Here is a 57,671-nt window from a genome sequence, read left to right on the forward strand (position 1 = left end):
AGAAGATGTTGTACAGTATGAATTTTACCCTCTTGTAAATGTATCTAATGAGGAATTTGACAAATGGTTTATCGAAAACGAGGCAAGAATTTATGCAGCCTCTCCTCTTGCAGAGGGTGCAAATATTGTTCTCCAAGAATGGGCTGAACAACATGAACTTATCTTTATTAGTGCTAGAGGCGAAGGAATGCTTGAATTGACAAAAGAATGGTTTCTTAATCAAGGTATCAGTTTTAACCATATCGAGTTAATTGGTTCCCATCATAAAATAGCGGCCGCCCAAAAAAATAAGGTTGATATTTTCTTTGAAGATAAGCATGATAATGCAGTGATGCTTCATGAAGAATTAGGGATACCAGTTATTCTTTTTGACACACCTTATAATCGGAAACCGATTCCTAACGGTGTTAAACGCGTAACTTCTTGGAGTGAAGCAAAAAAATGGGTAGATGAATGGGCTAAGTCTTCTGTTAAATAACTCCTTTATTCGTTGCAAGATACTATCTCTATAAAAAAACGAAGCGATATCTTATGATATGCTTCGTTTTTTTAATTTCTGCACTCTGGGCATTTCCCGTAAATCTCAAATTTATGACCAGATACATCGTATCCTTTCAAGCTTTCTGATAGCTCTTCCATTGGGCAAGTAATAATTTCTTTTGTTTTTCCACAATCTAAACAAATAAAATGATGATGGTGGTGCTGGTGCGAACAAGTAAAACGAAAATGCTTCTCTCCATTTAATTCCGTCATTTCAAAAATATCCAATTCTTCAAATAAGGATAAATTACGATAAATTGTATCAAAACTAAGACCCGGATAATCATCCTTTAGCGATTCCAGAACATCCTTAGCTGTTAAATATTTATTCTCATTAGAAAATAGTGCCAATATATCTTCTCTTTTATCGGTATGTTTATACCCTTTTTCCTTCAGAATATCAAGTGCAGTTTGTACATTCATTTCTCCACCTCATCTCTTACACTTTTTTAAAATAATTTCATTGAATAATGAGGAAGAAAAACATCATACTCTCTAAATATTCATTTCCCCAATATACAAATATAAATCTATAGTAATCATTACGATTTATTTACAATAAATGATTCAAAATCAGTATACAAGAACGATTGATTGTTGTAAAGATATCTCATCCAGATAAGTTTGCCAAAGAAATCAAAAAAAGTTAGCACATTTTTGTTATTCGCCACATATGTTAGAATGGGGAGTGATGACATGAAAATTTTTGAAAACATAATCAATCATAAAATTAACAACATAACCTCTACTGAATTATTGAAATACAGTAAGCAATTCAAAATTAAAATTACAAATGAAGAAGCAGTAAAGCTTGCTAATCATCTTAACGGCCGAAAGGTAAATATTTTTAAGCCTAATGAACGTGCACAATTAATTAGAGAGGTAGCTAAATTAACAAGTCCTGCGACAGCAAAAGAACTAAATGATTTATTTAATTTATTTGCCGAACAGTAATATCTACTTAATGGAAATAAAAAACGCTCAGATGAGCGTTTTTTTAACTTTCTAGGATTTCTTGCAATAAGTTTTCATTAAAGGTTTTATTTTTAATCATTTCAATTTCATGTTTATATGGCGCTTTTTTATTTGTTTTATCGATACCGACATACGGTGTTTCCAATATCTTTGGAACATCCGCTAACTCTGGATGATGAACAATTTTCATTAAGGCATCAAAGCCAATTTGCCCGTACCCTATATTCTCATGTCTATCTTTTCTTGCACCAACGATATTTTTGCTATCATTAATATGCAATACCTTTAATTTATCTATTCCAACGATTCGATTGAATTCCTCTAAAACCCCATCGAAATCCTCGACAATATTGTAACCAGCATCATGAGTATGACATGTATCAAAGCATACAGATAATTTATCATTATGTGTAACGCCTTCCATAATCATCGCTAGTTCTTCAAATGTACGACCGCATTCAGAGCCCTTTCCAGCCATTGTTTCAAGAGCAATTTGTAAGTTTTCATTTCCTGTAAGTACTTCATTCAAGCCTTCAATAATCTTTTTAATCCCTACATCCGCACCAGCACCTACATGTGCACCGGGATGTAACACGATTTGTTTTGCTCCTAGCGCTTCTGTTCTTTCGATTTCACTGCGTAAGAAATTTACACCCAATTCAAAGGTTGCCGGGTTCGTAGTATTAGCAATATTAATAATGTACGGTGCATGTACAATAATATCGCCAATTCCATTTTGCTCCATATGAAGCTGTCCTGCAGCAATATTTAAATCTTCTATTTTCTTTCTTCTCGTATTTTGGGGTGCGCCTGTGTAGACCATAAAAGTATTTGCCCCATAGGAGGCTGCTTCTTCACTTGCGCCTAATAACATCTTTTTCCCGCTCATTGATACATGTGAACCTATTTTCAGCAATTCAATCTCTCCTCTTTCCCTATTTTCTTCTACTCTTAATACGCTTTTCTCTCTTTTTAATTGTTTCTACTTGCTGCTGCATTTTCTTCTTATAGCCCGGTTTCACTTTTTTCGGTTTTTTGACAAGAGATTTTGCCTTTAAATCAATTTCATCTACTTGTTTTTTGCGGTTTTTTCGACGATTGCGATCATCTAATTCAATCCACTCACCCTTTTTTAGATCCATATGCTTAAATTCAACGCCAAGTTTTTCTAATTGATTAAGTTTGTCCTCATCGGAAGGCTCATAAATCGTTAATGCTATACCTGAATAACCAGCTCTGGCCGTTCTACCAACACGGTGTACATAAAAATCTAAGTCTGACGGAAGCTCATAGTTGATAACATGACTGATTCCTTTAATATCTATTCCTCTTGCTGCTAGGTCTGTTGCCACAATATATTGAAACTCTAAATCAAGAATTTGTTTCATTACTTTTTTACGTTCACGAGGTGTTAAGCCACCATGAATTCTAGCAACTTTAAGACCTTTACTTGATAAACCATTTGCAACTTCATCACACATCTGTTTTGTATTCGTAAATACAATAGCAAGATAAGGATTAAAGCTTACTAATGCCTCATATACCGTTGTAATTTTATCTCGATGTCTAGAAGGAATTAACACATGTTCAATTTTTGCTGCCGTTAACTGCTTTGGCTCAATATGAATAAAGGTTGGATTTTCTAAATATTTCTTTAAGAAAGGTTTTAATTTCTCAGGTATTGTTGCTGAGAAAACAAACATACTTAAATCCTTAGGCATTTTTGCAGCAATTTGATCCACATCTTCAATAAAGCCCATATCTAGCATCAGATCTGCTTCATCGACAATAAGGATTTTTGCTGTATGCACAAATAATGCTTGCTCATTGACAAGATCATTAATTCTACCTGGCGTTCCAACAACAATTTGTGGCTGCGTTTTTAATTTTTCAATCGAACGTTGTTTATCCGTTCCCCCAATAAATAATCGCGAAGAAATCGGCTGATCAGAATGCTTCGTAATTTTCTGTATTTCTTGGTAAATTTGATTAGCCAATTCTCTGGTCGGCGCTGTAATAACTGCTTGCACTGCTTGCTTTTCCGGATTGACTTTTTCAATGATTGGCAAAACATAAGAATGCGTTTTGCCTGTTCCTGTTTGTGACTGACCAATGGCGCTTTCCCCTTTTAAGATAAGTGGAATGACCTTCTGCTGAATTTCTGTCGGTTCATAAAAACCTAATTCATCAATTGCATCTATAATAAATGGTTTTAATTCATATTGGTTAAATAGATTATTACTCATATAAAAACTCCTTATTAGCCAGATAAATGAGTGTGCACAGATTTGACATTTACCTATAGCTCTTTTGTCCATCATTTAATTATAATAAAAAATCGCTTAAAAGGCTATAACGTGCACCCTTTTTATTTTTACCAATGTATTTTACTCTATTTCTAGCTTTTATCTTTCTTTTGCTAGCTATCCAGATTTTCTGTTAAAACCTAAACATATTAGTATCTGTTGCATATTCTATAAAGTAGTATAAGTGAAAGGAGGCGTTTTAAATATGATGCCACCAAGACAGCGTGGACCGTTTCAAGGACCGCCAATGGGCGGAAGAATGCCAGGAATGAGAGGTCCTTCAAATTTTCCTGGCGGACCGATGGGGAGAGGTGCAATGCCTAGCAGAGGAAATGGCGGAGGCGGAGGACTATTATCAAGATTACTTGGAGGAGGCAATAATGCTGCTGGAGCAGCTACGAATGCTGGAGCAAGAAGTGCCGCTTCTGGAGGCGGTGGATTGCTAAAAACGTTAACTAACCCTTCCTCCATTAATGGATTTTTGGCTAATTCTCAAAAATTCCTTAATACCGCAAGCCAAATCGGTCCCATGATTAACCAATATGGACCAATGGTGAAAAACATCCCTGCGATATGGAAAATGTATAGAGGACTAACAAGTTCAAATAAGGAGACAGAAGAGACAGAAGTAACGGAGCAAAAGACAAGTAAGGAAATAAATAAAAAAACTACTAGCAAACCACAAACTAAGAAAAAAATTAAAAATCCCGAAACAGATCATCATGATTTGGAAACAGAAACAGAATCATTACCAGAAAAAACTACTGGTGCCTCAAAACCAAAACTTTATGTATAAATTCGGCTGGCCATAACTAGCAAAACCATTCAGTATATTTGAATTGGATCGGTTTTTGCTTCAGTTGGTCAGTATTTTTTTATCCTTTTTTGGCTAACTTATTTTCCAGACACTTATGCTTTGTAAACCTCCCTTATGTTATATATAATAAACATGTTATATTATAAAGGAAATAATAGTATCTATAACTTAATATATTTGTTATATAGTAGGATCATGCAGGAGGAATCGGAGAATGAAAGTTATTAAAATTGCACCACGAGGTTATTGCTATGGTGTTGTTGATGCTATGGTAATTGCTCGAAATGCTGCTTTAGATAAAACATTACCTCGCCCCATCTACATTCTAGGGATGATTGTTCATAATAAACATGTAACAGATGCATTTGAAGAGGAAGGTATTATCACATTAGATGGAGAAAATAGAAAAGAAATATTAGATAAAGTTGATTCAGGAACAATCATTTTCACTGCCCATGGTGTATCACCAGAAGTCCGCAGAATAGCGAAAGAAAAAGGGTTAGTAACATTGGATGCAACCTGTCCAGATGTAACCAAAACTCATGATTTAATTAGCGAAAAGGTTAAAGAAGGTTATTACATCATTTATATAGGAAAAAAAGGCCATCCGGAACCAGAAGGAGCTGTTGGTGTCGCTCCACACGCCGTCTCACTAGTAGAGACACTTGAGGACCTTAGCGGCTTAGAAATTAACCATGAGAAAATCCTTGTAACAAACCAAACAACGATGAGTCAATGGGATGTAGCTGATTTAATGGAAAGCATTAAAGAAAAATTTCCACAAGCTGAATTTCATAAAGAAATCTGCTTAGCAACTCAAGTTAGACAAGAAGCTGTTGCTAAACAAGCAGGTGAAGCAGATGTATTAATTGTGGTTGGCGACCCTAAGAGCAATAACTCTAACCGATTAGCACAAGTTTCCGAAGAAATTGCCCATACTACTGCTTATCGCATAGCAGACATCTCAGAACTCAAGCTAGAATGGTTGAAAGGAGCGAGCAGTGTGGCAGTGACTGCTGGTGCATCGACTCCGACTCCTATTACGAAAGAGGTAATAAATTTTCTAGACCAATACGATCCAGAAGACGAGAATACATGGCAATTTGAAAAGAAAGTTCCTTTAAATAAGATTTTGCCGAAAGTTAAGGCAAAATAATGTATAGAACAAGCGCTCTCTTCTTTAAATGGAGTGCTTGTTTTTATTTTGGTACATTCTCTCTTTATGAACGCTTGTTTTCTTCCTTCACTGGTAATTTCGGCGTTCACCCCCTTTTATGAACACCACTTTGCTCTCTTCCCTCTCCGATTTCGGCGTTCATTCCTTTCATGAACGCATTTTGCTCTCTTCCCTCTCCAATTTCGGCGTTCACCCCTTTCATGAACACCACTTTGCTCTCTTCCCTCTTCGGTTTCGGCGTTCACCCCTTTTATGAACACCACTTTGCTCTCTTCCCTCTCCAATTTCGGCGTTCACCCCTTTCATGAACACCACTTTGCTCTCTTCCCTCTCCGATTTCGGCGTTCATTCCTTTCATGAACGCCATTTTGCTCTCTTCCCTCTTCGGTTTCGGTGTTCATCCCTTTCATGAACACCGCTTTACTCTTTTCTCTCTCTAACTTCGGCGTTCAACTCCTTTTCAGCGTTCCCCCTTGAAAAACGCCCCTTGTATACTTTCTTTACAAAGAAAAAAGCAGACATTCCCTTGGTCTGCACTCCAAAAGTTTGTCCGCTTTTTACCTTGAATCTAGATTATACAAATGTAAAAGGATCGGTGTGAGTTAAGGAAGGGAAAATTTCCACATCATAGCCTTTCTCATCACACATCCTCTTTAAAACTTTTGTTACACCATTCTTCATCACTTTTTCAACATTGTGTCCTGGATCAATAATATTTAGTCCCGCTGCTTGGGCATCATGGGCAACATGATAATACATATCCCCTGTAATATAGACATCTGCCCCTTTCATTAAAGCATGTGAATAATACTTATTGCCGTCTCCACCTAATACTGCTACTTTTTTAACTCGAGAATCTAAATTCCCCACTACACGTACTCCATTTACATCAAGGACTTTTTTGACATGGTCAGCAAATTCTCCCAGTGTTGTCTCTTCTACTCTTCCAATACGCCCTAATCCTAACTGCTCTCCTTTTATCTGTAAATCATAAATATCATAAGCCACTTCCTCATATGGATGTGCCTTTACCATTGCTCTTACTATTTTCTTTTCTTTCGAAGCAAGATAAACCGATTCTATCTTGACTTCTTCTACTTGCTCCAGCTTATTAACACTTCCTATATAGGGAACAGCTCCTTCCAATGGCTGAAATTCTCCAATTCCTTCCGTCGAAAAAACGCAGTGACTATAATTCCCTATTGATCCTGCGCCTGCATCGCCAATCGCCTTTTTCACTTGTTCTACATGTTCTTTCGGGACATATACTACTAATTTCTTTAATTTTTCTTCATAAGTAGGAACTAAAACTTCCGCATCCTGAATGCCTAGAGCGTCACTTAAAAGGTCATTTACCCCGCCTTTTGCAACATCAAGATTCGTATGAGCAGCATATACAGCAATATCATTCTTAATTAATTTATGCATTAATTTTCCTGCAGGATTGTCCATTGTTATTTTAGAAAGAGAGCGAAAAATAGGAGGATGGTGAGCAATGATTAAATCCACCTTTTTAGATATTGCTTCTTCGACTACCTCATCGAGAACGTCTAGAGCAATCATAACACGTTTTACTGGCCTACTTAAGTCTCCCACCTGCAGCCCGATTTTATCTCCTTCCATTGCATAAACTTTAGGGGAAAATTGTTCAAATAAAGATATTATTTCATAACCATTAATATTCTTCATTGTTTATCACCTCATCCACTAATTTTATCTTATTCTGTAGTTCGGTCCGTTTCTGCGTATTTTCCACTGAGTCAGGTGCAGATTCTAACTGATCAAGAATTCTTTGCCAGTTCTTTTTCTCAAGCTTCCATTTTTTAACGAATGCTGCATCTTTTTCTTTCATTAAAAATGGTCCAAATAATAAGGCTCTTTCTTCGGATAAAGATGGAGATTCCCCTTTTTCCGCTACTAGAACCTCGTATATTTTCCCATCCTCTTCTAAAATTTCTTCTGCCACTAAAGTCCAGTTATTTTTTAATAGCCACTCGCGAATTGAAAATGCACTAATATTGGGCTGGAGGACTAGTCTCTGCACAGATTGTAATTTATCTTTTCCATTTTCCAAAATAGATGTAATTAATGCCCCTCCCATTCCTGCAATGGTAATACAATCTACTTCATTTTCTCCAATTACTTCTAAACCATTTCCTTTGCGTACAGATATTTTCGAAGTTAAACCTTCTTGTTTTACTTGTTTAATCGCTGATTGATATGGTCCTTCCACCACCTCACCTGCAATGGCAGACTGAACCTCTTTTCTTTTTACCATATAACATGGCAAATAAGCATGGTCTGAACCAATATCCGCAAATTTTGAATTTCTAGGTATGTATTTAGCAACGGTTTCTAATCGTTTTGATAATCTATCTGTATTCATTATATCCCCCACATTTCAAGTTCTAGTTAAACATATACTTGGATACAACAAGTATGACTAATAAAAAGGCTCCAATATAAGCAGAAATCGTAAAATATAGCAGTTTATACCTTTTACCGCATATATACCAAAATAAACAATTAAGAAATAAAATGATATATAAAAATATTATTTCATTTACAAAAAAGTATAAAACAAATGCTACACTGAATAAAAGAAAAATAATAGCAGCAACAGTGGCTGGGATATCTACATTTAACTGTTTTTTATTATACAAAAAAATACCGACAAAACAAAAAATCAGAAAAATTAGTGAAATAGCCATTTGCAAAATAAAAGACAATTCAGTAAAATATAATAAAAATATAGTTATTGGGATGAAAGAAAAAAATAGTAAAGAAGAAAGCAAGAAACCCCTTCTTTTTTTACTAATTGTATTTTCCTCTACCCCATTACCTTCAGTATATAGGGTAAGTAAATAATCACAATAATGTTCTGGAAGCATTTTATTTTCTTTCCAATAAGCGATTTCCTTAACAATAATCGTTTTTCGCTGATCTTGCATTTTTAAGTATCACTTCCTGTAGTTTAAATTAAGTAAACCAAGAAAAAATAAAACCTTAAAAAAAAGAAATAGCCACTTCTTACAGGAAGTAAACTATTTCTTTATAGGATCGTACTTGAAGACCACTTAAACCTTTGGCAACTTATTCTAAGAAATCTTTTAATCGTTTGCTTCTGCTTGGGTGTCTTAACTTTCTTAATGCTTTTGCTTCAATTTGACGAATACGCTCACGTGTAACACCAAATACTTTACCAACTTCTTCTAGTGTACGTGTACGACCATCGTCTAGTCCAAAACGCAATCTTAACACATTTTCTTCTCTATCTGTTAGTGTATCTAATACATCTTCTAATTGCTCTTTAAGCAATTCATATGCAGCATGCTCTGAAGGAGAAGTAGCATCTTGGTCCTCAATAAAATCGCCTAAATGGGAATCGTCTTCTTCACCAATCGGTGTTTCTAAGGAAACTGGCTCTTGAGCAATTTTTAATATCTCTCTTACCTTATCTGGTGATAAATCCATATCTTCTCCAATTTCTTCTGGAGATGGTTCGCGGCCAAGATCCTGTAGTAATTGACGTTGAACACGTATCAATTTATTAATGGTTTCCACCATATGAACAGGAATACGGATTGTTCTTGCCTGGTCGGCAATTGCACGCGTAATTGCTTGACGAATCCACCATGTTGCATACGTACTAAATTTAAATCCTTTTTCATAATCAAATTTTTCAACAGCTTTAATTAAGCCCATGTTACCTTCTTGGATTAAATCAAGGAATTGCATTCCACGGCCAACATAGCGTTTGGCAATACTTACAACTAAACGTAAATTAGCTTCTGCTAAACGACGTTTTGCTTCTTCGTCACCTTGTAAAATACGTTTTGCTAGGTTTATTTCTTCTTCTGCTGAAAGCAAATCAACTCTTCCGATTTCTTTCAAATACATACGAACTGGATCATTTATTTTTACACCTGGGGGAACACTTAAGTCATTTAAATCGAATTCTTCCTCCCCTTTAGCGAGTTCTTGGACATTTGGAGCTTCTTCTTCTCCATCACCAATTAATTCGACTCCCTGATCACCTAAAAATTCGTAAAACTCATCCATCTGGTGTGAATCTAATTCAAAACTAGATAATTTCTCCGCAATATCATCATATGCGAGCACACCTGTTTTCTTACCTACTTCTGTTAATTGTTCCTTTACCTGATCAAGGGTTAGTTCCGTTTCAATCTCTTTTGAACGGGCAGACTTTTCAGCCATATGTCCCCCTCCTTCCAAAAAATCAAGACAATAATATACCTATTTTAACGTTTTTTCTAATAATAGAACTTCCATGCCAATTTGTGCAGCTTTTATATAGTCATTTTGACGTTCTGCTTCTTTAAGCATTTGTTTTTTTTCCTTTATTTCAAGCAGTTTTTCATAATTAGTAACTTGTTTCATATAATCACTAATTTCTAATTCACTTACCTCTTCATTCACTTCCATCATTTCGATCTCGGCTACAATCCGCTGCAAATCTGGATCATCAATAAAATTCATAAATGAACTTGTATCAGTGCCTAGACCCTTTTCATAAAAAGCAAGGAGATAAGTAAAAATTGCTTGATGTTCATCAATATTAAATGCTCTTCCCTGTAATGAGCTTTGCACTTTGTATGCAATATCCTCACTTTTAAACATATGTGCAAGCAGTCTTTTTTCTGCAGTATGATATGCGGGTAATAATCCGGCTGCTCTTTTTTTTACTGTATATTGTTTTACAGGAACAACCGTTTTTTCATCAACATATTCATTTGGACTTGATTGTTCCATCTGCATTTCCTGCTGCTTTAATGCCTCTAAAGATAGCGAAAATTCATCCGCCAGTTGTCTTAAATAGAGGTCTTTTTCAACCGCCTTATCCAGTTTAGCAATTTCTCCTATTACTTCTTCTATATAGGCGAGTTTATCTCCTTCATTTTGAAGATTTTTCCCTCTTCGATAGTACAGCATTTTAAATCCCATAAAAGGAATACTTCCATGAAGAATTTCCTGCTGTAGTTTATCTTCCCCAAATTTGTTCACATAATCATCAGGGTCCATTCCATCTGGTAACATTACTACTTTAACAACACAATTAGCCTTAGTAAGAAGCTGTCCTGCACGAAAGGCCGCTTCTATCCCTGCTGAATCAGAATCATAACAAATCGTTATATTTCGCGCGTTTCTTTTTAGAATTGCGATATGCTCTTCCGTTAAGGACGTACCCATTGTCGCAACACTATTTTCCACTCCCGCTCTATTAGCAGCTATAACATCTGCAAACCCTTCAAATAAAACAGCTTGTTGTAGCTTCCTTATAATCGGCCTTGCTTTATGAAAATTGTAAAGTGTATTGCTTTTATTAAAAATTGGTGTTTCGGGACTGTTAAGATATTTGGGATTAATATCCCCTAATGCACGTCCCGAAAACGCAATTGTGTTACCATTTCGATCACTGATTGGGAAGATGATTCGATCGCGGAAACGATCAAAATATTTTTCATCCCTCTCACTTTTTACAATCAAACCAGCTTTTTCTAGTAGTGAAACATCGAATTTACGTTTCCCTAAAAACTTCACAGCTAAATCCCAAGAGTTTAATGTATAGCCTATTTGGAACTTTTCAATAATAGGTAATGTAAAGCCCCTATTAGTTAAATATTCCAATGCGTGCTGACCATCCTTTGTATTTACGAGCAAATGATGGTAGAATTTAGATAATAATTCATGTGCATCAATCATTTGCTGTAAATCATTGGGGATAGCTGGTTTTTTTTCCAATTCATTGATTTCAATTCCTAAATCAATGCTTGCTCTGTCTGCAAGACTTGTAGCTACTTCTACAAAAGAAGTGCCTTCTAAATCCATTAGAAAGGTAAATACATTTCCACCTGCATGACAGCCAAAGCAATGGAATATCTGCTTATCTGGCGATACAGTAAAAGAAGGTGTTTTTTCGCCGTGAAAAGGACAAAGACCGATGAAATTGCGCCCTTGTCTTGTAAGGGATACATGTTCTCCAATGATCTCTACAATATCAGTTGCCTGTTTAATTTCATTAAGTTTTTCTTCAGGAATGCGCGCCACCATTTTCTAACACATCTCCCTACTTATTGCCTACTTTAATGAATTATTCGACGTGTCCAGTCGAATCTCCTTCATTTTTCGACAAAATCCTTATAAAATTTCTTCTAAATTTTTGTCGATCCTCCTCTGTAAATGGTTTAGGCCCTTTTCCATATACCCCTTTTCGCCTTGCTTTAGCAGATAAATAACGCATATCTAATGCAGTATTTATCGTTTCTTCCTCATAGATTACTCCTCTAGGTGAAAGAACAGTAACTTGCTTTAGCAATAAAGTGGAGGCCAAGCCAATATCTTGAGTCACGACAATATCCTGTTTCTTGGTAGCATTCATAATAAATAAATCAACAGCTTCTTTATCACTATCCACATATTTCCATTTTTGTCCGTCATTCTCCCGCTTCATATGGGCGTAGGAAGCAACGAACTGCAATTCATAATGATAATAAGAAGCTATTTCGACAATATCTTCTTTTACAGGACAGGAATCAGCATCAACATAAATCATGTGTTTTCCTAATGTACTATTAATTCTACATCACTCCACATATTCCTTCTTCCTAAATTATTTTTTCACGAAAGAAGTAATGTCGAAAATTTTTTTATCCCTTCCCTTGACTTCTCACAATAAATAGTTTATTCGTAATAAGCCAAGTCTAAACCTAAAACATGATACTTTTTTATCACAATTTTTTATTATAGTATAAATCAGCTTGAAATTCCATCTTTTTTTATCTATGATTATTCCTTTTAGATCATACTTGAACAAAAAATAAAATATAAGGAACTTCTCTGTTGGATAATAAGTATAAAACAGCCATAATGAAAAACTTGATTCTACTTTGGAGAACCAAGTCTTTACCACTTATTTTTATAAGAAAAAACTAATTATCTGCATTATACTTGGAGCGATAATATAAATTGTGTATAATATTTGCTGTTTCTTCCACTGCTTTATTCGTAACATCGATAACCGGGCAGCCGATGCGATTTACGATATCATCAAAATAGGTTAATTCTTCTTTTATTCTTTCAATTTGCGCATAGCTTGCTTGATCACTTAAACCCAGAGAAATAAGGCGCTCTTTTCTAATATTGTTTAATTTCGTCGGGCTTATTTTTAAGCCAAAGCACTTACTTGCTGGAACTTGAAAAAGTTCTTTTGGCGGATCAACCTCTGGCACGATTGGAACATTTGCCACTTTCACTCTTTTATGTGCCAAAAATTGCGATAAAGGTGTTTTGGATGTTCGTGATACACCAATTAAGATAATATCTGCCTTTTCTAACCCTCTTGGATCCCTGCCATCATCATATTTCACAGCAAATTCTATTGCTTCTACTTTTTTAAAATAATCTTCATCAAGTTTGCGGACAAGCCCTGGTTCATATAAAGGCGTCTTTCCCCATAAAACTTGGAATTGATCGATAATCGGACCAATTATATCACAGGCGTATACGCCTTCTTGGCGAGCCAATTCACTCATATAATTGCGAACTTCTGGTTTAACAAGCGTATAAGCAATCATCCCATGTTCCATTTTAGCTTGCATAACTACTTCATGTATATTCGATTTATCTTCCACAAACGGGAATCTTTTAATTAATACATTTACGTTATGTCCAGAAAATTGGCTAATTGCTGCTTTTGTTACTAGTTCAGCTGTTTCACCAACTGAATCAGATACAACATAGATAATTTGTCTTTCAGTCATTATGTTCCTCCACAATTCCTTTACGATTGTTAGACAAGTCTACAAACGCTCTAGTAATATTTGTTTTCGAAACTCTTCCGATTACAAGAAGACCATTTTCATTTTTTTCTACAACTGGAAGTGCATCTATTTCGTGATCCATTAACTTGCAGCCAACATCTACTAAAATCTCTTCTTTAAAGCAATATGTGACATTCGGCATTCTTGTCATAATAATCGCGACAGGCAAAGAGTTTAACTCTTGTTTACCAATGCTTGCCCGTAATAGATCTTTGCGGGAAACAACTCCAGTTAATGTGGAAGCTTCATCAATAACAAAAATAGTTCCAACATCTTCTGTGAACATAATGACAATGGCATCATAGACAGAGGAATTCTCGTGAACAACTACTGGATGTGAATAATAATCTTTCACAAGGATATTACGGATATTATCAATTACTAGCCGCTCTGAGTTCTTGCCTGTATAGAAGTAGCCTACACGTGGTCTTGCATCTAAAAATCCAGCCATTGTTAATATCGCTAAATCTGGTCGAAGTGTAGCTCTTGTTAAGTTTAATTTATCCGCAATATGCTCGCCCGTTATCGGCCCATTTTCTTTTACAATTTCAATAATTTTTTCTTGACGTTTATTCAGTTCGATTTCCTATTCACCACCTTCATTTAGGTAACGATATCTACTAACTATTATATACGAAATAGCCAGAATCAAAAGAAAAAGAATCTAAAGATAACTCTTTTGCTACAACCATATTTAACATTCAAGTACATATTCATTATGCCTAATCATAACAAAAGGAAACTAGGTAGGGGAATCCCCTGCCTAGCTTTTTGTTAAACTATCTAGTTACTACTTCACAATTATTTCATTTACACTTGCGAAACCTTTAATATATGCAGCAATTTCCGCCATTAGATTTAAGCGATTTTCTTTAATCTTCTCATTATCAGCCATTACCATGGTGTGGTCAAAATATGCAGAGATTGCTTCTTGTAACGAGAACAATAACTCAAAATACTCTTTTTCTTCCACTTTGGTATTAATTTTTTCTTTAACCGCTGTAAAACGATTATATAGATCACTTTCATATTCATTTTCAAACAAACTAGAATCAACCGCTGAAACGGTTACTGCCTTATTAGAAATATTGATAATTCGACTTAATGCTTCTATCCCTTCCTTGAAATTAGCATCATCTTTGTGAAGTTCAAGAACTTTTGCCTTTCTTAAAACACTTGCAGCCCCACCAATTTTTTCTGCCAACACTGCATCAATCATATCATAGCGGATGCCCTGTTCTTGTAAAATATATTTCACACGTAATTTGAAGAATGACAGTACTGAATCAACTAATTCTTGCCCGGAAACTTTTGACGCATTCTCTATTGCCTGTATCGCCAGTTCAACCAATTGCTCAATCGGAATATTCCAGTTTTTATCTATTAGGGTCTGAACAATTCCAGTTGCCTGTCTTCTTAATGCGTAAGGATCTTGTGAACCAGTTGGTACTAATCCAATACTAAAGAACGAAACAATTGTATCCAGTTTCTCTGCTAGCGCAAGTACTGCCCCCACATTACTTGGTGCTGTTTCATCATCTGCATGACGCGGCATATAATGCTCATTAATAGCGTTCGCTACTGTTGCCTTTTCTCCCTTTTGAATAGCATATCGTTCTCCCATTAATCCTTGCAGCTCGGGGAATTCATAAACCATATTTGTTACAAGGTCAAACTTAGCAATTTGCGCAGCTCTGTCGACATCTTGTTTTTCTTCAGAAGTTAACTGTAATTCGTCGGCTAACTTAGAAGCAAGTAAGCGAACACGAGCTACTTTTTCTGCTAAAGTACCAATTTCTTCATGATATACGATTGCTTCTAGTTTTTTTAGAAGATCGTCTATCGCTAACTTTTGATCTTCTTTGTAGAAGAACGCTGCATCAGCAAGTCTAGCTCTTAATACTTTCTCATTTCCCCTTGCAACTTTGTCAAGATGTTGATGGTCCCCGTTCCGAACAGTTACAAAATAAGGCAACAACTTTCCTTCCTTAGACTTAACTGGGAAATAGCGTTGATGTTCTTTCATGCTTGTAATTAATACTTCGGTTGGTAACTCTAAATATGACTCATCAAAAGTACCATACAAAGCAGTTGGGTATTCAACTAAATTAGTAACTTCCTCTAATAAATCTTCATCAATTGGAATAATCCAATTGTTTTCTTCTTCTAATTTTTTTATTTGCGAAACGATAGCTTCTTTTCGTTCTGCTGCATTAACCATCACATATTGAGCCAACATTTTCTTCTCATAATCAGAAGGGTTTTGAAAGACGATTTCCCCACCTAAAAAACGATGACCACGTGACTGATTAGACGTTTCTACATTAGTAATAGAGAATGGAATAATTTCTTCTCCAAATAAGGCAATAAGCCATTTAATTGGACGAATATATCGTAATTCATTATTGGCCCAACGCATATTTTTCGGGAATGTTAAGCTTAGAATTAACTCTTTTAATTCTGATAATAATTCACTTGTCTGTTTCCCTTTAATAAATTTTTTTACATGAGCGTATTCCACACCATTTATCTCTTTAAAATAGATGTCTTCTACTGTTAAGCCTTGCCCTCTTGTGAATCCCGCAGCTGCTTTAGACCATTCACCAGCTTCGTTTAATGCAATACGTTTAGCAGGGCCTTTTGCTTCTTCTTCCATATCTTGCTGCGATTCATCTAAATCAGTAACAAGAAGGGCCAATCTGCGCGGGGAAGAAAAAGCCTGAACAGAAGCATAACCCAATTGTTTCTCCGCAAGCCAAGCCTCCATTTTCTCTTTTAATGATTGGATACTAGCAGAGATAAAACGAGCTGGCATTTCTTCTAAACCAATTTCCAATAATAAGTCTCTTTTATTCATGACTTTTTCCCTCCTTACTTTTTAAAATTGGGAATCCTAATTTTTCTCTTTCTTCGTAGAAAGTTTTTGCCACTTTACGTGCTAAATTTCTGCATCTTCCAATATATCCAGTTCTTTCTGTAACAGAAATAGCCCCTTTAGCATCCAATAGGTTGAAAACGTGAGAGCATTTTAATACATAGTCATAGGCAGGGTGTACTAGCCCTTCGTCCATTTGTCTATGCGCCTCTTTTTCATAGATAGAGAATAGGTTAAACAGCATATCGGTATCAGACGTTTCAAATGTATATTTACTATGTTCAAATTCTGGTTGATAAAAAATATCTTTGATTGTGAACCCATCTGTCCACTCTAAATCAAAAACATTTTCTTTATCTTGAATATAGGAAGCCAATCGCTCAATTCCATATGTTATTTCAACCGATACTGGCTTACATTCAATACCGCCAACTTGTTGAAAATACGTAAATTGAGTAATTTCCATTCCATCAAGCCATACTTCCCATCCAAGACCTGCGCAGCCTAGAGAAGGATTTTCCCAGTTATCCTCTACAAAGCGAATATCATGCTCTAACGGATTAATCCCTAGTGCTCTTAGAGAATCTAAATATAATTCTTGAATATTGTCAGGAGAAGGCTTCATGATTACTTGAAATTGATGATGCTGATATAAACGGTTTGGATTTTCTCCATATCTTCCATCTGCCGGTCTTCTAGATGGCTCTACATAAGCCACATTCCACGGCTCAGGACCAATCGCTCTTAAAAAAGTATAAGGACTCATCGTCCCCGCACCTTTTTCTACATCATATGCCTGCATTAGGATACAACCATAGTCAGACCAATGTTTTTGCAATGTTAAAATCATGTTTTGAATATTCATTGCTTTCCTACACCTCCGAATTTATAAAACGTATATTCAGCATAGATTTATGTAGAGTATGTACTCGTAAGGAACACAAAAAACTCTCGTCCCTATGCCAAATATTTCTTGACATAGGGACGAGAGTTAACCCGCGGTTCCACCCTATTTGCTGTAAGATACAGCCACTTTCAAACGCAGTTGCTCCAAGAACGCCTTCCTTAACGCTCATGAACTTGGCTTCCACTATCCCAAGCTCGCTTTTCATGAGGTGAATTAAGTACTACTTTCTTTTCAATGCAACACTCTTATTTACATGAATAATAACGAAAAAAATATTAGTTGTCAACCTTGCTTTGATTTATTCTCGAAGAAGATTCACTCTTCATTCAATTACTTTTATGTAAAGGAATCCCCTAAGTTTTTCATTGATTGAATAAATTTTTTAGATTTCAAATACAACCCAGAATACTCTTCATAATAAGCATCAATAATCATACTTAGCTCTTTCTTAGTTGAATCTTTGACAGAGATACTACCTAGACGGGAAATATCCATATAATAAAAAATCCGAAGCAGCTTTACTGTAGCCTGCGAGATTTTATAATGATACGGGTCCTTGTCCAAGCATTGATGACAGATTAATCCACCTTCTCGGATAGAAAAAGAAAAATGCCCCTCTGTCGCTCCGCAAAAAACACAGCGATCTAGTATTGGATATAATCCTAAGCTGTTTAACATTTTTAGTTCATAGATATTTACTAATATTTCCGGATCGTATTCTTCATTCATGTAATTTAACGTTTGATATAATAATTCAAAATGAAAAGGATTTGGCTTTTTTTCATCCGTACATTTATCTGTAAGCTCTACTATATAGCTAGCGTATGCAGTAAGAAAAATATCTTCTTTCAATGAACGCATACTCGATATAATATCCCCTTGCTGTAAAAGCCCTAATCCACTACTTCGCTGGACGAGAAAATATCCATAGACAAAAGGCTGGGTTACAGCAGAAAGCCTGCTGTTTGGCTTTTTTGCACCTCTAGCCATTACCCCAACCTTTCCCCATTCTCTTGTATACAACGTTACTATTTTATTGGATTCACCGTAATCGATGGATCTAATTACAATCCCTTCACACTTTTCGAGCATCACCATTCACCATCCCCTACTATAAGGACAGTAACTATGAAATGGGATAATCAAGTTCCGCTAGTTCCTCTTCTTGCATTCCTGGTATTTCATGATTATGCTTTTCTAATTCTTTAAAGAGTAGATAAGTATCAATGTTACCTGTTTGGGAAAAAACTTTCCAGGTAAAGTCTAACATGTAAAACCCCACCTTTCGATTTTTAACTAGCTGTTTACAACCTTAATCTTATCATAGCCTGTCTTTATAAAATCATGAGACGAAAATATTGCTAATTGATTGCATGTATAATTTTCAAATAACCGAATGCCTTCTAGTTTAATCCGTTTTCCTATTGCTGCAATAAAGGGAACAACAGGATTCCATTTTTTCTTATGGCAGCCTTTAAAGCTGTTCCGTTCTAATTATTAATATTCGTCTTCTCTAAACCCAAAATCACGCAATTGTGTCATTTTATTGCGCCAATCTTTTTGTACTTTCACCCATAATTCCAAATAGACTTTATTTCCTAGAAGATTTTCAATATCCGTTCTTGCTCTTTTTCCGATTTCTTTCAGCATACTACCTTGTTTACCGATAATTATCCCTTTTTGAGAATCTCGTTCAACGATAATAGTGGCCATTACGTTAATGACATCGTTTGATTTTCTCTCCATCTTTTCAATTACTACTGCAAGGGAGTGAGGAATTTCCTCTCTTGTTAGGTGCAGTGCTTTTTCCCTTATTAACTCAGAAACAATAAAGCGTTCAGGATGGTCTGTCACTTGATCAGCTGGATAAAATTGCGGTCCTTCTGGTAAATACTTTTTGATTTGTGTTAATAATGTTTCGACATTATTTCCTTCTAGAGCAGAGATTGGGACAATTTCTTTAAATGGATACTTCTCTTTATATGATTCAATAATGGCAAATAATTGATCTGGGTGAATCGTATCAATTTTATTAATCACTAAAAATATTGGTGTTTTTACAGACTGAAATTTCTCAAGAATGAATTCTTCCCCTTTACCAAAGCCTTCTTCAGCGTTAACCATAAAAAGGATTAGATCCACTTCTTTCAGTGTATTTTGCGCTACCTTCATCATAAAATCGCCAAGTCTATGTTTCGGTTTATGAATTCCAGGTGTATCAATGAAAATAAGCTGTGCATCATCTGTTGTAAGTACACCTTGAACTTTATTTCTTGTAGTCTGTGGCTTGTCGCTCATAATCGCAATCTTTTGGCCTATTACACGGTTCAAAAAGGTTGATTTTCCAACATTAGGTCTTCCTATAATGGAGATAAATCCTGATTTGTGTTCTGTTTGATTATTAATGTTCATTTAAATCCTCCGGTGAAAATGCTCCTGGCAATAACTCTGCCACAGTTAATGTTTGTACGTCGCCTTTTAAATTCGTTAATATTACTTCCATGTCTTTTGGACAAAGTTCAGAAATTACTTGTCTGCAAGCACCACATGGAGAAACTGGTCCCTCTGTATCTGCCACAACAACAAGCTTCTTGAAAGTAGTATCACCTTCTGACACAGCTTTAAATAATGCCGTTCGTTCTGCACAATTCGTCATACTGTACGCTGCGTTTTCAATGTTACAACCGTGATAAACGATACCCTTTTCCGAAAGCAGAGCTGCTCCTACCTTAAATTTTGAATAAGGTACATACGCTTTATCACGTGCAAGTTTTGCTTCTTCCATTAGAAGTTCCTTTTTCATACAAATCCCTCTTTTCTTTAAGCAGCTTTTCATGCTATTTCAAGTTCACTTTTGGCTATATCACAAGCCGAAAAGGTTCTTGTTTAGCCAAATACTTTCCCCTTTAGCGCTAAGATTTATTTTAAAATAATTTTTCATTTTAGTGAGTATCTCTTTTTAGTAAGCCCTATTCTCGCCTTACACATTATTTTAAAGAATAAATGGAACGTTTTCAAACTTCAGTAACACTTAATATGATGTTAAATGTACTGTCTTAAAATTATATACTAATTTGGAAGCACAATAAAGAGAAAGAAGTAGGGAGTTATTAATGAACGTAGAAAACCCAAAAATAAAAAACTACCTTTTAAAAATTAAATCTTCAACAAATAACTATTTGTTGAAGATTTAATTTTTATCAGATAGCTTTTATTCTCTAACCTATTATAGCGCTCCAGATTTTCGGGATAAAGATGATTCCGCCAATCACAATCGAAAGAATTGCTGCGACAAAAACAGCACCAGCAGCTATGTCCTTTGCCTCTTTTGCCAATGGATGATATTCACTAGTAACAAGATCCACCACACGTTCTATTGCCGTATTTATCAGTTCTAGGCTAATTACTAATCCAATACAAAAAGCAATTAACATCCATTCCTGTTTAGACAAATCATTTAAAAGGCCCAATACAATAACAAGAATGGTAATAACCAAATGAATTTTTACATTTCTTTCTTGTTTAATAGCAGTTAGTATTCCCAATATCGCTAAACGGAAGGAGGATAATTGACTGTTCTTTCGAATTCTTTTATCTTTGTAATCCGAACTCATCTAAAATATCCTTTTGAAGAGTAAACATCACTTTTTCATCTTCTTCTGTCATATGGTCATATCCTAGTAAGTGCAAAAAGCCATGAACAGATAAAAATCCAAGTTCTCTCATATAAGAATGACCATAATCATTAGCCTGTTCCTCCGCTTTATCGATAGAAATGACAATATCTCCTAACATTCTAGGAAGTCCCTCTCCAACCAATTCCAATTCGCCTTCTCCTAATTCCTCCAGCGCAAAAGAAATAACATCTGTCGGTTGATCCTTTTCTCTATATTCTTTATTTATTTGTTGAATTTGTTCATTATGAACGAAGGTAATGGAAAGCTCAATTTCTCCTTGGAGATTTAGTTTACCGGCCGCAAATTGTAAAAGTTTCTCGATTTTCGCAATCTCACTTTCCTTCACTTTTTCTGTTTCATCAATAAAATCAATTTCTAAATTCATATTCGACTTCCTTTACTTTTTCATTTCTGGATATTCGATTCGTGAATGAAAAATTCCTTTTAACGTTTCACTTAATGTATTTCGAACAATATCTAATTCCTTTAATGTTAAATCACATTCATCCAATTGTCCATCTTGCAAACGGTCAGAAATAATATTCTTAATTAAAGAGTCAATTTGCTCGGTGGTTGGTGCATTTAAACTTCTTACAGCAGCTTCTACACTATCCGCAATTCCTATAATTGCTACCTCACGCGTTTGGGCTTTTGGGCCTGGGTAGCGGTAATCACTTTCTTTTACCTCTCCCCCTTTTTCCTTTGCCTTAAAATAAAAATATTTTAAGAGGGAGGTTCCATGATGCTGTTCAGCAATATCGACGATTTCTTTCGGTAATTTATATTTTCTTAATAACTCAGCTCCATCTGTTGCGTGGGCAATAATGATATTTTTACTGGCCTGGGGAGGAATACGGTCGTGTGGATTTCCCATATTCATTTGATTTTCAATAAAAAAATGCGGCCTTTTTGTTTTCCCGATATCATGATAATAACAACCAACTCTTGCCAATAAACCATTGGCACCAATCGCTTCACATGCTGATTCCGCTAAATTAGCAACCATCACACTATGATGATACGTACCAGGTGCCTCAGTTAAGATTTTACGTAATAATGGATGGTTAGGATTAGAGAGCTCAATTAACTTAATGGTAGAAAGCACCCCAAACCCGGTTTCAAGGAAAGGCAAGAAACCGATTGTTAAAACAGCTGAACTTATTCCGGAAATAACGGCCAGTAAAAGGAATACACCATATTCTTTTGCACCATAATGTCCGTTTTGTAAATATAAAATCGCTAATATCGTAACAATATTTATAAAAGAAATAAAGAATCCTGCATAAAGAATATTGGTCCGCTGATTTCTTTTATATAAAAATAAAATACTGGCTAAACCACTTGCAATAATATATATACCCATTCCTACATTAAAAGTTCCAGCAACTCCTTCATTAAACATAATCATTCCACAAACCGCAAGAATAATCGTTACTAATAAAGCAGATTTTTCTTCCATTAATATCTTAATTAACATAACCGCCATAGCAGCTGGAAATATATAGCCAATCTCTGTGTATTCAAACTGTTGGAAGGCGCTTATTGTTTTCATTAATACAATCGTTACACTAATTATAAGAAAGAACATTAAATAGAACTGGATATTATTCTCCTTCTCTTTCGATGTTCTTTTAAGTGTATAAAAATAAAGTGCCGCTAGCATCGTCAAGATGATTAAACCTAAACCGATAAATGGCTGAATGGAATTATCGCTATCTAATAATCCAACAAGTTCAAGTTGTCTATGTATCTCTCTACTTATCAGTTGGCCTTCTTCCACAAGAACTTGGCCTTGAAGTACTCTTATTGGCTCCACACCATCAACAGCTTGCTGACGCATTTCTTCTGTCGCAGTAGGATCGTAGAACTCATTTTGAATGATTGCAAATCTTCCTAAATCGATACTTGCACTCTTTAAATCAGAAGTTAAACCATCGTTTACCTTTAAGATATCCTCCACTCTTTTTTTGGCATTCTCCACCTCATCTGAAGGAATCTTACCATTCATTACTGTATGTATAGCTGTTACCGTAATATCTTTTGCGATTTCTAACTGATCTTCCGAATAAGGAATAAGCGATTTTAAAGAGCGGTCCATAATTTCATTCGTTACTTCATTTGTCAGCTTGCCTTTTAGTAATTCAAGCTTCTCGTCAACGGATGGCTCTTTTATTGATTGTTTATTCTTATCTTCCTCTTCTGCTTTCTTTCTTTTTTCTTCCATTTGTTTCTCTACTTCGTTATTTACTTCTGTTACAGAATCAAATATAGAAGATATTAAATCTACACGATTCTGAGCAATTTCTTTATTAACAACATAGACATCCTGTACTTGATTTTTTGCTTCTTCCTTCTTTTTCTCTGTACTCTCTTTATCTTCCACTGTTATGGGTGACCTAATAGTCTGATCCGCTACAGAAAATAACTGTACATTTAATTTTTCCGGCTTTACGTTTCCATAGAGTGTAAAGAATAAAATGACACCAAGTAAAATAAAGAGAATTATTTTAAAAAAGGTAATATTCATTAGTTTTATTAAATTATTACGCATTCTCTGCCAAACGTTCATATTTACCTCCTATTTCAAAAAAATAGGTTCAGTTGCTTATTCTATCATCTTAAACCTATTTTTTAATCCTTAACCTATCTAGATGTAAATTCTCCTTCTGAAAGCTGATTTTCAAGCATTTGTCACTTTCCTCAATAGATCAGTAAAACCACCAATAATTAAAAACAAAAAAATCTGATGATATGTAAAATGATAACAGTTTTTTCGATCGTTTTCATCCTTTTTCGAATATTTCATGTATCCGGAACGTATCCAATCCAATATAGAAAGAAGGACAATATCCTTAAGCCCAAATAAACTTAAGATATTGTCCTTCTTTCTTTTACATAACTTGCTTTCCATATGCATGAATAATTTTTCCGACTAATGGATGTCTCACTACATCGCTTTCTTCTAAATGAACAAAGCCGATCCCATTTACGTTTTGCAGAATTTGTTCTGCAACTACTAATCCTGATTTCACGCCCTTTGGCAGATCTATTTGTGTTTTATCCCCTGTAACCACCATCTTGGATCCAAAACCAAGTCTTGTTAAAAACATTTTCATCTGGGCATGAGTTGTATTCTGTGCTTCGTCTAATATTACAAAAGCATCATCCAGTGTTCTCCCGCGCATATAGGCAAGTGGAGCTACTTCAATCGTATTTCTTTCAATCAAACGAGCAGTATGCTCCATACCAAGCACATCATGCAATGCATCATATAACGGGCGTAAATACGGATCTACTTTTTCTTTCAAATCCCCTGGCAAAAAACCTAAACTTTCCCCCGCTTCCACTGCAGGTCTTGTTAAAATAATTCTATTTACTTTCCCGCTCTTTAAAGCATTTACCGCCATCACAACGGCTAAATAAGTCTTACCTGTTCCTGCAGGCCCAATCCCAAAAACTAGATCATTTCTTCTAATAGTGCGTATATACTCACTTTGGCCGATCGTTTTTACTCTAATTGATTTTCCTTTAATCGTTTTCGCTATTTCTTCATCGTATAGTGACCCAAAATATTCAAGCGTACCTTTCTTTGCCAGTGAGATCGCATATACCACATCTCGTTGACTGATGGAAACACCCTTTCGGATTACTTGTAAAAGTTTATCAACAATATCCCCAACGAGCTCTATTGAATCAGGATTCTCAGAAGAAACAAGCAGCGTTTCTCCTCTCGTTACGATGTTACAATCTAATTCTTTTTCAAGCACTTGCAGATTGCTATCTCCATTACCAAGTAAAGCAATTGCTTCGTTTGGATCTTTCAACTTTACATTCATCGTTTTTAAATCTTCTGTCATTCTGTATCTCCTTGAGTTAGAGGTTGTGCTTTCGCAATGTTTTCTATTGTTGTAAAAGCTATATTTAATTTAACTTTACCATTCTTTATATCTTGTTGTAAAATTTTTTCCTCCTTAATTTTCCCATCTTCACCAATTCGTTTCATAATATCCTTTCTCGCATCCTCCTTCCCCTTCTCGATAGCATCCTTCTCACTATATCCTCTTATTACAATCTCTTTTTCCCGATATGTTTTATTTACAATCTTAATTGGCAATTCCCATTTAAAGAACTTAACGTTTGACTCATTCTCCTCTTCCTCATATTCCTTATACTCTATTTTGCCAAATCCCCATACAGGAATACTCCACTTACCAAGCTTCATATAAATTTTTTGCTTTTCCGCTCCATTAAATACTTGGAAAGTTGTTTCCAAAGGAACAGTCACTTTTGTCGTATACCACACTTCTCCCCATACTTTCCCTTTAGCAGATACACTCTTCGCACGATCTTCATTCCCTATTTGGCCTGCAACTAACAATTGTCCCTTTCTCACAACTTCATTGATGGCATAGCGTTTTGTACCAGATTCCACAAAATCTGTTACAATTGTCGCTTTCTTCGTTGCTATTAAATTTTGCGGGCCCGCTTCTTTCTTTTTCTTCGGCTCGTTTTTTTCAACTACCTGGAAATGATAAGTTGTCCCTTTTAACTCCACACCAATCCATGTAATCGCATCAATATTATTTGTTAATTCTGCCTGAATTTCATCTAATTCCTTCGCAAAAAACTGCGATTTACCAATTTTTATGTCCATCTTATCCAGCTGCTTACGAATTTGATATTCAGTCGCAGGATTTGCTCCCTTGATTTCTATTCCCCAGACCATATTAGATAAAGTGAGAACTAGTCCTAAAAAAAGGAATAATCCGAGTACAAAACCGCTATTTTTCCACATTCTTTTATATAGAAACGGAGCTCCAGCTCGGCGCTGAAACTCTATTTTTATACCGCTTCCTCTAACTAAATGACGAAGAGAATGGATATTCTTTAGACTAATCTGAAAGGTTACAGCTTGCGGTCCGTGCTTCTTTACGTTCCAAACAGACATACCATTTTTTAATAACTTATTTAAAAACCTTTCTAAACCTTTGCCTGTTGCTTTCACTGTAATAATCCCTGTTAAATATTCTATCCAATGATTTTTCATAATTTCCTCCCAAATCATTCATTTATGTATAAAACTTGATCTATTTTCCCTTCTAATAATATTTCCTCTGGTAAAATTGTCTTAATAACAAACCCTTTTCCTTTAATCAACAGCTGCCCTTGTTTTAAAAGCAATCGCAATTCTTTATCTGAAAAGGTTATTAACCCTCGGTGGTTCTCTACATAAATATGTATTTGTCCAATCATTGTAATTCTAGGTAAGTCCATCATGACATCTTGAGGAAGTTCTAAGTTTTTTATCATCCAGTTCCGCAAGTTGTGTCCCCATTTTTTAGCCATAAAAAAAGAACCCCCTTTCCTCTCTTTTATGAGATTCTCTGTATAGACAGTACGCTTTCTTACACTTACTATCATCATATTCACGGAGTCCTACATTATGCTAAGAAAAACTTTTACGACACGCATTCGTGGAGATTTTCTTTAAATATCCTTTTATACAAAAAAAAGAGCTATTATCTAGCAAATCACTTCTCCAAAGAGAAATAACGCTTGATAATAACTCTCTATGTTTTTATTTTCTGCTTGTTACGCTGTGTTGCATAGAAGCTCGATGTGGATTTCTTGAACGAGGCGAAGCTAATACTTCCGAAAACACTACCGCCTGAACAATATTATCCTTTGTAAATAAGCCTTCAGATTCTTCCAGAGGTTGATTCTTATTTATAATTGGTCCTTGAACGACTCGATTTCGTTGTTTTTCCATCATATTAATCTTCTTTTGTAAACTTGCATTTTCCCTTTGCAGCCTTTCCAGCTCAGAAAGTGGTTTTTCAACCTGCACCACATTTTTAGACTTTACAGGGACAGTCATAACTTGTCTTTCTCTCTCCACTTCTGCATTTACTTGTTTTGGCACCTGTGGTCTTTTTGGTTTGGGCGCCGGCTTTTTTTTACTATTATCAAAAACAGAAGAGAAGAGAAAAACTACAACCGCAATTATAATTGGAACAATTTCCAAATCTTTTCCCTCCCTTTCTTAAAGTTTACTCATTATCATCTTTATTTTTCTGGTCATCTGTTAATTTACCGATCGAGCCTCTCATTTCTGTATCAGCCGTGATATTTTGTAAATTCATATAGTCCATTACTCCAATATTGCCTGAACGCAACGCATCAGACATAGCCATAGGAACTTCCGCTTCTGCTTCGACAACCTTCGCACGCATTTCTTGAACTTTTGCTTTCATCTCTTGTTCTTGGGCAACAGCCATCGCTCTACGCTCTTCCGCTTTTGCTTGAGCGATTTTCTTATCTGCTTCTGCTTGCTCTGTTTGTAATTCAGCGCCAATGTTTTTACCGATATCTACATCCGCAATATCAATCGATAGAATTTCAAAAGCTGTACCAGCATCCAACCCTTTAGCTAAAACTGTTTGAGAAATCATATCTGGATTTTCTAATACTTTTTTATGATTATCAGAAGAACCAATTGTCGAAACAATCCCTTCCCCAACTCTGGCTACAACTGTTTCTTCTCCAGCTCCCCCTACTAGTCTCTCAATATTGGCACGCACTGTAATTCTTGCTTTTGCTTTTACTTCAATGCCATCCATCGCTACACCAGCAATAAAAGGTGTCTCAATTACTTTAGGATTTACACTCATTTGCACTGCTTCTAATACATCACGTCCTGCTAAATCAATTGCAGCACATCTTTCAAATGATAGCTCAATATTGGCACGATGGGCAGCAATCAGCGCATTTACTACCCTATCAACATTACCACCAGCAAGATAATGACTTTCTAATTGATTGATTGTTACATTTAATCCCGCTTTATGGGCTTTAATCAACGGATTTACAACACGACTTGGTATAACCCTTCTTAAACGCATCCCTACTAATGTGAAAATGCTAATTCTCACTCCTGCTGCTAAAGCAGAAATCCAGAGCATTACTGGCACAAATGTTAATAGCACCCCTAATAAAATAATTGCCAATACTACAACAATAATCCAAAATATTTCAAATCCGCCTACTAGCATTACTCATCCTCCTTTTGTATATCTATCGTTAGTATTTCCCTTACAACAATTCTTGAACCTTCTGCTTTTACTACTTTTACTTTCTTGCCCTTATCAATAAAACTTCCATCACTCACCACATCGATTCTTTCATCCTCAATAAGTATGACTCCGGCAGGACGTAAGGCAGTTAAGGTAACGCCTGTTTTCTCCTTCAAATCATTGCGGTTCTGATTAGAAACATACCCACTTTCTGTATTGGTTGAGTCTGTTAAAATTATTTTTTTAAAGAATTTCATTTTTCTACCAAACACCTTTACTAATAAGATAGATGCTATAATGGAAACCCCTATTGCGATTGCTAGACTTATCCCGATGACCGCAATATCTCCACTTGCAAGAAACATGCTAGCAATGACAGAAACAATCCCAATTGCTCCAGCTATTCCACCGACGACAAAGAACTCCAGTATAATCAAAAGGATTCCAATCACAAAGAGAATGAGACTTTCGTATCCCGCAAGTCCTGCAACTAGATGCCCATAGAAAAAGAGCAATAAAGCAGAAATTCCCGCTATTCCCGGCAGTCCAAACCCAGGTGAATATAATTCGATGATTAATCCCAAACTTCCAATTGATAATAATATAGGAATGATAATAGGATTTGTTACAAACCTTGCAATTTTCACTGCAAAGCTTTCATCAACCTTTTCTATCTTTGCGTTCTGTATCCCTAAATGATCTAGCACATCCTCTAAACTATTTACCGTACCATTGGAATAGTTTATTTCTTCTGCTTCAGATGAAGTTAAAGTTAAAAACTTGCCAGCTTCCTTCATACCTGGAATGGAAATAGATTTATCTGCCATCGCCATTGCATAAAGTGGATCTCTTCCTGTTTTTTCTGCTGCCCCTTTCATGGCAGAAATCCAGTAAGACTGAGCCTTTTCATCTGCTGCATTCCCTTGTCCGTCTATCACCCCAGAGGATCCTATTCTGCCTCCCTCCACCATATAGATTTCATCGGTATTTAATGCAATATAGGAACCAGCAGAAATGGCATCTTGGTTAATAAAAGTAACCGTTTTTATGTCAGTTTCTGCAATTCTCTTTCCTATTTCAATAGCAGCAGATATATCTCCACCAGGTGTATGCATATCAAAGACTATCGCACTAGCCTGATTTTCTTCTGCTTCGGTAATTGCCCGATCTACAAACTGACTTAAACCTTTTTCAACCGTATCCTTTATTGGCACTACATATACTTTTTCTTCATTATTAGCGTAAATGATACTAGGAATGAAGGATAGAAAAAAAATAAAAAGAAGAGGGATCAACAATATTTTCTTTTGTCTTCTCAAATTTTCCCTCCTTTCCAAATGGTAATAGAAAAATGTTATGGCTATGTATACGTTTAACTAAATAAAAAGTTTCATTTTTTTTAATTTTTATTTAATTAATAATTTCTATCGTTTAAATCGAGAAAAACAAAGGACAAAATATGGTCCTGCAAAGGAAATTAACAGATCTAACTATATTTAATAAAAATCATCTAATTTTATTATATGTTATATTAGAAATGGATAAAACAGAAAATCTTTTAACTATGTAAAAAGGCTGCAGATATAATCTGCAGCCTTTAAAACATAAACTTATTTATGAAAGGTGTTGTTGTACAAGTTTATTTACTAGTGAACCGTCTGCTTTTCCTTTTACTTTAGGCATTAAAGCAGCCATCACTTTTCCCATTTCTTTCTTTGAAGAAGCTCCAGTATCAGCGATTGCTTGTTTCACAATCTCTGCTAGCTCCTCTTCTGAAAGTTGTTCTGGCATATATATTTCAACATGTTTTAACTCCGCACGTATTTTGTCAACAAGATCTTCACGACCTGCTTTCTCAAACTCATGGAGGGAGTCTTTGCGTTGTTTTACTTCGCGAGAAAGGACAGATAACTCGTCTTCTTCAGAAAGATCTCTACCAAGCTTAATACTTTCATTCTGAATGGCAGCCTTAATCATTCGAATTACAACTAGTTTATCTTTTTCTTTGTTTTTCATCGCTTGCTTCATATCATTATTTAAGCGTTCGAGAAGACTCAATTTTGCTACACCCTCTCTTAGAACTTACGTTTTCTTGCTGCTTCTGATTTTTTCTTACGTTTCACACTTGGTTTCTCGTAGAATTCGCGCTTTCTAGCTTCCTGCAAAGTACCAGTTTTTGATACTGAACGTTTGAAGCGACGAAGAGCATCTTCAAGCGATTCGTTTTTACGAACGACGGTTTTAGACATTCTCTTTCCCTCCCTCCGAACACAACACACTAACATCAACATGGTTTCCATGTACCTTGACATTATAATATATCAAAGTTACAAGGTCAACTGTATTTGACCTTGTTAGACAAATTGTTTTAAAAAAACGTAAAAAAAAGGTGTTTTATACAAGGAATTAGCCTTTTTCTCCCTCCGATCCCTTCTCTTTTTGTATTTTTCCCTCTAGTCATGTTTTTAAACACCCTGTCAAATCTAGTATAAGAAGCTAGTTTTGTCATCATTAATTAGCTAAAAATGACATGTCCACCTTCTTTATTTCATATAGTTCTAATAAGGAGGAAGCCTAGAATGATTTATCTTATACTTTTTATTATCCTTATCCTTTTATTTATTTATGGGATGACTCTCTTACGGACAGGTTTATTTAATTTATCTTCTCAATCATTAAAAAACTCGCTCGAAAAATTAACAGATAAGCCATGGAAGGGGTTAATTGTTTCCATCATTATTACAGCACTTCTTCAAAGCAGCGCTGCCGTTATGGTTTTAACGATTGGACTAATTTCAGCAAGAGTCTTAACCTTTCCTCAATCTATCGGGATTATTTTAGGAACAAATATCGGAACCACCTTCACAACTGAATTTATTACGTTTAACATGAATAATTATCTACTTCCGCTTGCCATCCTAGGTGTGCTCTTGATCATCATTAACAAATATCAATTAAGAAGTATCGGCTTCATTTTATTCGGTATGTCGATTGTCTTTACAACAATGCGAGGTTTTAAATATTTTGCTGGGATGATGGAACATCATCCTGCTCTAAATTCGTTTTTCCTTTCATTAGCAGACCGTCCTTTCATCGCCCTTGTAGTCGGCATTATTATAACTGCCCTAATCCAATCAAGTACAGCGACAATTGGTATTATAATGGGCTTTTTATCAGCAGGATTGCTTCCGATTGAAATTGCTATAGCCATTATGTTGGGATCTAATATTGGTTCCTGTATAACTTCTTTTTTAGCATCAATAGGAACAGAAAAAAGTGCAAAACTTTGTGCTTATGCCCATATTTGGTTAAATATTGGAGGGGTCATTTTGTTTTATCCGTTTATCAATGATTTAGCTGCTATTGTCAAAAATATGACAGCAGAAATGGATGTTCAATTAGCTCATGCAAGCCTGTTATTTAATGTTCTATCTTCGCTCCTAGTTCTCCCCTTTGCGGAGCGCTTTGGCAAATTGATTATGCGATTACACAGCTGATGGATTGGGGTGAAATGCTATAAAAGGCTGCAAACATGGATATATGTCTGCAGCCCTTTTTTACATAACCTTCAATAAATCATATTGTGATTGATATAAATGATAATACAATCCTTTTTGTGCCATTAACTCATCATGTGTGCCTTTTTCTGCAACTCTCCCACCATCCACATAAAATATTTGACTACTATTTTTAATTGTTGATAGACGATGGGCAATGATGAAGGATGTCCTTCCTTTTAACAATTCAGTAATTCCTTCTTGGAGAAGTTCTTCCGTCTTTGTATCAATGCTGCTGGTTGCCTCGTCTAATATCAATATTTTAGGATTAGCCAAGAGGGCTCTTGCGAAAGATATTAACTGCCTTTGTCCCGCTGATAAAGTACTACCTCTTTCTTCTACAACAGTATGATATCCATCCTTTAAGTCTTTTATAAAGTCATGTGCTCTAACAATTTTAGCTGCGGTAATCACTTCTTCTTCCGTTGCATCTAGCTTCCCATAGCGAATATTATCTAGAATGGTTCCAGAAAATACAAAGGTATCTTGAAGCATCACACCCATTTGCGACCGTAAAGATTTTAATGTTACATCTCTTACATCAATCCCATCAATTTTGACACTGCCTTCATTTACATCATAAAACCTACTTAACAAATTTATAATAGTAGATTTACCTGCACCTGTGGGGCCGACTAAGGCGATACTCTGACCTGCATTAATATGAAAACTGACATCACTAAGTATGTTTTTCCCTTCTTCATAACGGAAGGTAACTCGTTCAAAGGTGACATTCCCTTTAATCGTTGGCATTGGGATTGCTTTTGGCTGATCCTTAATATCTGGTTCAACATCCAGAGTTTCAAAAATACGTTCCAAATAAGCAGAAGCAGTGATAAGCGCATTATAGAAGTTCCCCATATTAATAACTGGGTTCCAGAAATTATTGACATAGCCAATAAACGCTACAAGTGTACCTGTACTAACATCTACCCCAATTTGCCGTATTCCTACGAAGTAAATTAAACTTGTTGTTAAAACAGAGATATTTTGAACACCTGGCCATAGAAGAAACTGGATTGAAACTGCCTTAAGCCAAGATGTTCGGGTTTCATTGCTTACTTCATCAAAAATTTCAAAATTCTCTTCTTCCCTTGCAAAGGATTGCGTAATTTTTATGCCGGCAATACTTTCATGAATATAGGCATTCATATTAGATTGTTTATTGCTTAACACTTGATACGCTTTTCTCTGCATATTTTTGATTACCCATACTAATACTCCTAAAATCGGCAGAAGTGCTAAACTATATAATGTTAGTTTTGCGTCGATGGCAAACATAAACATTAACGTTATAATTACACTGATGATATCAGAGATCAGGTTTATCAGCCCATTACTTAATAGATCACTTAATGTATTTATATAATTAACGACTCTGATTAAGATTTTCCCATGAGGGCGATTATCAAAATAGGAAAAGGGCAGCTTCTGTAAGTGCTGAAAAATATCTAAACGCATATCCTTTAGAATATTTTGACCAATCTGAGTAATCCATTGAATGCGATACCGCATACATATACCAATTACAAATAGAGAAAGAACAAATAAAATACTAATCCCGATTAATAATGGAATATTTTTATCTGGGATAATTTCATCAATTGCTATTTTTGTAAAAAACGGACCGAGCATTCCTGCCACGTTGGCTGTTAAGATGATTAGCAATGTAATAAACAATGCCTTCTTATAAGGTTTAATATAAGCACCGATTCGTTTATAGTGACTCCAGTTAAATTCGGTCTCTAATTCTTCGTCGACATTAAATTTATTACGGGCCAATGGCTGCTCCTCCTTCTTCCTGCTCTACTAATCCTAATTGTCTTCTATACACATCGTAATACATCCCTTTTTTCGCAACAAGTTCTGTATGCGTCCCTTGTTCTTTCACTTCCCCTTTATCAAGAACTAAAATAAAGTCTGCATCCCTTACAGATGAAATACGGTGTGCAATTATGAAGGTTGTTTTATCTTGTGTCAACTGATTTAATTCCTTTTGGATTTTACTTTCTGTTTCCATATCTACAGCTGATGTTGTATCATCCAATATCAAGATAGATGGATCCTTCGCTAATGCTCTTGCTAAGGAGATCCTTTGCTTTTGACCACCAGATAATCCCACTCCGCGCTCTCCTACGATTGTATCGTATCCCTCCGGCATTTTAACGATAAAGTTATGGGCGTCGGCAATTGCTGCCACGCGTTGAATTTGCTCCATGTTTAAATATGGTTTTCCAAAGGAGATATTTTCCTCAATAGTATTTGAAAATAAAAAAATGTCTTGCATAACCATCGAAATTTGATCGCGAAGCTTCCTCACTGGCCATTCTTTTGCATTTATTTGATCAATTAATACTTCTCCTTCTGTTGGATCATAGAATCTTGCAATTAAATTAACAAGCGTTGATTTACCAGATCCAGTTTCCCCTAAAATCCCAACAGTTTGCCCCGGTCGGACGGTAAAGGATACATTTTTTAAGATAGGGGTTTCAGGGTCATCGGAAAACGCAAAAGAGACATCTTTAAACGTTACATATCCAGCAATTTTCTTGCCTTTCTTTTTGTCTTCTACCATAATTTGTGGTTCCGTTATTAATAAATTTCTAATTTTTACACAAGATGCATTAAATCGCTGTACATCATTTATCAACCATCCACTCATGCGCATTGGCATATTTAAGAGCCACATAAACCCGTTAAATGCAACCAAGTCACCTATGGACATGTTCCCCTGAATCACAAATAAGCCACCTAATAATAAAGTAATAACAGCTAATACTCCGGCAAATCCGTCCAGCCATGGTAAATACTTTTTAGAAACATTAGCAGAATCAAGGTTACGTTTTCGATAATCATCATTAAAATGATTAAACTTTTCGATTTCATACTCTTCCCGGGAAAATGCCTTAACTACTCGGTTGCCGCTAATATTTTCTTCCACCATGGAATTCAGTCTGGAAAAACTTTCACGGATTTCTAGAAATACTGGATGAGCTGCTTTGGACATTTTTTGTGTAAAAATAAAGATAAACGGTGTAACAGCGAGTAATGCTAACGTTAATTTCCAATCAATGTTCATCATTACGATAATGGCAACGACAAACCAGATAACACATTCAGCGATATTATAGCAGACCCATGAAACGAAATGGCGTATAGCGTCCATATCACCTGTCATTCTCGCCATAATATCTCCTACTCTATTATGATTAAAAAAGTCAAAATCAAGCTCTTGAAGCTTTTTATACATATCTTGTCTTATATCAAACTGTGCGTCTTGACCAACATGTTCGTATAACATTTGGTAGATGTATCGAGTAACGGTTCTGATCAGTGTCGCTCCTATCATCGCTAGTAAAATGGGTACTAAGAGTTGGACTTGATTATTCTCAATGACTTCATCAATCAATCTTCCGCTTAAAATAGGAATAATCACTACAAAGAAAGAATTTGCTAATAAAATCAAGGATGCAACAATTACTTTTTTCTTATTCTTCTTTACGTAACTCCAAATCCATTGGTAATTATTCAATAGGAATCTACACTCTTTCTTTTTTAATTTGTTTACTTCCAAAATAATATTTCAAAAGATAGCTAAATATACTTTTAAATAAACTTTCAGAGGAGGAGATTTTTATTCCTCCTTAATGATGGATATTTACCTTTAACTGGCTTGGTAAAATTTTTTCACTAAGTAAAATCAATAATATCTCTTAAAACATGTAAGGGCGTGTATACAAGGTTTATATTCATTTTCACTTTCTCTCCCATCCTTGGCACTATTCTCCAATTATTACAACCAGGCTGCAAATGACTTAATCTTAATCCTCCTTTTTAGCCATGAATGAACGCAATAAATGTGAACGGTTACCATTTTATACTGTTATGCAACATACTATGATAAGAAAAGAGAAAGCCTTTTCTTATCACAGATTAATTTTAGTCACGAAGGTTTGACGTAACTAGTACTTAAATTGTATAATTATGGACAAAATTTGACTTGAAAGGAGTACATTGAATGTTATACTATCAATCAAATTATTTTGGACAAAATGGAGATTTTGATCGTATATCAGCATTCAATCCTACCAACCTTCCTCATTTTCATCGCAGCTTGGAACTGGTGATGGTTGATGAAGGCACACTGGAGCTTACCATACAAGATAAATCTTATACTCTCCACGAAGGAGAAAACGCTCTCATTCTTTCGAATCAAATACATAGTTTACAAAGTAATCAGAAAAATCACTCCTGGATTTATGTCTTTTCTCCAGAATTGGTTAATCAATTTTATCAGCTTAGTAAAAACAAAGACTTAATTCATCCAATATTCCAGTTACAGGCTGCCACAAGAGAGATGATAAAGGAGATATTCTTCAACAATAATAGTTCGCTGTTTGCCAAAAAAGGGGTTCTGTACTTAATTTGTGCGGAATTGCTAAATCAAACTTCTTTCAAAGAGGAAACGCGGAGAGATGATTATTTATTACATGATTTACTCAACTATATCCAAAATCATTTTACCGAGGAACTTTCCTTAAAAGATTTATCACAAAAATTTGGATACGATTATTCCTACCTATCAAGATTTTTCACAAAAATACTGCATATACCATTTGTTGATTTTGTAAATGGGCATCGTGTAACGTTAGCCTCTCAATTATTAAAAACAACGGATAGTAAAATTACCGAAATTGCCGATATGGTTGGCTATCGAAACATTCGCAGCTTTAATCGAAACTTCGAAAAAATCATGAACACTACCCCGAGTAATTATCGAAAAATTTATATGGAAAGTTATTAATAAACGCAGCGATAGATTGACAAAAAAACCTTAGAAAACACCTATTTGTTTCTAAGGTTTTTTTTAAAGGATATATTAATAATCACTATTGCTTGTCAAACCATTCACGATTGCAACTCCAGAACTTGCTCCGATTCTAGTAGCTCCAGCAGCAATCATTTTCTCCGTGTCTTCACTGCTGCGTACACCTCCAGAAGCTTTCACACCTATATCTGGTCCAACCGTTTTTCTCATTAATGTAATGTCCTCAACAGTTGCTCCGCCTGTTGAGAAACCTGTTGATGTTTTTACATAGTCAGCTCCTGCTTCTACTGCTAATTTACAAGCAATTTCTTTTTCCTCATTTGTTAGGAGACTAGTTTCAATAATTACTTTCGATAATGCTTTACCTTTTGCCGCATCCACTACCGCTTTAATATCTTCTTTAACTAAATCATAAGTTTTATCCTTTAAAGCACCAATATTAATAACCATATCTACTTCTGTTGCCCCATTTTTAATGGCATCTTCTGTTTCAAATGCTTTTGTTGCTGAAGTAGATGCTCCTAAAGGGAAGCCGATCACTGTACATACCTTTACCTCTGTTCCATTAAGCAATTCACTTGCAGCTTTGACCCATGTTGGATTTACGCAGACAGAAGCAAATGTGTATTGCTTAGCTTCTTCACAAAGAGTCACAATTTGTTCTTTCGTCGCATCAGCTTTTAATAAAGTGTGATCAATCATTTTAGCAATGTTCATTAAGATTCTCCTTTGATATATGTACTAATTAAAAATATATGCCAAGCTCTTTGAACGAACAAAGAGCTTCCATATTAAAGTTATTAAAATTAATTTTATAAAACAAAAAGGAAACAATTGTAGCTGGCTAAACTTAAGAAACAATCGCAGCTTGATCTTCTACTTCCTCTAAAACACGGACAAATTGTCCTTCATTTACAGGGTAGCCTGCTTTCGTTAGTTTGACTTTCACAATTTTCCCAACCATTTCTTCTGTTGCTGGGAAAACTACTTTTAAATAATTGTCTGTATATCCAACATAAAGCTTTCCATTGCCATCTTCTTTGTAGACTTCCTCTGGAATAACTTCTACTACCTCGCCTTCATAGTTAGACGCATATTCCTTTGCTAATTGATCAGAAAGCGAAATTAAACGATGTACTCGTTCGTTCTTTACATCTTCCTCAATTTGGTTATCCATTCGCGCAGCAGGTGTTCCTGTCCGTTTTGAATATGGGAACACATGCAATTCAGAGAATTTATGTTCTTTAATAAAATCATAAGTTTCCATAAACTCTTCTTCTGTCTCTCCTGGGAAACCAACGATTACATCAGAGGTAATGGCCAATCCTGGCAAGGCTTCTTTTAATCTTGTAATTCTTTCGGCAAAGAATTCCATTGTATATTTTCTTCTCATTCTTTTTAAAACAGTATCCGATCCAGATTGAATCGGGATGTGAAGATGATTTACAATTATTTTTGATTTATCTAAGACTTCAATCACTTCATCTGTTATTTGGCTTGCTTCGATAGAAGAAATACGAAGGCGCTTTAGACCCTTTACCTGGGATTCTAAATCACGCAGTAAATTAGCTAAGTTATAATCCTTCATATCTGAGCCATATCCACCTGTGTGAATTCCTGTTAATACAATTTCTTTATAACCAGCATTCACTAATTGCTGTGCTTGCTTAATAACCTCTTGCGGATCTCTTGAGCGCATCAATCCCCGTGCCCATGGAATAATACAGAATGTACAAAAATTATTGCATCCTTCTTGGATTTTTAAGGAAGCTCTTGTTCTATCCGTAAAAGCAGGGACATCCATTTCTTCGTACACACGATTTTTCATAATGTTTCCAACAGCATTTATTGGTTGTCTTTCTTCTTTATACTGCGTAATATACTCTAGCATTTTCACGCGATCCTGTGTACCAACTACAATATCAACTCCAGGAATAGCCATAATTTCTGCTGGAGAAGTTTGGGCATAACACCCTGTAACACAAATAACTGCATCTGGATTTTTACGAACTGCACGACGAATTACTTGGCGGCTCTTTTTATCTCCTGTATTTGTAACGGTACATGTATTAATAACATATACATCAGATATATTTTCATATTCTACACGTTCATAGCCTTGTTGTTTAAACAACTGCCAGATCGCTTCGGTTTCATAATGGTTTACTTTACATCCTAAAGTGTGAAAAGCAACTGTTGGCATTTTTATCACTCCATCAATTCAAAATGATAAGATACAGCAGACAATAGGTATAATGGTGCAGTCTCTGTTCTTAATATTCTTGGACCAAGTCCGCATGTCACAAAACCATGCTCTTTTAATAATGCTACTTCTGATTCAGTCAGGCCACCTTCTGGGCCGAATACCGCAAGGATAGATTGTCCTTTTGTCATCGATTCCAAGCTTTTCGTTAACACAGACGATTCGCCTTCTCTTGCCTCTTCTTCATAGGCTATTAATTTTACATTATAACCTTCTGAAAGTTTTATCAACTCTTTTATACTAATTGGAGAACTTACTTCTGGTATCATGGTTCGGTGGGATTGTTCTGCTGCTTCTTTTGCAATTTTATTCCAGCGAACTAGTTTTTTTCCACCCTTTTTCTCATCCCATTTAACGACAGAGCGAGCTGCGATGAAAGGGATAAACTTAAAAGCGCCTAATTCTGTTCCTTTTTGGATAATCCATTCCAGCTTATCCCCTTTTGGCAGTCCGCTCACAATAGAAACCGAAATAGGTAATTCTATTTCTCCTTCTAACCATTGTACCACTTTTGCAATGACTTCGTTTTCGGAAATTTTTTCTATTCTGCACCGTGCTGCCTGCTGAAGACTGTTGACACAATATATTTCATCGTCAATATCCATTCGCATCACACGTACAATATGATGATAATCGTCCTCTTGAATAAAAAATGTATCCTCTTCGTTTTTAGCAAAATAACGCTGCAATCGAATTCCTACTTTCTTTTAAGCAATAGAGAAGGAAGAATCGTAAGACGAAACTTCCTTTTTTCCTTTTGAATATACGCTTACTCTTTTAGCTTGTTGCTGTGAAAGTTTTTCTTCTATTAACTCTTTTTCTGAGCGGTAATGCTTACCCAATCTTCCATTTGTACTGTTTCTATTATTTCTAGGCCTGATGCGATAATAGCATCCTTTACTTCTTCTTTTTTCTGAAGAATGATGCCAGAAGCAATAAAGAAACCATCTTTTTGAAGTAAACGATAAACATCATCTGTAAAACGAACAATTACCTCTGCCAAAATATTTGCAACAATTACCTCTGCCTGTTCCTCTATACCACTTAAAAGATTATTTTGACGGACAGATGTTTTCTCATGAACTTTGTTTAATTTAATATTTAATTTAGCAGAACGGACAGCCACTTCATCCAGATCTAAAGCAAGCACAGATTTAGCTCCCAGCATGGCTGCTGCAATACTTAGCACACCAGATCCTGTACCAACATCGATAACCACATCGTCTTTTTTTACTATTCTTTCCAAAGCCTGTATACATAATACAGTTGTCGGATGTGTTCCTGTTCCGAAAGCCATCCCTGGATCCAATTCGATGATTAATTCATCCGTATGGACTGGTGTATAATCCTCCCAGGTAGGTACAATCGTAAATTTCTCAGATATTTTAACAGGATGATAGTATTTCTTCCAAGCTGTTGCCCATTCTTCTTCATTTACTTCCATAATGGAAACTTTATTTAATCCAATATCAATATTAAACAGTACTAAATTATTGATATTTTCTTTAATTGCCTCTACTGTTTCACCAAGAAAACTATTGATTGGTAAATACGCTTTAACTAGAACGCCTTCTTCTGGATAATCATCAGGATTTAGTTGGTAGATTTCGCCGAATTGGTCTTCTCTTTCTTTAATTAATTCAAAGGGATCTTCAATAACTACCCCACTAGCACCTGCTTCATGCAAAATATTTGAAATAGGTTCAATCGCTTCATTTGTCGTATGAATTGTGATTTCTGACCATTTCATTTCTACCAACTCCTTTTTGATTATTCACCTTTAAATGCTTTTTTTACCTTAGAGAAAAAACTGTCCTCTTCTTCTCCACGAGGAGTATCTCCAGATACTTCAGCAAATTCCTGTAATAGTTGTTTTTGTTTATCAGATAATTTTGTAGGTGTAATTAAGCGAATTATTACATGCTGGTCACCTTGGCCATATCCACGTACATTTGGAATCCCTTTGCCTTTAAGGCGGAATTTTGTTCCAGTCTGTGTTCCCGCAGGTACTTTCAATTTCACTTTGCCATGAATAGTAGGTACTTCCACTTCATCACCTAGTGCAGCCTGAACAAAAGTAATCGGCATTTCACAGTATACATCTTCTCCATCACGCTCGAAGAAGTCATGTCTTCTTATGTGGAACACAACATATAAATCACCTGCTGGCCCGCCGTTTATACCAGGTTCTCCTTGCCCAGAGACTCTTAATTGTTGACCATCATCGATACCTGCTGGAATTTTAACACTAATTTTACGACGTTTTTTTACTTTTCCAGTTCCGCCACAAGTTGAACATTTATGCTTAATCTCTTTACCAGTTCCATTACAGTAATTACATGTTCTTCTATTCACAATACGACCAAATGGTGTATTTTGCTCCACATTCAATTGTCCAGTACCACTACAATGCTTACATGTAACTGGCTTAGTCCCTGGTTTTGCTCCCGTGCCATTACATGTTTCACAATTTTCTTCTCTTGGTATTTCAATTTCCGTTTCTTTCCCAAATGCTGCTTCTTCAAATGATAGTGTCATCGTATATTGTAAATCAGCCCCTTGACGCGGAGCATTCGGATCTCTTCTTCTTGATCCTCCACCACCAAAGAAAGTGCTGAAAATATCTTCAAAACCACCGAAACCACCGAAGTCTCCGCCGCCGCCGAAGCCTTGATTAGGATCTGTATGGCCAAACTGATCATAGTGCGCTCTTTTTTGATCGTCACTCAGTACTTCATAGGCCTCTTTCACTTCTTTAAACTTTTCATTCGCATCAGCTTCTTTATTGATATCTGGATGATACTTTTTTGAAAGCTTACGATACGCTTTTTTTATTTCATCCTTAGAAGCCCCTTTACTGACTCCAAGGACTTCATAGTAATCCCGTTTATCCATAATTGATTACCACTCCCCGATTCTTTTCACATAGATGCTATTGTATCATTTTGCTTTTCTAAAGTACAATAGTTTATTGCTATCTTTCCTAATTATCGCTAAAAAACTTCTGATTGAAAAGAAAAGTCAAAGTCAAGATAACCTGACTTTGACTTTTCGCTAAACGTAATTGGTTTTATTGGTTTTATTTATCGTCTTTTACTTCTTCAAACTCTGCATCTACTACGTTGTCATCTTTATCGGATGCACCGCCGTCTGCTCCTTGAGCCGCTTGTGCTGCTTGTGCTGCTTCTTCATATAATTTCATAGAAAGAGCTTGAACGATTTCTTGAAGAGCGTCTTTTTTCGCACGAATTTCTTCTAATTCGTTTTTCTCGATAGCCGCTTTTAAAGCATCTTTTGCTTCATTTGCTTTTGCAACTTCACTTTCGTCCACTTTACCTTCTAAGTCTTTTAATGTTTTTTCAGTAGTGAAAACTAATTGATCTGCTTCATTTCTTAGTTCCACTTCTTCTTTACGCTTTTTATCAGCTTCAGCATTTTCTTCTGCTTCTCTTACCATTTTATCGATTTCTTCATCTGATAAGCCTGTAGAAGACTTAATTGTAATTGTTTGTTCTTTATTTGTACCAAGATCCTTCGCACGAACATTTACGATACCATTTTTATCGATATCAAATGAAACTTCGATTTGCGGAATTCCACGTGGTGCTGGTGGAATATCAGCTAATTGGAAGCGGCCTAATGTTTTGTTATCCGCAGCCATTGGACGTTCCCCTTGAAGCACATGAATATCTACAGCTGTTTGGTTATCAGCAGCAGTTGAGAATACTTGTGATTTAGAAGTAGGGATGGTTGTATTACGTTCGATTAACTTTGTAAATACTCCACCCATTGTTTCAATTCCTAATGATAGTGGTGTTACGTCTAAAAGCACAACGTCTTTTACATCGCCAGTAATAACGCCACCTTGGATAGCTGCACCCATTGCAACAACTTCATCAGGATTTACTCCTCTATGCGGCTCTTTACCGATTTCTTTTTTAATTGCTTCTTGAACAGCAGGGATACGAGTTGATCCACCTACAAGGATAACTTTGTCAATTTCAGATGCATTTAGACCAGCATCTTTAAGTGCTTGACGAGTTGGTCCCATTGTACGTTCTACTAATGAAGCAGAAATTTCTTCGAATTTAGCACGAGATAAAGTTACTTCTAAGTGAAGTGGTCCAGCTTCTCCAGCTGTGATAAATGGTAAAGAAATTTGTGTAGAAGCTACACCAGAAAGATCTTTTTTAGCCTTCTCTGCAGCATCTTTTAAACGTTGTAGAGCCATTTTATCTTTGCTTAAATCGATGCCATTTTCTTTTTTAAATTGGTCTACTAAATAATCGATAATTACTTGGTCAAAATCATCTCCACCAAGACGGTTATCACCAGCAGTAGATTTTACTTCAAATACGCCGTCTCCTAGTTCAAGGATAGATACGTCAAAAGTACCTCCACCTAGGTCATATACTAAGATTGTTTGATCTTCGTCTGTTTTATCTAAACCATATGCTAATGCTGCAGCTGTTGGTTCGTTAATAATACGTTCAACTTCTAAACCAGCAATTTTACCAGCATCTTTCGTAGCTTGGCGTTCTGCATCATTAAAGTATGCAGGCACTGTTATAACTGCTTTCGTTACTTTTTCTCCTAAGTATTCTTCTGCATAACCTTTTAGGTATTGAAGAATAATCGCAGAAACTTCTTGTGGAGAGTAGTTTTTGCCTTCTACTTCTACTTTATAATCCGTACCCATATGACGTTTAATAGACATAATAGTGTTTGGGTTTGTAATAGATTGACGTTTTGCAACTTCCCCTACTTGGCGTTCTCCATTTTTGAATGCTACTACAGATGGAGATGTTCTATTACCTTCTGGATTTGGGATAACTTTTGGTTCTCCACCTTCAAGTACAGCAACACAAGAGTTTGTTGTACCTAAATCAATTCCAATAATTTTACTCATGGAAATTTCCCTCCTATTTTTTAATATGTAACGCTTATTGGCTTACTTTCACCATTGCAGGTCTAATGACTCTGTCTTTAAGCTTATACCCTTTTTGGAACTCATCCACCACAATGTTTGAATCCGTTCCTTCTACTTCTTCTTGCATTACTGCTTGATGAAGATGTGGATCAAATTCTTTTCCAACTGCTTCGATAGCCTCTACACCTTCTTTTTTGAGAGCTTCAAGGATTCCGCGATAAACCATTTCAACACCTGTGTATAAACTTTGTGTTTGTTCATCTACTGCCTCAATTTTTAATGCTCTTTCCAAATTATCGATGCTTGGTAATAAGTCCATGACAAGACTTTGCGCTCTGTATGTTTGAGCCGCTTCCATATCGAGCCTTGATCTGCGGCGTGAATTATCAAAATCAGCCTGCAGGCGAAGATAGCGATTAGATTCTTCTTCTAATTTAGCTTCTAGCTCTGCAATTTTTTCATTAGCAGCCTTTAATTCTTCAGCTACATTTTCCTCATTGGAAGGAGACGCTTCTACCTCTTCGAAAACTTCTTCAACTGTTTCTTCGACTTTAACGTCTTTTTGTGCTGCTTGTTGTTCCATCTCTGCATTGTTCGTTGCTTTTTCTTCTGCCAACTTGTTCACCTCCCTTAAAGGATTAATTACATAAAACGGTGCAGATTGGCAAATAGAAATTCACCAATCTTAAATTTACTAACTTTAGTCCTTCATTACACACTTTTAACTATTCCACATAAGTTACTTTTGATACAAATTAGTGAGTACTTTTGTCAGGTCATTCGATAATATATTTAATAAGCTCACAACTCGTGAATATTCCATTCTTGTTGGGCCAAGAATGGCAATCGATCCAATTTGCTCATTCCCAATCCGATAAGAAGCAGAAATAATGCTGCAATTTTCCATTGCTGTATTATTATTTTCTCTTCCGATTTTAATACTAATATCGGATGAGTTATTACGAATGAGCTCAGGTATTCCATCCTCTTTTTCAATCATATTCAACAAATTTCTTATTTTCGTAATATCATGAAATTCAGGCTGTCTCAAAATATTTGTCTTGCCACCAAAAAATAACTTTTCATGGGTATCGATTTTCACGGTTTCGGAAAGAGAGTTGATAAAATACTCATAATTGCTAATATGCTGTTTCAATAAGGTAGCAACTTCCTTATAGATTTTATTATGAAGCTTATCAATCGACACACCCGTTAACCGGTCATTTAAGATATTTACTAGTTTTTCTATTTCCCCTGCGTGAATAGAATCTGGCAAGTGAAACATTCTGTTTTCCACATGTCCTGAGTCTGTCACAATAATAGCAATGGCCGTATGGTTGTTTAAAGGAACAATTTGAATTTTCTTCAATTTATTTTCTTTAACGGCAGGCCCAAGGACAATAGTAGTATAATTTGTTAAATCAGACAATATTTTAGCAGATTTTTGCACAATATTTTCTAATTCGTATATTTTTTCTGCAAACAGTGAGTTAATTCTCAATATTTCTGAACGCTTTAATTTCTGTGGTGATAAAAGATGATCAACATAAAAACGATAACCCTTCTCTGAAGGAACGCGCCCAGAAGAAGAGTGGGTTTTTTCGATAAAACCAGATTCCTCTAAATCTGCCATCTCATTGCGAATGGTGGCGGAGCTAAATGTAATGTTTTCTTTCTTTGATAAGCTCCTTGAGCCTACTGGTTGTGCTGTTGAAATAAAATCATCAATAATCACCTGTAATATTAATAATTGACGATCAGTTAACACATTAATCACCTCTGTTAGCACTCTTTATTAACGAGTGCTAAATCTATATATAAAGTAGCAAAAACAAAGGGGCTGTGTCAATAATTTGAACCTTATTTCTATAAGAAATTTTTCCCTTCTCGGATACTACTTCCTGACAAACCAAGATTATGATTATTCAAGAACTCCAATAAAGGATTGAAACACTTCATTCCCTAAAAATCTACCTTTATGTGTTAATTTTAAATAATCACTTTCCATTTCAATAAGCTCTCTGCTTATTAGTTCGTTTATTTCCTTGTCAAATAGCTCTAATACATTTTTATTATATTTTTGTTCAAATGAAGATAAACTTACTCCTTTATTTTCCCTTAAGCCAAGGAATAATTCCTCTTCCATTTGTTCTATAGCGGTTACCTTATGTTCATGCATGATCGGAAACTCACCTTGTTCTAAAGGCTGCATGTATTTCTTTAAAGGTCCATAATTAGAATAGCGATTCCCATGTACATAACCATGGGATCCAGCGCCAAACCCAAAGTACTCTTCATTATTCCAGTATGTAAGATTATGCCGACTTTCGAATCCAGGCTTCGCAAAATTACTAATTTCATATTGCTGAAAACCATGTCTTGCCATCTCTTCCATTAAGACGCTGTACATACCTGCTTCCACATCTTCTCCGGGTGTAGGTAGTTTCCCTTTTCTCATTAAGTTATAAAAGACCGTTTTAGGCTCTATAATTAGAGAATACCCTGAATAATGCTGAATATCTAATGTAAATGCTGTTTTTAATGTTTCTTGAAAATCTTCTAACGTTTGACCTGGTAAACTATAAATTAAGTCAACACTGATATTATTAAAACCAATTTTTTTAGCTGCTTCAATGGATGAAAACACATCTTCCGCTTTATGCGTTCTGCCAATTCTCTTTAGTAGCTCATTATTAAAAGATTGTACTCCAAAGCTAAGGCGGTTCACGCCTCCTTCATACAAAGCTTTTAATTTATCTTCTGTTAAATCACCAGGATTGGCTTCAAACGTATATTCTTGCTGCGGGCGAAGCTTAAGTTCTTTATTCACCATTCCACAAAGTCTTTCTAATTGGGATGCAGATAAGCTTGTTGGTGTACCTCCTCCGACAAAAATCGTTGACAGTTCTTGTTGTCCATATTTTTCAATGGTTAGCTTCATTTCTTTCTCTAGAGAGTCTAAGTATTCATCAACTGGCTGTCCTTTTAAAAATACTTTATTAAAATCACAATAGTGACAAATATGTTCACAAAATGGAATATGGATATATGCTGCTTGTATCAATTTTTCACAACCTTTAAATTAATTAAACTATCTTAACTAACAAGTTTTTTCCTATTTGTTTCAATTAAAATAAGAAAAGAGGTCGATACCTACCTGGCACCTACCCCTTTACTTATAGCAGTCCATGTTGCGATTAGCAAGTTTCTTGCATAATGTCCATGCAATGCTTTTATTGTCATTTTACTTTTTCGTATTATTGTCATCCATACGTAATACAGCCATAAACGCTTCTTGGGGCACTTCAACCGAACCAACTTGTTTCATTCGTTTTTTCCCTTCTTTTTGCTTCTCTAGCAATTTACGTTTACGAGAAATATCCCCACCATAACATTTAGCCAATACATTCTTGCGCATCGCCTTAATGGTAGAACGAGCAACAATCTTTTGCCCTATCGCAGCTTGGATTGGCACTTCAAATTGCTGACGCGGAATAAGCTCTTTTAATTTCTCTACAATAACTTTTCCTCTTTCATAAGCAAAATCCTTATGAACGATGAAGCTAAGTGCATCTACTTGTTCTGCATTTAACAGAATATCCATTTTCACCAACGTCGATGTTTTATAGCCAATAAGTTCATAATCAAATGACGCATATCCCCTTGTATTTGATTTTAATTGGTCAAAGAAATCATAAACAATCTCCGATAAAGGAATTTCATACGTAATTTTAACGCGAGTCTCATCCATATATTGCATATCGATGAAGACACCTCTCTTCTGCTGGCATAATTCCATAATTGCTCCAACATATTCATTTGGTGCCATCATCGTTGCTTTTACATATGGTTCTTCAATTCTGTCGATTTTTTGAGGATCTGGCATTGCTGATGGATTATCTACTTTTATTTCTGTTCCATCTGTCAAAATAACATCATAAATAACACTTGGAGCAGTAGTAATTAGGTCAATTTTAAATTCGCGCTCGATACGCTCTTGAATAATTTCCATATGAAGCAAACCAAGGAAACCACAACGAAAACCAAATCCTAATGCTTGAGATGTCTCTGGTTCAAATTGTAATGCAGAATCATTAAGCTCTAATTTTTCCAATGCTTCACGCAAATCATTAAATTTCGCACTATCTATTGGATATAAACCACAATAAACCATTGGATTTAGCTTACGATAGCCAGGCAGCGCTTCTGTTGCACCGTTCTTCGCATTAGTGATGGTATCACCTACTCGCGTATCGCCAACATTTTTAATTGCTGCAGTTAAAAAACCTACGTCTCCAACAGATAAATGATCAGTATTAACTGCTTTTGGTGTAAATACACCTACTTCAATAACCTCAAATTCTTTTCCTGTTGCCATCATTTTGATTTTATCACCAGGTTTAACTGTTCCATCCACTACACGTATATAAGTGACAACGCCACGATAAGCATCATATAAACTATCAAAAATAAGTGCCTTTAATGGTGCTTCTGGATCCCCTTGTGGTGCAGGAACCTTTTCTACGACTTGTTCTAGTATATCTTCTATCCCAATACCAGCCTTCGCAGAAGCCAGCACAGCTTCAGAAGCATCTAATCCTATAACATCTTCAATTTCATTTCTAACCCTTTCAGGATCAGCACTTGGGAGGTCAATTTTATTAATAACCGGAACAATTTCCAAATCATTATCAATCGCTAAATAAACATTAGCCAATGTTTGTGCTTCAATTCCTTGAGCGGCATCCACTACTAATACAGCTCCTTCACAAGCAGCCAAGCTTCGAGATACTTCATATGTAAAATCCACATGTCCCGGTGTGTCAATGAGATGTAGTGTATAAATTTCGCCATCTTTTGCTTGATATTTTAATTGGACGGAATTTAGTTTAATCGTAATTCCGCGTTCTCTTTCTAAATCCATTGAATCTAAAAGCTGATCTTTCATCTCACGTGCTGTAAGTGCATTTGTTTTTTCTAATATTCTATCAGCGAGAGTTGATTTCCCATGATCTATATGTGCAATAATAGAAAAATTTCTAATTTTTGATTGTCTCTTTAACATCTCTTCTCTGTTCATTTAGTTCACTCCTACAATAATCGCGCATGTACACTATTTTTGATTATAGCAGTGTGAAGAATAAGATTCAACGAAAAGTAAAATGATTTACTAAACAGTCTTTTATTTTTCTTTTTCTTCCATTATATCTGCAACAAGATTGACTCCTTTTTCTGCTACAGAAGATATCGTATCTGCTACTCCTTTTCCGATGCTAGACAATAAATTAAAAGCTTTCATTTCCTCTAATTGCTGTTTCTTTTCATCCAGATCGTGACTAGTGATATTTTGTCCAAGGACAGACGCTTCTAAATTTCCATCCTCTTTATTTATAGCTACAGCACTTTGGAATCCCTCATCTTCATATCCTTTCATTTTGTGAATTCCACTATTTGCTTGCTGCATACCAAATAATACACAAATAAACATCAACAAAACAATTCCGACAGCACTTAATGTATATAGTTTCAACTTGATCAATCTCCTTTAGTATCAGTACCAAGTTTGTATTTTCCAAATCTACCATCCCTAGTAACTCTATTGAAAATATATGAAGTAACTAGGAATGGTAGAACCCTTTTAGTAAATTTAGTGGGTATTATACCCTACATTCTCTTGATTTATCGCTGAATGAAGTGCGGCATTTAAACCATTTGCAAGCAAATTCGCCATATCTTCTATAAAAACATCGACCTCTTTAGGTGTGACCATTAAGTTATGACCAATTGGTGATAACACTTCATAGATTAACTTTCTCTTTTCTTCTTCAGGCAATGTTCCAACAATACCTAGAAATGTCTTACGATGCTGCTCTTCTGGTAAATCTTCATCCGTTAATTTTCTTTTTTCACCAAAGGTCAACCCAGCTGGAGCCAATGCTCTCGATGGTTTATTTCCTTCTTTTAACTCCTTACCAAAATGCTTTAATATATAATCAATTGTGTCACTTGTAATAGACACTGCATCTACGACAGTTGGAACACCGATAGCAATCACTGGTCTTCCTAACGTTTCTTTACTTAGTTCCTTCCGTTTATTTCCTACACCAGAACCAGGATGGATACCTGTATCGGAAACTTGAATCGTCGAATTCACACGATCAATGGAACGGGATGCAAGAGCATCAATAACAATTACAAAATCAGGATTTGTTTTCTCGACAACCCCTTTTATAATGTCACTTGTTTCAATTCCTGTTAATCCCATTACACCTGGGGCTAAGCTTGATACCGGTCGATAGCCCTCTTCTACACTTTCTGGCTGTAATTCATATAAATGTCTCGTTACAAGTATATTCTCACAAACCTGTGGCCCCAATGCGTCAGGTGTAACATTCCAGTTCCCTAGACCAACTAATAAACAAGATGCATCCTCTTTTATATCGCTCTGCTTTAAAAATTGAGAAAACTCTTTTGCAAATACTTGCTCTACTTTTTCTTGCAATTTCGTATCTTGCTGTCTAATACCTAACACTTCTATCGTTAAATATTTTCCTTGTTTTTTCCCGATTAGTTCTTCTCCCTTTTCGGTGACCTCCACATAGGACATCTTAATACCATTCTCTTCTTTCTCCTTGATGATTACCCCATCTAGATGTGACTTATCTTGTTCATTTTGAACAAGTCCTTGATTATGTAAAGCTAAATCTTTTGCTTCAATTGCCAAATCTGTTCGTACTGAATACATGCTTAAATCAAGTTTTTCCTCCATTGTTATCCCCTTCCAATCCAAAGAATCATTTTATTATTACTAGCATTGCCTTTCTCTCAAAAAAAATTCATATTGTGCAATTTGACTGGAGGTATTGCATTATTAGTCCTCGTTTGATAAAATATCACTTGTTCTTTAAGTTTTTTAGGAATGTATATATCGAGTTTAAATAATGAACTTGATGCTTCGTTTTAGGAGGTGAACGTAAATGCCAAATATTAAATCTGCTATTAAACGTGTGAAAACTAGTGAAGCTCGTAACGCTCAAAACACTACAGTTAAATCTGCAATGCGTACTGCTGTTAAAAAGACTGAAGCTGCTATTGCTCTTAATGATACAACTGCTGCAAATGAAAGTTTTGTAGAAGCTGCTAGTAAGTTAGACAAAGCTGCTGCTAAAGGTCTTATTCATAAAAATGCTGCTGCTCGTAAAAAATCTCGTTTAGCTAAAAGAAAAAATGCTTTAAACGCATAATGAGTAAAAAAGACTATCTTCCTGATAGTCTTTTTTTATTTATAAAGCTTGGGCAGAATTATACAGAGAAAAACCTGAACAATTCCATACAATTGTTCAGGTTAAAAAGTTTATCGTCACCACACTCAAGACACCTATAGGAACGCAGAGGCAGTCCGACCTCATTTAGATTGTTTTAGATCGCCTTTATACTCCACGTCCTATTTGAAAGAGAATCATTTCTATGACCATGCTTTTAGGCATTGCTCCCGTTTTTAATTGATAATCACCTTCTGCAAATAGACGGATACACTTTGTTAATTCCTCTTCTGTAAATCGATTAGCTTGTCCTGCTGCCAATTTAACTCGGAATGGATGAACTTTTAAAACACTAGCAATTTGCTGTTGTCCATATCCTTTTTGCGCAAGTCCTTTTACTTGATAAATTAAACGAAATTGATTCGTAATGATAGAAAGAATCTTTAATGGTTCTTCATTTTGTTTTAATAAATCATAATATATCCGCAAGGCTTCATCTATTTTTTTAGAGATCACTTTATCGACAAGGGAAAAAATATTTTGCTCAAGCGATTTGGCAACTAATTCTTCCACAATCTCTTTCGTAATTAACTTTGAATCTTGGACGTATAAAGCCATCTTATCAATTTCAGTTGTCAAAAGAGACAAATTAGTTCCAGCGAGACTTAAAATAGTGTCAAGTCCATCTTCATTTATCTCTACATGATTATATGCGGCACGTTGTTTTAACCATTTCTTTAGTTCTTGTTCATTTAATTTTTTCGCTTCTAAAATAGATGCAGCTGTTTTTAGTTGTTTGGTTATCTTCTTTCTCTCATCTAATTTTTCGTAACTTCCTATAAAAATCATAATTGTAAACGGAGATGGTTCTTTTAAATATTCCTCTAGTTTTTTTACATTATGTTCCACTTTGGACTTAGATTTTTCAGCAGTTAAGAAAAAAGGATTATTTAATACAACAACCTTTCTTTCGCCAAAAAAGGGGATTGTTTCCGCATCCTCTATCACGACTTCTATTGGTGTTTCCTCCAAATCATATGTAGATAAATTAAAATCCTCATCTTCTTCGTTTAATAATGATTGCAATAATAAATATTTTGTTTCATTTATTAGAAAAGACTCAAGCCCATATAATAGATAGACAAAAGAAAAATCTCTATTTTTTATTTTTTTCCATAATTCTTCGATCATTTCTTCTCCCCATTCCCTAAAAAAACCATTGCTCCTTATTTTCCAACAAAACAATCCCTAATCAATTATTATATACGAAATTCCTAACAGTTGTCCTTCTTTTCGAAAATTTACATACAGAAAGAAGATCCTTTCGACATCATCTCTCTTGTTAACGAAATTCTTTCCTAAAGCTTTGGTATAAGCTCTAGGAAGATTTACTAGCAGCAATGAAATGATTATCTTAAGGACCTTCCTTCAATCTATAATTAACGTTACACATTAAGGCCTAGGATACTTAATGTGTAACGGTGCAATTATATTAATAGTGTACTCCAATGGCTAGATTCTATTTGTGTCAACTCTTGACAACAAAGGAAAATCAGTACGATTCATGTCCATATAGGTAAGTATTTTTTATTCCAATCGGATAGGTATTTAGATGACATTTTTCCATTATTATAGCCATTCACTATTGCTATATTCTATGGAATTCGCAATTCAAATGTGCCACCTTTTTCCGAAAAATAAAAAGAAATCCCCCCATTTTCATCTGTTCTGAATACTTTCACCTGATAATCCTCTAAAATAGTGAGCACATCCAGACTGGGATGATGATACCTATTATTTATCCCAACTGATATAACAGCAATTTTCGGTTTAAGTCGCTCCATAAATTCACTTGTTGAAGAAGTTTTACTACCATGATGTCCCACCTTTAAAACGTCTATTTCTCTTAAATCCGGATATTTGTTCATAAGTGCTAGTTCTCCTTCTTTTTCTAAATCTCCGGTAAATAGCCATGTAATGCCAGCGATCTTAGCAAAAAGGACAATCGAACTATTATTTTTTGTTAAATTCTCCTTCTCTATTGGTGCCAAAACCATAAAAGACTCCTTCCCTGTACTCCACTTCTGTCCTGCTTGTATAAAACGAATGGGGATTTGTTTCTTTTCCACTAATTTTAATAAGTGTTCTTCTTCTATAGACCAATCTCCTTTCACATTGGGATACATTATTTCTTTTACATGTAATTGTTCGATAATAGCAGTACTTCCGCCTATATGGTCTAAATCACCATGGGTTAAAATTAATTTATCAATTGTACGAATCCCTTTACTTTTTAAAAAGGGGACAACTGTCTTGGCTCCCACTTCATATGGGTCTTTCCTTTTTTGCCAATCTTCTTTCGGGAAATTGACAGTACCACCGGTGTCTATTAAATAAGTTCCTTTATTAAATGGCAGCTGAATAAGAATGCTGTCCCCTTGCCCAACATCAATAAAAGTGATTTCTCCTTTTGACGGATAGACATTGTTTATAAATTGAACACTCATAAGCAAAAGTGGAAGACAATATAACCACCTTCTTAAATTCTTCGCCAAATTCTCGTATAAATAAAAGAATATGGGCAGGCTGAGACTATAAGCGCATAAAAAAAATAAGGATGGCCTTCCCAATATAATGGTACTAAATGGAAAACTCGATAATTTCAACACCAGCTTATCAGATAACAGGATGATAAAATCTAATGGGAAAGAAAAAAAAGAAATAAATGGTGGAAATATAAAGGATAGGACATAGAGAACAAGTAAGTACGGCAAAATAATAACCGTATAAAAAGGGATAAAAATAAGATTTGCCAGTAAGGATAAGGTCGGAATTTCAAAAAAGTAGTATAGAATAACAGGGATAACAGCATATTCAGAAATAAATGTCAGGAAGAAATACATTTTAATGGTTGAGGAATGATATTCTTTAATAAGTGAGGATGATACAATGAGAAAAAAACAGACGATAAAAGATAATAAAAATCCAACGTTAAATAACATTCTTGGTTGAATCAATAAATATACGGTAAATACTATACTAATTATATCGATCATCGGCAAAGGAGAGGAAGTATAAAATTTATTAATGGCTAAGAGGATAAAAGCAGTAAATACAGCTCTAATTACGGATGGGCTGAGCCCGGTTAAAACTGCATATATTGGTAAAAGCAGCAGAAGAATAGTACTAGCCCTTTCTCTCGTTAAACCAACTCGTATTAGTAAAAAATAAATGATACCTATTAAAACAACGACATGGGAACCAGAAATAGCTAATAGATGAATAATGCCTATACGTTGAAACGCATCTTGCAAATCTTCCTCCATCATACTACGATCACCAAAAATTAAAGCTTCTGCAATTGGAATAGTTGTTTCTGAAAAATGATTTTCAATCCAAATAGTCCCTTTTTCTCTTAGCTGCTTTAATGATAGAATAATATTTCTTTCTGTCACACAGCTGCTTAAATCCAAATTTTCCACTGATACTAGCCAATAAATCGAAGTATTTTCCAGGTATTGCTGATAATTAAAGCCATTTTCATTTCGCTGTGAAGAGGGAAGTGATAAAGATCCCCTAATAGCGCACGTCTTTCCTATCACCCTCTTCGTTTTTAAAATAGCTTTTTCTGCTTTCGTTTCTATTTTGTAGGAAAGCAGCAGTTTTTCCTCTGTTCGTTTTTCCCTACCTACTACCCGCCACCTATCTCCATCTATCTCAGCTGGTTCTATAAAAGTAACGAAAAAAGAGGAAGTATCCTCCTTTATTTTCGAGCTATTCCCATGATAATCATAACTTCCTCGAACAACGAACAAAAAAAATGTACACAGCAGAAAAGCAGCTAATTTCCAACTTCCTTTCTTCATTAGAAGTAGCCATCCTATAAATAGAAAATAGAGGATATAGACCATTAACTGTTGTGTATAGGCACATAATAAGCCGAATAAAGCTGATACTGCGAAGTACAATAACTTTGTTTGAATCATAAATCGCTCCTCACGAGACAGCTGTAGACCGGCAGTAGAGAGGTTTTATTAAATAGACGTCTTTGTGGTTGGTATAATGGAGAATAATTCTGCCGCTCTTTTTTCCAAAGCCTCTATCTCTACAGAATCTGCATTATTTTCTTTTAATTGTTTTACAAGCGCTTCTACCAATGCCTTTTTCTCCTCTTTGTTCTCAAGCTCTTTTCTTTCCACCTGTACTGTTTCAATATTAGCCTGTTCAAACAACTCTAGCGCATATGGATGATTTTTATAATCCAATTCGTAATAAACTGTTTTAATACCTGCTTGTACAATTGCCTTACAGCATTGAAGACAAGGAAAATGAGTAACATATATATCCGCCCCAGCAGTTGGAACGCCAAATTTAGCACATTGTAAGATAGCATTCATTTCCGCATGGATTGTTCTCACACAATGGTTGTCAATTACATAGCAGCCTTCATCTATACAATGAACACCACCAGCTATACTGCCATTGTACCCCCCGGCAATTATCCGTTTATCTCGAACTATCGTTGCCCCTACTGCCAATCTTGTACATGTACTTCTTAAAGCCAGTAATTCGCTTTGTGCCATAAAATACTCATTCCATGAAATTCTTTCCACTTTCACTTTCACTCCCATAAATAAACCGAATTGAGAAAAACACTATTACTTTTCATTCCTCATTAAGTTTATCGAGAACTATGTCACCAGTCAATTACGAAAAGGATGCTCATGGCGCTTAAATCAATATATTGCTTTGAATATGTATCCCTAATCTACAAGAGATTTATTTTATCGAAATAAAGGATTCTAATTTTTCATATGTTTTCTCTCCAATTCCACTTATGTTTTTTAAATCCTCTTTTGTAGAAAACCCTCCATTCTGTTCACGATACTCCACAATGGCAGCTGCTTTAGATGGACCCACTCCTGGTAACTCAAGCAATTCTGTTTCACTTGCTTTATTAATATTTACTGTTCCTTCATTCGAAGGGACGGCAGTCTCGTTACCAACTGCATTCCCATTAGCTGCTTCCCCTTCTTCTCCTATATAAGGAACATAGATAATCATTTCATCTGTCACTTTCATTGCAAAATTCACTGCGTTTTTTTCACCATCTTTCAAAATTCCGCCTGCCTTTTCAATCATATCATTCACTCGTTCTCCGTCATTCGCTTCATACACACCTGGATTCTTAACCGCACCTTTTACATCTACCAGCATTACCGTAACAGGAGGGTCTTCCTCCGATGCTTCTTCTGGCTTCTCCTCTATGTTTCTTTCAGCAAACAAGTTTTCTTGGGGAATTTGTTCTTCTTCATTACTCGAGATAAAAATAGGGTAAAACCGATATAGCAATAAAAGTACGATACCACCTATACAAAAGAAAATCATTTTCTTATTTTTACGAAGCCAGTCCATGATAACTAATCATCCTTTCAGGTATATTTTGAAATGCTGCGACATATCGTTATATGAGAAAACGCTCAATATAAGGGGGGGATGGAAGATTGAAAATTGGAATGATTGGTACAGGAAATATGGGGAAAATACTAATAGAATCAATGATTGACGGAAAAGCTGTTTCCCCCGAAGACTTATTTATTTTCAATCGAACAAGAAACAAAGCTTTAGAAATTAAGGAAGAGTATCCTACCATAAATATATGCGATAGTGACATGGAAATAGCAAAAAAAGCAGAGCTTATCTTTTTATGTGTAAAGCCACATGATATGTATGAGGTAGCCCATACTATTTCTCCCGTTTTAACAGAAGAAAAATGCGTTATTTCGATTACTAGTCCAATAAGCCCTGACCAGCTTGATTCTTTATTTAGGTGCTCTGTTGCTCGCATTATCCCAAGCATTACAAATAGAGCATTGGCAGGCGTTTCTTTGTTTTCCTTTGGAAGCAATTGTACGGAAGAGTGGAAAAAACACTTAGAAAGTTTGTATGAAAAATTTTCGACACCATTAGAAATTGAAGATGACATTACGAGGGCTGCCTCTGATATAGTAAGTTGCGGACCAGCTTTTTTCAGCTATCTTACCCAAAGATTTATAGAAGGCGCAGTGGATGAAACAGAAATTGATACAGAAACGGCAACAAAATTAGCTAGTGAAATGCTTATTGGCTTAGGAGAATTATTAAAGAAGGGCTATTACACTTTACCTACATTACAGGAAAAGGTATGTGTAAAGGGCGGGATTACAGGCGAAGGAATAAATGTTTTGGAACGTCAATTAGGAGATACTTTTAATCAATTATTTCAAGCAACACAGGCAAAATATGAGGATGATAAACAATCCCTTAAAAATCTTGTCACAGGACATAAAAATATATAATGCTCCTCCTTACTTTCGACTCTATCCATTCGAATTCCTTCTCCCATTTCAATTTTTTCAAAAGAAATTTCAAAAGGCTGCTATCAGAATAGGAAAAAGGGAAATGATCCACCCAAGGACCATTTCCCTTTTTTACGTTATCGCCATAAAAAGACAATATGTAGGAAGGATGTTTCCAAGCATTTACTTGCAAAATACTAACCTGCTTCACAATGAGGAAACATCTCATTTTTTCTTACAATAAAAGAAAATTCTCTCTGCCTTTTCATCTAGTGTATCTTGAGAAAAATCTGCTGTAACTTTCA

56 protein-coding genes (2 of these 56 cut by a window edge) are annotated in these 57,671 nt (G+C 35.4%); 8 read left to right on the top strand and 48 right to left on the bottom strand.

Annotated features, from left to right (window positions below; all coding sequences use genetic code 11):
* Positions 1–478, top strand: partial view of a nucleotidase gene (locus MHH96_RS21365; protein WP_047941376.1) — the 3' portion only. 101 nt of this gene lie to the left of the window's left edge; 478 of the gene's 579 nt are visible here — the last part of the coding sequence; the start codon falls outside the window, past its left edge; it ends in the stop codon at positions 476–478.
* Positions 479–549: 71 nt separating this feature from the next.
* Here the strand turns inward: MHH96_RS21365 and MHH96_RS21370 are convergent, their stop codons facing one another.
* On the bottom strand, positions 550–963 hold the full coding sequence (locus MHH96_RS21370) for a Fur family transcriptional regulator (RefSeq protein WP_047941277.1): 414 nt from the start codon (positions 961–963) through the stop codon (positions 550–552).
* Positions 964–1,236: 273 nt separating this feature from the next.
* On the opposite strand from MHH96_RS21370, the gene MHH96_RS21375 reads away from it, so the two are divergent.
* Positions 1,237–1,494, top strand: coding sequence for a DUF2624 family protein (locus MHH96_RS21375; RefSeq protein WP_016202998.1), 258 nt, complete (start codon positions 1,237–1,239; stop codon positions 1,492–1,494).
* Between the two features lie 43 nt (positions 1,495–1,537).
* Here MHH96_RS21375 and MHH96_RS21380 read toward each other — a convergent pair whose 3' ends face one another.
* Complete coding sequence (locus MHH96_RS21380; protein WP_047941278.1) at positions 1,538–2,431, bottom strand: deoxyribonuclease IV; 894 nt, start codon at positions 2,429–2,431, stop codon at positions 1,538–1,540.
* 19 nt (positions 2,432–2,450) lie between these two features.
* Complete coding sequence (locus MHH96_RS21385; RefSeq protein WP_047941279.1) at positions 2,451–3,761, bottom strand: DEAD/DEAH box helicase; 1,311 nt, start codon at positions 3,759–3,761, stop codon at positions 2,451–2,453.
* Between the two features lie 265 nt (positions 3,762–4,026).
* Here MHH96_RS21385 and vrrA point away from each other — a divergent pair, with 265 nt between their 5' ends.
* Together vrrA and MHH96_RS21395 are read left to right on the top strand one after the other, a co-directional pair.
* Positions 4,027–4,617, top strand: coding sequence for a VrrA/YqfQ family protein (gene vrrA, locus MHH96_RS21390; protein WP_053215612.1), 591 nt, complete (start codon positions 4,027–4,029; stop codon positions 4,615–4,617).
* A gap of 235 nt (positions 4,618–4,852) precedes the next feature.
* Entirely contained in the window at positions 4,853–5,794 is a 942-nt protein-coding gene (locus tag MHH96_RS21395; protein ID WP_095322363.1) for a 4-hydroxy-3-methylbut-2-enyl diphosphate reductase, read from the top strand.
* Positions 5,795–5,900: 106 nt separating this feature from the next.
* On the opposite strand, the gene MHH96_RS21400 is transcribed toward MHH96_RS21395, so the two are convergent.
* The 26 genes from MHH96_RS21400 to rpsU form a co-directional block, all read right to left on the bottom strand.
* The gene (locus MHH96_RS21400) at positions 5,901–6,026 is read right to left on the bottom strand and encodes a hypothetical protein (RefSeq protein ID WP_321198277.1); all 126 of its coding nucleotides are present in this window, start codon (positions 6,024–6,026) and stop codon (positions 5,901–5,903) included.
* Positions 6,027–6,388: 362 nt separating this feature from the next.
* Positions 6,389–7,504 carry a Nif3-like dinuclear metal center hexameric protein gene (locus MHH96_RS21405; protein WP_095258977.1) on the bottom strand — a complete coding sequence of 372 codons (1,116 nt, stop codon included), beginning with the start codon at positions 7,502–7,504 and terminating at the stop codon, positions 6,389–6,391.
* The gene (locus MHH96_RS21410) at positions 7,491–8,201 is read right to left on the bottom strand and encodes a tRNA (adenine(22)-N(1))-methyltransferase (RefSeq protein WP_095258978.1); all 711 of its coding nucleotides are present in this window, start codon (positions 8,199–8,201) and stop codon (positions 7,491–7,493) included. Before MHH96_RS21410 ends, MHH96_RS21405 begins: the two co-directional genes overlap by 14 nt.
* A 22-nt stretch (positions 8,202–8,223) precedes the next feature.
* The gene (locus MHH96_RS21415; RefSeq protein WP_341117989.1) at positions 8,224–8,766 is read right to left on the bottom strand and encodes a hypothetical protein; all 543 of its coding nucleotides are present in this window, start codon (positions 8,764–8,766) and stop codon (positions 8,224–8,226) included.
* Positions 8,767–8,908: 142 nt separating this feature from the next.
* Positions 8,909–10,033 carry an RNA polymerase sigma factor RpoD gene (gene rpoD, locus MHH96_RS21420; RefSeq protein ID WP_047941284.1) on the bottom strand — a complete coding sequence of 375 codons (1,125 nt, stop codon included), beginning with the start codon at positions 10,031–10,033 and terminating at the stop codon, positions 8,909–8,911.
* 39 nt (positions 10,034–10,072) lie between these two features.
* Positions 10,073–11,887 carry a DNA primase gene (dnaG, locus tag MHH96_RS21425; RefSeq protein ID WP_144545167.1) on the bottom strand — a complete coding sequence of 605 codons (1,815 nt, stop codon included), beginning with the start codon at positions 11,885–11,887 and terminating at the stop codon, positions 10,073–10,075.
* Positions 11,888–11,927: 40 nt separating this feature from the next.
* Positions 11,928–12,389, bottom strand: coding sequence for a YaiI/YqxD family protein (locus MHH96_RS21430; RefSeq protein ID WP_082138269.1), 462 nt, complete (start codon positions 12,387–12,389; stop codon positions 11,928–11,930).
* Positions 12,390–12,765: 376 nt separating this feature from the next.
* Positions 12,766–13,596, bottom strand: a complete 831-nt coding sequence (locus tag MHH96_RS21435) for a pyruvate, water dikinase regulatory protein (protein WP_047941286.1) — start codon at positions 13,594–13,596, stop codon at positions 12,766–12,768.
* A complete protein-coding gene (locus MHH96_RS21440; RefSeq protein ID WP_047941287.1) occupies positions 13,589–14,239 on the bottom strand; it encodes a helix-turn-helix transcriptional regulator in 651 nt (216 codons plus the stop codon). The genes MHH96_RS21435 and MHH96_RS21440 overlap by 8 nt, the downstream gene beginning before the upstream one ends.
* A gap of 207 nt (positions 14,240–14,446) precedes the next feature.
* Positions 14,447–16,513 (bottom strand): glycine--tRNA ligase subunit beta, encoded by a 2,067-nt coding sequence (glyS, locus tag MHH96_RS21445; protein WP_144546669.1) that lies wholly within the window; start codon positions 16,511–16,513, stop codon positions 14,447–14,449.
* Positions 16,506–17,396 (bottom strand): glycine--tRNA ligase subunit alpha, encoded by an 891-nt coding sequence (glyQ, locus tag MHH96_RS21450; protein WP_047941289.1) that lies wholly within the window; start codon positions 17,394–17,396, stop codon positions 16,506–16,508. The genes glyS and glyQ overlap by 8 nt, the downstream gene beginning before the upstream one ends.
* A 378-nt stretch (positions 17,397–17,774) precedes the next feature.
* Positions 17,775–18,530 (bottom strand): DNA repair protein RecO, encoded by a 756-nt coding sequence (gene recO, locus MHH96_RS21455; protein WP_047941379.1) that lies wholly within the window; start codon positions 18,528–18,530, stop codon positions 17,775–17,777.
* Between the two features lie 34 nt (positions 18,531–18,564).
* Positions 18,565–18,708: a YqzL family protein gene (locus tag MHH96_RS21460; RefSeq protein ID WP_082138270.1), complete on the bottom strand. Its 144-nt coding sequence runs from the start codon at positions 18,706–18,708 to the stop codon at positions 18,565–18,567.
* Positions 18,709–18,935: 227 nt separating this feature from the next.
* Positions 18,936–19,850 carry a GTPase Era gene (gene era, locus MHH96_RS21465; protein WP_217279781.1) on the bottom strand — a complete coding sequence of 305 codons (915 nt, stop codon included), beginning with the start codon at positions 19,848–19,850 and terminating at the stop codon, positions 18,936–18,938.
* Positions 19,840–20,241 (bottom strand): cytidine deaminase, encoded by a 402-nt coding sequence (locus MHH96_RS21470; protein ID WP_047941291.1) that lies wholly within the window; start codon positions 20,239–20,241, stop codon positions 19,840–19,842. Before MHH96_RS21470 ends, era begins: the two co-directional genes overlap by 11 nt.
* 415 nt (positions 20,242–20,656) lie before the next feature.
* Positions 20,657–21,052 carry a diacylglycerol kinase family protein gene (locus MHH96_RS21475; protein WP_047941292.1) on the bottom strand — a complete coding sequence of 132 codons (396 nt, stop codon included), beginning with the start codon at positions 21,050–21,052 and terminating at the stop codon, positions 20,657–20,659.
* Positions 21,030–21,500 carry an rRNA maturation RNase YbeY gene (gene ybeY, locus MHH96_RS21480; RefSeq protein WP_047941293.1) on the bottom strand — a complete coding sequence of 157 codons (471 nt, stop codon included), beginning with the start codon at positions 21,498–21,500 and terminating at the stop codon, positions 21,030–21,032. The genes MHH96_RS21475 and ybeY overlap by 23 nt, the downstream gene beginning before the upstream one ends.
* Before the next feature lie 12 nt (positions 21,501–21,512).
* A complete protein-coding gene (locus MHH96_RS21485) occupies positions 21,513–23,684 on the bottom strand; it encodes an HD family phosphohydrolase (protein ID WP_047941294.1) in 2,172 nt (723 codons plus the stop codon).
* A gap of 322 nt (positions 23,685–24,006) precedes the next feature.
* Complete coding sequence (locus MHH96_RS21490) at positions 24,007–24,972, bottom strand: PhoH family protein (RefSeq protein ID WP_047941296.1); 966 nt, start codon at positions 24,970–24,972, stop codon at positions 24,007–24,009.
* Positions 24,969–26,162, bottom strand: coding sequence for a sporulation protein YqfD (gene yqfD / locus MHH96_RS21495; protein ID WP_144546671.1), 1,194 nt, complete (start codon positions 26,160–26,162; stop codon positions 24,969–24,971). The genes MHH96_RS21490 and yqfD overlap by 4 nt, the downstream gene beginning before the upstream one ends.
* A 14-nt stretch (positions 26,163–26,176) precedes the next feature.
* Positions 26,177–26,461 (bottom strand): sporulation protein YqfC, encoded by a 285-nt coding sequence (yqfC, locus tag MHH96_RS21500; RefSeq protein ID WP_016202973.1) that lies wholly within the window; start codon positions 26,459–26,461, stop codon positions 26,177–26,179.
* A gap of 232 nt (positions 26,462–26,693) precedes the next feature.
* A complete protein-coding gene (locus MHH96_RS21505; protein ID WP_144546673.1) occupies positions 26,694–27,140 on the bottom strand; it encodes a hypothetical protein in 447 nt (148 codons plus the stop codon).
* A 25-nt stretch (positions 27,141–27,165) separates the two neighbouring features.
* A complete protein-coding gene (floA, locus tag MHH96_RS21510; RefSeq protein WP_047941299.1) occupies positions 27,166–28,167 on the bottom strand; it encodes a flotillin-like protein FloA in 1,002 nt (333 codons plus the stop codon).
* Entirely contained in the window at positions 28,167–29,507 is a 1,341-nt protein-coding gene (locus MHH96_RS21515; protein WP_144546675.1) for an NfeD family protein, read from the bottom strand. The genes floA and MHH96_RS21515 overlap by 1 nt, the downstream gene beginning before the upstream one ends.
* Positions 29,508–29,802: 295 nt before the next feature.
* The gene (locus MHH96_RS21520; protein ID WP_047941300.1) at positions 29,803–30,246 is read right to left on the bottom strand and encodes a GatB/YqeY domain-containing protein; all 444 of its coding nucleotides are present in this window, start codon (positions 30,244–30,246) and stop codon (positions 29,803–29,805) included.
* A 17-nt stretch (positions 30,247–30,263) separates the two neighbouring features.
* Entirely contained in the window at positions 30,264–30,437 is a 174-nt protein-coding gene (gene rpsU, locus MHH96_RS21525; RefSeq protein WP_003152957.1) for a 30S ribosomal protein S21, read from the bottom strand.
* Positions 30,438–30,767: 330 nt separating this feature from the next.
* On the opposite strand from rpsU, the gene MHH96_RS21530 reads away from it, so the two are divergent.
* Positions 30,768–31,685 carry a Na/Pi symporter gene (locus MHH96_RS21530; RefSeq protein ID WP_047941301.1) on the top strand — a complete coding sequence of 306 codons (918 nt, stop codon included), beginning with the start codon at positions 30,768–30,770 and terminating at the stop codon, positions 31,683–31,685.
* Between the two features lie 60 nt (positions 31,686–31,745).
* Here the strand turns inward: MHH96_RS21530 and MHH96_RS21535 are convergent, their stop codons facing one another.
* Together MHH96_RS21535 and MHH96_RS21540 are read right to left on the bottom strand one after the other, a co-directional pair.
* The gene (locus MHH96_RS21535; protein ID WP_047941302.1) at positions 31,746–33,527 is read right to left on the bottom strand and encodes an ABC transporter ATP-binding protein; all 1,782 of its coding nucleotides are present in this window, start codon (positions 33,525–33,527) and stop codon (positions 31,746–31,748) included.
* The gene (locus tag MHH96_RS21540; protein ID WP_047941303.1) at positions 33,517–35,277 is read right to left on the bottom strand and encodes an ABC transporter ATP-binding protein; all 1,761 of its coding nucleotides are present in this window, start codon (positions 35,275–35,277) and stop codon (positions 33,517–33,519) included. The genes MHH96_RS21535 and MHH96_RS21540 overlap by 11 nt, the downstream gene beginning before the upstream one ends.
* A 486-nt stretch (positions 35,278–35,763) precedes the next feature.
* On the opposite strand from MHH96_RS21540, the gene MHH96_RS21545 reads away from it, so the two are divergent.
* The gene (locus tag MHH96_RS21545; RefSeq protein WP_047941304.1) at positions 35,764–36,549 is read left to right on the top strand and encodes an AraC family transcriptional regulator; all 786 of its coding nucleotides are present in this window, start codon (positions 35,764–35,766) and stop codon (positions 36,547–36,549) included.
* Between the two features lie 75 nt (positions 36,550–36,624).
* On the opposite strand, the gene deoC is transcribed toward MHH96_RS21545, so the two are convergent.
* From deoC to gpr, 12 genes are all read right to left on the bottom strand, one after another.
* On the bottom strand, positions 36,625–37,290 hold the full coding sequence (gene deoC, locus MHH96_RS21550; protein WP_412759320.1) for a deoxyribose-phosphate aldolase: 666 nt from the start codon (positions 37,288–37,290) through the stop codon (positions 36,625–36,627).
* A 133-nt stretch (positions 37,291–37,423) separates the two neighbouring features.
* On the bottom strand, positions 37,424–38,776 hold the full coding sequence (gene mtaB / locus MHH96_RS21555; protein WP_061798615.1) for a tRNA (N(6)-L-threonylcarbamoyladenosine(37)-C(2))-methylthiotransferase MtaB: 1,353 nt from the start codon (positions 38,774–38,776) through the stop codon (positions 37,424–37,426).
* Between the two features lie 5 nt (positions 38,777–38,781).
* A complete protein-coding gene (locus tag MHH96_RS21560; protein ID WP_047941307.1) occupies positions 38,782–39,525 on the bottom strand; it encodes a 16S rRNA (uracil(1498)-N(3))-methyltransferase in 744 nt (247 codons plus the stop codon).
* A 119-nt stretch (positions 39,526–39,644) separates the two neighbouring features.
* Positions 39,645–40,586 carry a 50S ribosomal protein L11 methyltransferase gene (prmA, locus tag MHH96_RS21565; protein WP_047941308.1) on the bottom strand — a complete coding sequence of 314 codons (942 nt, stop codon included), beginning with the start codon at positions 40,584–40,586 and terminating at the stop codon, positions 39,645–39,647.
* 20 nt (positions 40,587–40,606) lie between these two features.
* The gene (gene dnaJ / locus MHH96_RS21570) at positions 40,607–41,731 is read right to left on the bottom strand and encodes a molecular chaperone DnaJ (protein ID WP_047941309.1); all 1,125 of its coding nucleotides are present in this window, start codon (positions 41,729–41,731) and stop codon (positions 40,607–40,609) included.
* A 184-nt stretch (positions 41,732–41,915) separates the two neighbouring features.
* Positions 41,916–43,745 carry a molecular chaperone DnaK gene (gene dnaK / locus MHH96_RS21575; RefSeq protein WP_047941310.1) on the bottom strand — a complete coding sequence of 610 codons (1,830 nt, stop codon included), beginning with the start codon at positions 43,743–43,745 and terminating at the stop codon, positions 41,916–41,918.
* A gap of 34 nt (positions 43,746–43,779) precedes the next feature.
* Positions 43,780–44,382, bottom strand: coding sequence for a nucleotide exchange factor GrpE (gene grpE / locus MHH96_RS21580; protein ID WP_172885240.1), 603 nt, complete (start codon positions 44,380–44,382; stop codon positions 43,780–43,782).
* Between the two features lie 123 nt (positions 44,383–44,505).
* Positions 44,506–45,534: a heat-inducible transcriptional repressor HrcA gene (gene hrcA / locus MHH96_RS21585; protein ID WP_061798617.1), complete on the bottom strand. Its 1,029-nt coding sequence runs from the start codon at positions 45,532–45,534 to the stop codon at positions 44,506–44,508.
* A gap of 153 nt (positions 45,535–45,687) precedes the next feature.
* Positions 45,688–46,830: a radical SAM family heme chaperone HemW gene (hemW, locus tag MHH96_RS21590; RefSeq protein ID WP_061798619.1), complete on the bottom strand. Its 1,143-nt coding sequence runs from the start codon at positions 46,828–46,830 to the stop codon at positions 45,688–45,690.
* A gap of 180 nt (positions 46,831–47,010) precedes the next feature.
* Positions 47,011–48,846, bottom strand: a complete 1,836-nt coding sequence (gene lepA, locus MHH96_RS21595; protein WP_061798621.1) for a translation elongation factor 4 — start codon at positions 48,844–48,846, stop codon at positions 47,011–47,013.
* A 102-nt stretch (positions 48,847–48,948) separates the two neighbouring features.
* Positions 48,949–49,296 carry a DUF3679 domain-containing protein gene (locus MHH96_RS21600; RefSeq protein ID WP_047941314.1) on the bottom strand — a complete coding sequence of 116 codons (348 nt, stop codon included), beginning with the start codon at positions 49,294–49,296 and terminating at the stop codon, positions 48,949–48,951.
* Between the two features lie 117 nt (positions 49,297–49,413).
* Positions 49,414–50,535 carry a GPR endopeptidase gene (gene gpr / locus MHH96_RS21605; protein WP_061798623.1) on the bottom strand — a complete coding sequence of 374 codons (1,122 nt, stop codon included), beginning with the start codon at positions 50,533–50,535 and terminating at the stop codon, positions 49,414–49,416.
* 208 nt (positions 50,536–50,743) lie between these two features.
* Here gpr and rpsT point away from each other — a divergent pair, with 208 nt between their 5' ends.
* Positions 50,744–51,010, top strand: coding sequence for a 30S ribosomal protein S20 (gene rpsT, locus MHH96_RS21610; protein ID WP_016202952.1), 267 nt, complete (start codon positions 50,744–50,746; stop codon positions 51,008–51,010).
* 186 nt (positions 51,011–51,196) lie between these two features.
* Here rpsT and holA read toward each other — a convergent pair whose 3' ends face one another.
* From holA to MHH96_RS21630, 4 genes are all read right to left on the bottom strand, one after another.
* Positions 51,197–52,219, bottom strand: a complete 1,023-nt coding sequence (gene holA / locus MHH96_RS21615) for a DNA polymerase III subunit delta (RefSeq protein ID WP_061798625.1) — start codon at positions 52,217–52,219, stop codon at positions 51,197–51,199.
* Positions 52,220–52,683: 464 nt separating this feature from the next.
* Entirely contained in the window at positions 52,684–55,014 is a 2,331-nt protein-coding gene (locus MHH96_RS21620) for a DNA internalization-related competence protein ComEC/Rec2 (protein WP_328283460.1), read from the bottom strand.
* Between the two features lie 48 nt (positions 55,015–55,062).
* Positions 55,063–55,641 carry a ComE operon protein 2 gene (locus MHH96_RS21625; protein ID WP_047941317.1) on the bottom strand — a complete coding sequence of 193 codons (579 nt, stop codon included), beginning with the start codon at positions 55,639–55,641 and terminating at the stop codon, positions 55,063–55,065.
* A 166-nt stretch (positions 55,642–55,807) separates the two neighbouring features.
* Positions 55,808–56,443: a helix-hairpin-helix domain-containing protein gene (locus MHH96_RS21630; RefSeq protein WP_047941318.1), complete on the bottom strand. Its 636-nt coding sequence runs from the start codon at positions 56,441–56,443 to the stop codon at positions 55,808–55,810.
* Positions 56,444–56,532: 89 nt separating this feature from the next.
* Between MHH96_RS21630 and comER the strand changes: the two genes are divergently transcribed.
* Complete coding sequence (comER, locus tag MHH96_RS21635; protein ID WP_047941319.1) at positions 56,533–57,366, top strand: late competence protein ComER; 834 nt, start codon at positions 56,533–56,535, stop codon at positions 57,364–57,366.
* A 225-nt stretch (positions 57,367–57,591) separates the two neighbouring features.
* Here comER and MHH96_RS21640 read toward each other — a convergent pair whose 3' ends face one another.
* A protein-coding gene (locus tag MHH96_RS21640; RefSeq protein WP_047941321.1) for a class I SAM-dependent DNA methyltransferase crosses the window boundary here: on the bottom strand, positions 57,592–57,671 show its 3' end. It continues 667 nt past the right edge of the window; the window shows 80 of its 747 coding nt (coding positions 668–747); its start codon lies beyond the right edge, outside the window — the gene reads right to left on this strand; it ends in the stop codon at positions 57,592–57,594.

It is taken from the genome of Niallia sp. FSL K6-0212 (genome assembly GCF_038007605.1).
GTDB lineage: Bacteria > Bacillota > Bacilli > Bacillales > Cytobacillaceae > Niallia > Niallia circulans.

Coding starts and splice junctions, on each gene's coding strand:
- MHH96_RS21370 (WP_047941277.1), bottom strand. CDS start 963: ATGAATGTACAAACTGCACTTGATATTCTGAAGGAAAAAGGGTATAAA.
- MHH96_RS21375 (WP_016202998.1), top strand. CDS start 1,237: ATGAAAATTTTTGAAAACATAATCAATCATAAAATTAACAACATAACC.
- MHH96_RS21385 (WP_047941279.1), bottom strand. CDS start 3,761: ATGAGTAATAATCTATTTAACCAATATGAATTAAAACCATTTATTATA.
- vrrA (WP_053215612.1), top strand. CDS start 4,027: ATGATGCCACCAAGACAGCGTGGACCGTTTCAAGGACCGCCAATGGGC.
- MHH96_RS21395 (WP_095322363.1), top strand. CDS start 4,853: ATGAAAGTTATTAAAATTGCACCACGAGGTTATTGCTATGGTGTTGTT.
- MHH96_RS21405 (WP_095258977.1), bottom strand. CDS start 7,504: ATGAAGAATATTAATGGTTATGAAATAATATCTTTATTTGAACAATTT.
- MHH96_RS21410 (WP_095258978.1), bottom strand. CDS start 8,201: ATGAATACAGATAGATTATCAAAACGATTAGAAACCGTTGCTAAATAC.
- MHH96_RS21415 (WP_341117989.1), bottom strand. CDS start 8,766: ATGCAAGATCAGCGAAAAACGATTATTGTTAAGGAAATCGCTTATTGG.
- rpoD (WP_047941284.1), bottom strand. CDS start 10,033: ATGGCTGAAAAGTCTGCCCGTTCAAAAGAGATTGAAACGGAACTAACC.
- dnaG (WP_144545167.1), bottom strand. CDS start 11,887: ATGGTGGCGCGCATTCCTGAAGAAAAACTTAATGAAATTAAACAGGCA.
- MHH96_RS21430 (WP_082138269.1), bottom strand. CDS start 12,389: ATGATTTATGTTGATGCTGATTCCTGTCCTGTAAAAGAAGATATTGTC.
- MHH96_RS21435 (WP_047941286.1), bottom strand. CDS start 13,596: ATGACTGAAAGACAAATTATCTATGTTGTATCTGATTCAGTTGGTGAA.
- glyS (WP_144546669.1), bottom strand. CDS start 16,513: ATGAATAAAAGAGACTTATTATTGGAAATTGGTTTAGAAGAAATGCCA.
- glyQ (WP_047941289.1), bottom strand. CDS start 17,396: ATGAATATTCAAAACATGATTTTAACATTGCAAAAACATTGGTCTGAC.
- recO (WP_047941379.1), bottom strand. CDS start 18,530: ATGCTCGAAAAGTGTGAAGGGATTGTAATTAGATCCATCGATTACGGT.
- MHH96_RS21460 (WP_082138270.1), bottom strand. CDS start 18,708: ATGTTAGACTTTACCTGGAAAGTTTTTTCCCAAACAGGTAACATTGAT.
- era (WP_217279781.1), bottom strand. CDS start 19,850: ATGAACATTAATAATCAAACAGAACACAAATCAGGATTTATCTCCATT.
- MHH96_RS21470 (WP_047941291.1), bottom strand. CDS start 20,241: ATGAAAAAGGAACTTCTAATGGAAGAAGCAAAACTTGCACGTGATAAA.
- MHH96_RS21475 (WP_047941292.1), bottom strand. CDS start 21,052: ATGAGTTCGGATTACAAAGATAAAAGAATTCGAAAGAACAGTCAATTA.
- ybeY (WP_047941293.1), bottom strand. CDS start 21,500: ATGAATTTAGAAATTGATTTTATTGATGAAACAGAAAAAGTGAAGGAA.
- MHH96_RS21485 (WP_047941294.1), bottom strand. CDS start 23,684: ATGAACGTTTGGCAGAGAATGCGTAATAATTTAATAAAACTAATGAAT.
- MHH96_RS21490 (WP_047941296.1), bottom strand. CDS start 24,972: ATGACAGAAGATTTAAAAACGATGAATGTAAAGTTGAAAGATCCAAAC.
- yqfD (WP_144546671.1), bottom strand. CDS start 26,162: ATGAAAAATCATTGGATAGAATATTTAACAGGGATTATTACAGTGAAA.
- yqfC (WP_016202973.1), bottom strand. CDS start 26,461: ATGGCTAAAAAATGGGGACACAACTTGCGGAACTGGATGATAAAAAAC.
- floA (WP_047941299.1), bottom strand. CDS start 28,167: ATGCTAGTAGGCGGATTTGAAATATTTTGGATTATTGTTGTAGTATTG.
- rpsU (WP_003152957.1), bottom strand. CDS start 30,437: ATGTCTAAAACCGTCGTTCGTAAAAACGAATCGCTTGAAGATGCTCTT.
- MHH96_RS21530 (WP_047941301.1), top strand. CDS start 30,768: ATGATTTATCTTATACTTTTTATTATCCTTATCCTTTTATTTATTTAT.
- MHH96_RS21545 (WP_047941304.1), top strand. CDS start 35,764: ATGTTATACTATCAATCAAATTATTTTGGACAAAATGGAGATTTTGAT.
- deoC (WP_412759320.1), bottom strand. CDS start 37,290: ATGAACATTGCTAAAATGATTGATCACACTTTATTAAAAGCTGATGCG.
- mtaB (WP_061798615.1), bottom strand. CDS start 38,776: ATGCCAACAGTTGCTTTTCACACTTTAGGATGTAAAGTAAACCATTAT.
- prmA (WP_047941308.1), bottom strand. CDS start 40,586: ATGAAATGGTCAGAAATCACAATTCATACGACAAATGAAGCGATTGAA.
- dnaJ (WP_047941309.1), bottom strand. CDS start 41,731: ATGGATAAACGGGATTACTATGAAGTCCTTGGAGTCAGTAAAGGGGCT.
- dnaK (WP_047941310.1), bottom strand. CDS start 43,745: ATGAGTAAAATTATTGGAATTGATTTAGGTACAACAAACTCTTGTGTT.
- lepA (WP_061798621.1), bottom strand. CDS start 48,846: ATGAACAGAGAAGAGATGTTAAAGAGACAATCAAAAATTAGAAATTTT.
- gpr (WP_061798623.1), bottom strand. CDS start 50,535: ATGGAGGAAAAACTTGATTTAAGCATGTATTCAGTACGAACAGATTTG.
- rpsT (WP_016202952.1), top strand. CDS start 50,744: ATGCCAAATATTAAATCTGCTATTAAACGTGTGAAAACTAGTGAAGCT.
- holA (WP_061798625.1), bottom strand. CDS start 52,219: ATGATCGAAGAATTATGGAAAAAAATAAAAAATAGAGATTTTTCTTTT.
- MHH96_RS21620 (WP_328283460.1), bottom strand. CDS start 55,014: ATGATTCAAACAAAGTTATTGTACTTCGCAGTATCAGCTTTATTCGGC.
- MHH96_RS21630 (WP_047941318.1), bottom strand. CDS start 56,443: ATGGACTGGCTTCGTAAAAATAAGAAAATGATTTTCTTTTGTATAGGT.